The 56232-nt window shown below is 65.6% G+C and carries 51 protein-coding genes and 2 tRNA genes (1 of these 53 only partly in view); 31 read left to right on the forward strand and 22 right to left on the reverse strand.

Annotated elements, in window-relative coordinates; all coding sequences use genetic code 11:
- The 9 genes from tuf to rplA form a co-directional block, all read left to right on the forward strand.
- A partial coding sequence (gene tuf, locus H1S04_RS17305; protein WP_181745627.1) for an elongation factor Tu occupies positions 1-1176 on the forward strand: 1176 nt, incomplete at its 5' end.
- Positions 1177-1641: 465 nt separating this feature from the next.
- Positions 1642-2031: a VOC family protein gene (locus H1S04_RS17310; RefSeq protein WP_181746746.1), complete on the forward strand. Its 390-nt coding sequence runs from the start codon at positions 1642-1644 to the stop codon at positions 2029-2031.
- A gap of 126 nt (positions 2032-2157) precedes the next feature.
- Entirely contained in the window at positions 2158-2826 is a 669-nt protein-coding gene (locus tag H1S04_RS17315) for a CatB-related O-acetyltransferase (protein ID WP_181746747.1), read from the forward strand.
- 46 nt (positions 2827-2872) lie between these two features.
- Entirely contained in the window at positions 2873-4756 is a 1884-nt protein-coding gene (locus H1S04_RS17320; RefSeq protein WP_181746748.1) for an ABC transporter ATP-binding protein, read from the forward strand.
- An 86-nt stretch (positions 4757-4842) separates the two neighbouring features.
- Positions 4843-4918: transfer RNA gene (locus H1S04_RS17325), tRNA-Trp, on the forward strand.
- Positions 4919-5088: 170 nt separating this feature from the next.
- Positions 5089-5280, forward strand: coding sequence for a preprotein translocase subunit SecE (gene secE / locus H1S04_RS17330; protein WP_220185287.1), 192 nt, complete (start codon positions 5089-5091; stop codon positions 5278-5280).
- Positions 5281-5431: 151 nt separating this feature from the next.
- Entirely contained in the window at positions 5432-5971 is a 540-nt protein-coding gene (gene nusG, locus H1S04_RS17335; protein WP_181746749.1) for a transcription termination/antitermination protein NusG, read from the forward strand.
- Positions 5972-6066: 95 nt separating this feature from the next.
- Positions 6067-6519 (forward strand): 50S ribosomal protein L11, encoded by a 453-nt coding sequence (rplK, locus tag H1S04_RS17340; RefSeq protein ID WP_181746750.1) that lies wholly within the window; start codon positions 6067-6069, stop codon positions 6517-6519.
- Positions 6520-6522: 3 nt separating this feature from the next.
- Complete coding sequence (rplA, locus tag H1S04_RS17345; protein WP_181746751.1) at positions 6523-7224, forward strand: 50S ribosomal protein L1; 702 nt, start codon at positions 6523-6525, stop codon at positions 7222-7224.
- A gap of 34 nt (positions 7225-7258) precedes the next feature.
- Here the strand turns inward: rplA and H1S04_RS17350 are convergent, their stop codons facing one another.
- Entirely contained in the window at positions 7259-8122 is an 864-nt protein-coding gene (locus H1S04_RS17350) for a glycosyltransferase (protein WP_181746752.1), read from the reverse strand.
- Between the two features lie 396 nt (positions 8123-8518).
- On the opposite strand from H1S04_RS17350, the gene rplJ reads away from it, so the two are divergent.
- The 6 genes from rplJ to H1S04_RS17380 all read left to right on the forward strand — a co-directional run bounded on the left by rplJ (position 8519) and on the right by H1S04_RS17380 (position 21161).
- Positions 8519-9034 (forward strand): 50S ribosomal protein L10, encoded by a 516-nt coding sequence (gene rplJ, locus H1S04_RS17355; protein ID WP_181746753.1) that lies wholly within the window; start codon positions 8519-8521, stop codon positions 9032-9034.
- Positions 9035-9100: 66 nt separating this feature from the next.
- Complete coding sequence (gene rplL / locus H1S04_RS17360) at positions 9101-9475, forward strand: 50S ribosomal protein L7/L12 (protein ID WP_181746754.1); 375 nt, start codon at positions 9101-9103, stop codon at positions 9473-9475.
- A gap of 242 nt (positions 9476-9717) precedes the next feature.
- A complete protein-coding gene (gene rpoB, locus H1S04_RS17365; RefSeq protein WP_181746755.1) occupies positions 9718-13872 on the forward strand; it encodes a DNA-directed RNA polymerase subunit beta in 4155 nt (1384 codons plus the stop codon).
- 92 nt (positions 13873-13964) lie between these two features.
- A complete protein-coding gene (gene rpoC / locus H1S04_RS17370; RefSeq protein ID WP_181746756.1) occupies positions 13965-18212 on the forward strand; it encodes a DNA-directed RNA polymerase subunit beta' in 4248 nt (1415 codons plus the stop codon).
- 327 nt (positions 18213-18539) lie between these two features.
- Positions 18540-20954, forward strand: coding sequence for an endopeptidase La (gene lon / locus H1S04_RS17375; RefSeq protein ID WP_181746757.1), 2415 nt, complete (start codon positions 18540-18542; stop codon positions 20952-20954).
- 132 nt (positions 20955-21086) lie between these two features.
- Positions 21087-21161 (forward strand) — tRNA-Val (locus H1S04_RS17380).
- Between the two features lie 212 nt (positions 21162-21373).
- Here H1S04_RS17380 and H1S04_RS17385 read toward each other — a convergent pair.
- The 9 genes from H1S04_RS17385 to H1S04_RS17425 form a co-directional block, all read right to left on the reverse strand.
- Positions 21374-21715 (reverse strand): zinc ribbon domain-containing protein YjdM, encoded by a 342-nt coding sequence (locus H1S04_RS17385; protein ID WP_181746758.1) that lies wholly within the window; start codon positions 21713-21715, stop codon positions 21374-21376.
- 277 nt (positions 21716-21992) lie between these two features.
- Complete coding sequence (locus H1S04_RS17390) at positions 21993-23105, reverse strand: vWA domain-containing protein (protein ID WP_181746759.1); 1113 nt, start codon at positions 23103-23105, stop codon at positions 21993-21995.
- Between the two features lie 121 nt (positions 23106-23226).
- Positions 23227-24270 carry a lysine-2,3-aminomutase-like protein gene (locus H1S04_RS17395; RefSeq protein WP_181746760.1) on the reverse strand — a complete coding sequence of 348 codons (1044 nt, stop codon included), beginning with the start codon at positions 24268-24270 and terminating at the stop codon, positions 23227-23229.
- A gap of 28 nt (positions 24271-24298) precedes the next feature.
- Positions 24299-24625, reverse strand: coding sequence for a heat shock protein HspQ (gene hspQ / locus H1S04_RS17400; protein ID WP_181746761.1), 327 nt, complete (start codon positions 24623-24625; stop codon positions 24299-24301).
- Positions 24626-24729: 104 nt separating this feature from the next.
- Complete coding sequence (locus H1S04_RS17405; protein WP_181746762.1) at positions 24730-26052, reverse strand: AI-2E family transporter; 1323 nt, start codon at positions 26050-26052, stop codon at positions 24730-24732.
- A gap of 105 nt (positions 26053-26157) precedes the next feature.
- On the reverse strand, positions 26158-27381 hold the full coding sequence (locus H1S04_RS17410; RefSeq protein WP_181746763.1) for a saccharopine dehydrogenase family protein: 1224 nt from the start codon (positions 27379-27381) through the stop codon (positions 26158-26160).
- Positions 27382-27398: 17 nt separating this feature from the next.
- Positions 27399-28496 (reverse strand): carboxynorspermidine decarboxylase, encoded by a 1098-nt coding sequence (locus tag H1S04_RS17415; RefSeq protein WP_181746764.1) that lies wholly within the window; start codon positions 28494-28496, stop codon positions 27399-27401.
- Positions 28497-28980: 484 nt separating this feature from the next.
- On the reverse strand, positions 28981-29469 hold the full coding sequence (locus tag H1S04_RS17420; protein WP_181746765.1) for an ATP-binding protein: 489 nt from the start codon (positions 29467-29469) through the stop codon (positions 28981-28983).
- Positions 29466-29825 carry an STAS domain-containing protein gene (locus H1S04_RS17425; RefSeq protein ID WP_255435686.1) on the reverse strand — a complete coding sequence of 120 codons (360 nt, stop codon included), beginning with the start codon at positions 29823-29825 and terminating at the stop codon, positions 29466-29468. The genes H1S04_RS17420 and H1S04_RS17425 overlap by 4 nt, the downstream gene beginning before the upstream one ends.
- Before the next feature lie 53 nt (positions 29826-29878).
- Here H1S04_RS17425 and H1S04_RS17430 point away from each other — a divergent pair, with 53 nt between their 5' ends.
- Positions 29879-31177: a carboxylesterase family protein gene (locus H1S04_RS17430; RefSeq protein WP_181746766.1), complete on the forward strand. Its 1299-nt coding sequence runs from the start codon at positions 29879-29881 to the stop codon at positions 31175-31177.
- A 58-nt stretch (positions 31178-31235) separates the two neighbouring features.
- Here the strand turns inward: H1S04_RS17430 and rplT are convergent, their stop codons facing one another.
- The 4 genes from rplT to pyk form a co-directional block, all read right to left on the reverse strand.
- The gene (gene rplT, locus H1S04_RS17435; RefSeq protein ID WP_181746767.1) at positions 31236-31595 is read right to left on the reverse strand and encodes a 50S ribosomal protein L20; all 360 of its coding nucleotides are present in this window, start codon (positions 31593-31595) and stop codon (positions 31236-31238) included.
- 15 nt (positions 31596-31610) lie between these two features.
- A complete protein-coding gene (gene rpmI / locus H1S04_RS17440; RefSeq protein ID WP_181746768.1) occupies positions 31611-31811 on the reverse strand; it encodes a 50S ribosomal protein L35 in 201 nt (66 codons plus the stop codon).
- Positions 31812-31920: 109 nt separating this feature from the next.
- Complete coding sequence (locus H1S04_RS17445; RefSeq protein WP_181746769.1) at positions 31921-32130, reverse strand: hypothetical protein; 210 nt, start codon at positions 32128-32130, stop codon at positions 31921-31923.
- 34 nt (positions 32131-32164) lie between these two features.
- The gene (gene pyk, locus H1S04_RS17450) at positions 32165-33610 is read right to left on the reverse strand and encodes a pyruvate kinase (RefSeq protein WP_181746770.1); all 1446 of its coding nucleotides are present in this window, start codon (positions 33608-33610) and stop codon (positions 32165-32167) included.
- Between the two features lie 101 nt (positions 33611-33711).
- On the opposite strand from pyk, the gene H1S04_RS17455 reads away from it, so the two are divergent.
- Complete coding sequence (locus H1S04_RS17455; protein WP_370470505.1) at positions 33712-34470, forward strand: N-formylglutamate amidohydrolase; 759 nt, start codon at positions 33712-33714, stop codon at positions 34468-34470.
- A 187-nt stretch (positions 34471-34657) separates the two neighbouring features.
- Positions 34658-35032, forward strand: coding sequence for a VOC family protein (locus H1S04_RS17460; RefSeq protein WP_181746771.1), 375 nt, complete (start codon positions 34658-34660; stop codon positions 35030-35032).
- Positions 35033-35035: 3 nt separating this feature from the next.
- Here H1S04_RS17460 and H1S04_RS17465 read toward each other — a convergent pair whose 3' ends face one another.
- Genes H1S04_RS17465 through H1S04_RS17475 form a run of 3 tightly spaced genes read right to left on the reverse strand, consistent with a single transcriptional unit; the run spans position 35036 to position 37222 of the window.
- Positions 35036-36163, reverse strand: a complete 1128-nt coding sequence (locus H1S04_RS17465; RefSeq protein WP_181746772.1) for a GNAT family N-acetyltransferase — start codon at positions 36161-36163, stop codon at positions 35036-35038.
- On the reverse strand, positions 36160-36876 hold the full coding sequence (locus tag H1S04_RS17470; protein WP_181746773.1) for an LrgB family protein: 717 nt from the start codon (positions 36874-36876) through the stop codon (positions 36160-36162). The genes H1S04_RS17465 and H1S04_RS17470 overlap by 4 nt, the downstream gene beginning before the upstream one ends.
- A complete protein-coding gene (locus tag H1S04_RS17475; protein WP_181746774.1) occupies positions 36869-37222 on the reverse strand; it encodes a CidA/LrgA family protein in 354 nt (117 codons plus the stop codon). The genes H1S04_RS17470 and H1S04_RS17475 overlap by 8 nt, the downstream gene beginning before the upstream one ends.
- A 266-nt stretch (positions 37223-37488) precedes the next feature.
- On the opposite strand from H1S04_RS17475, the gene smc reads away from it, so the two are divergent.
- The 6 genes from smc to zapE all read left to right on the forward strand — a co-directional run bounded on the left by smc (position 37489) and on the right by zapE (position 44662).
- A complete protein-coding gene (smc, locus tag H1S04_RS17480) occupies positions 37489-40938 on the forward strand; it encodes a chromosome segregation protein SMC (protein ID WP_181746775.1) in 3450 nt (1149 codons plus the stop codon).
- A 12-nt stretch (positions 40939-40950) separates the two neighbouring features.
- Positions 40951-41655 (forward strand): hypothetical protein, encoded by a 705-nt coding sequence (locus H1S04_RS17485; protein ID WP_181746776.1) that lies wholly within the window; start codon positions 40951-40953, stop codon positions 41653-41655.
- 72 nt (positions 41656-41727) lie between these two features.
- Positions 41728-42291, forward strand: a complete 564-nt coding sequence (locus H1S04_RS17490; RefSeq protein WP_181746777.1) for an NADPH-dependent FMN reductase — start codon at positions 41728-41730, stop codon at positions 42289-42291.
- 63 nt (positions 42292-42354) lie between these two features.
- Entirely contained in the window at positions 42355-42810 is a 456-nt protein-coding gene (locus H1S04_RS17495; RefSeq protein ID WP_181746778.1) for a RidA family protein, read from the forward strand.
- Positions 42810-43556, forward strand: coding sequence for a glycerophosphodiester phosphodiesterase family protein (locus H1S04_RS17500; RefSeq protein ID WP_366521923.1), 747 nt, complete (start codon positions 42810-42812; stop codon positions 43554-43556). Before H1S04_RS17495 ends, H1S04_RS17500 begins: the two co-directional genes overlap by 1 nt.
- Positions 43556-44662 carry a cell division protein ZapE gene (gene zapE / locus H1S04_RS17505; protein ID WP_181746780.1) on the forward strand — a complete coding sequence of 369 codons (1107 nt, stop codon included), beginning with the start codon at positions 43556-43558 and terminating at the stop codon, positions 44660-44662. The genes H1S04_RS17500 and zapE overlap by 1 nt, the downstream gene beginning before the upstream one ends.
- A gap of 34 nt (positions 44663-44696) precedes the next feature.
- Here zapE and H1S04_RS17510 read toward each other — a convergent pair whose 3' ends face one another.
- Together H1S04_RS17510 and accD are read right to left on the reverse strand one after the other, a co-directional pair.
- Positions 44697-45971 (reverse strand): folylpolyglutamate synthase/dihydrofolate synthase family protein, encoded by a 1275-nt coding sequence (locus tag H1S04_RS17510; protein ID WP_181746781.1) that lies wholly within the window; start codon positions 45969-45971, stop codon positions 44697-44699.
- A 16-nt stretch (positions 45972-45987) separates the two neighbouring features.
- Positions 45988-46908: an acetyl-CoA carboxylase, carboxyltransferase subunit beta gene (gene accD / locus H1S04_RS17515; RefSeq protein ID WP_181746782.1), complete on the reverse strand. Its 921-nt coding sequence runs from the start codon at positions 46906-46908 to the stop codon at positions 45988-45990.
- A 97-nt stretch (positions 46909-47005) separates the two neighbouring features.
- On the opposite strand from accD, the gene cls reads away from it, so the two are divergent.
- Positions 47006-48439, forward strand: a complete 1434-nt coding sequence (gene cls / locus H1S04_RS17520; protein ID WP_181746783.1) for a cardiolipin synthase — start codon at positions 47006-47008, stop codon at positions 48437-48439.
- Positions 48440-48532: 93 nt separating this feature from the next.
- Here the strand turns inward: cls and H1S04_RS17525 are convergent, their stop codons facing one another.
- Entirely contained in the window at positions 48533-49102 is a 570-nt protein-coding gene (locus H1S04_RS17525; protein ID WP_255435687.1) for a CAP domain-containing protein, read from the reverse strand.
- A 180-nt stretch (positions 49103-49282) separates the two neighbouring features.
- Between H1S04_RS17525 and H1S04_RS17530 the strand changes: the two genes are divergently transcribed.
- Positions 49283-50068 carry a DUF6478 family protein gene (locus H1S04_RS17530; protein WP_181746784.1) on the forward strand — a complete coding sequence of 262 codons (786 nt, stop codon included), beginning with the start codon at positions 49283-49285 and terminating at the stop codon, positions 50066-50068.
- 9 nt (positions 50069-50077) lie between these two features.
- The gene (locus H1S04_RS17535; protein WP_181746785.1) at positions 50078-50455 is read left to right on the forward strand and encodes a hypothetical protein; all 378 of its coding nucleotides are present in this window, start codon (positions 50078-50080) and stop codon (positions 50453-50455) included.
- 33 nt (positions 50456-50488) lie between these two features.
- Here H1S04_RS17535 and H1S04_RS17540 read toward each other — a convergent pair whose 3' ends face one another.
- Both H1S04_RS17540 and H1S04_RS17545 read right to left on the reverse strand, forming a co-directional pair.
- Complete coding sequence (locus H1S04_RS17540) at positions 50489-51205, reverse strand: N-acetyltransferase (protein ID WP_181746786.1); 717 nt, start codon at positions 51203-51205, stop codon at positions 50489-50491.
- Entirely contained in the window at positions 51202-51942 is a 741-nt protein-coding gene (locus tag H1S04_RS17545; protein ID WP_181746787.1) for a molybdopterin-binding protein, read from the reverse strand. The genes H1S04_RS17540 and H1S04_RS17545 overlap by 4 nt, the downstream gene beginning before the upstream one ends.
- A 109-nt stretch (positions 51943-52051) precedes the next feature.
- Between H1S04_RS17545 and map the strand changes: the two genes are divergently transcribed.
- The 4 genes from map to H1S04_RS17565 form a co-directional block, all read left to right on the forward strand.
- Positions 52052-52855 carry a type I methionyl aminopeptidase gene (gene map, locus H1S04_RS17550; RefSeq protein ID WP_181746788.1) on the forward strand — a complete coding sequence of 268 codons (804 nt, stop codon included), beginning with the start codon at positions 52052-52054 and terminating at the stop codon, positions 52853-52855.
- Complete coding sequence (locus H1S04_RS17555; RefSeq protein WP_181746789.1) at positions 52852-53682, forward strand: BadF/BadG/BcrA/BcrD ATPase family protein; 831 nt, start codon at positions 52852-52854, stop codon at positions 53680-53682. Before map ends, H1S04_RS17555 begins: the two co-directional genes overlap by 4 nt.
- Positions 53683-54184: 502 nt before the next feature.
- Entirely contained in the window at positions 54185-55231 is a 1047-nt protein-coding gene (gene queA / locus H1S04_RS17560) for a tRNA preQ1(34) S-adenosylmethionine ribosyltransferase-isomerase QueA (RefSeq protein WP_181746790.1), read from the forward strand.
- A gap of 9 nt (positions 55232-55240) precedes the next feature.
- On the forward strand, positions 55241-56232 hold the 5' portion of the coding sequence (locus H1S04_RS17565) for an MFS transporter (RefSeq protein WP_181746791.1). Its footprint extends 337 nt past the window's final position; the window shows 992 of its 1329 coding nt (coding positions 1-992); the start codon lies at positions 55241-55243; its stop codon lies beyond the right edge, outside the window.

A 56232-nucleotide genomic window follows, 5' to 3' on the forward strand; every position in this document is an offset into this window, starting at 1 on the left:
ATGGCAAAAGCTAAGTTTGAACGGACGAAACCGCACGTCAACATCGGGACGATCGGTCACGTTGACCACGGCAAGACGACGCTGACGGCGGCGATCACGAAGTATTTCGGCGAATTCCGTGCCTATGACCAGATTGATGGCGCGCCGGAAGAGAAGGCCCGCGGGATCACCATTTCGACGGCGCATGTGGAATACGAGTCGCCGACCCGTCACTATGCCCATGTGGACTGCCCCGGCCACGCCGACTATGTGAAGAACATGATCACCGGCGCGGCGCAGATGGACGGCGCGATCCTGGTGGTGAACGCGGCCGACGGCCCGATGCCGCAGACGCGCGAGCACATCCTGCTGGGCCGTCAGGTCGGCATTCCCTACATGGTCGTCTACCTGAACAAGGTCGACCAGGTGGATGACGAGGAACTGCTGGAACTGGTCGAGATGGAAGTGCGCGAGCTGCTGAGCTCGTACGACTATCCCGGCGACGACATTCCGATCATCAAGGGCTCGGCTCTGGCGGCGCTGGAAGGCCGTGACCCGGAGATCGGCGAGAACTCGATCAAGGCGCTGATCGAAGCCGTTGACAACTACATCCCGACGCCCGAGCGCGCCGTGGACCAGCCGTTCCTGCTGCCGATCGAAGACGTGTTCTCGATCTCGGGCCGCGGCACGGTTGTGACCGGCCGGATCGAGCGCGGCGCGGTGAACGTCGGCGACGAACTGGAAATCGTGGGCATCCGCGACACCAAGAAGACCACCTGCACCGGCGTGGAAATGTTCCGCAAGCTGCTGGACCGCGGGGAGGCTGGCGACAACGTCGGCGTCCTGCTGCGCGGCATCGACCGTGACGGCGTCGAGCGTGGCCAGGTTCTGGTGAAGCCGAAATCGGTGACCCCGCACACCACCTTCGAAGCCGAGGCCTATATCCTGACCAAGGAAGAAGGCGGCCGCCACACGCCGTTCTTCGCCAACTACCGCCCGCAGTTCTACTTCCGCACCACGGACGTGACCGGGACGGTGAAGCTGCCGGAAGGCACGGAAATGGTGATGCCGGGCGACAACCTGAAGTTCGAGGTCGAGCTGATCGCCCCGATCGCGATGGAAGAAAAGCTGCGCTTCGCCATCCGCGAAGGCGGCCGCACGGTCGGCGCCGGCGTGGTGTCGAAAATCATCAAGTGATCCCCGGCCCTCGGGCCCGCGGAGATCAGGATGGAAAGGCCGCCCGACAGGGCGGCCTTTTTGCGTTGCGGCGGGGCGGCAGCACCCGTCATCCGCATCCCGTTCCACAGACCTTCTGGTTTTGCGCCAAACATAATGACGATGCGGCTGGAGCCCCGGAGGATCAGGACGGCTTCACGCTGCTTTCGTGGTCGTGCAGGACCGGGGAGGCTTTGGGGATGCTGCCGTTATCGGGCCTGCGCTTCGGCGCAATGATCGACGGTCGTCATATCGGCACTTACCCGTGCGTGCTGCTGGCGCTGGCAGCCCGTGGCTGTCGCGCGGGGCGGCGGTTCTTCGGCACGAGACGCGTGCGGGGGCAGCCCGCCGTCGCTGCGCGCGGTGCAGCGCGGACGGCATTCTGCTGACGCGAACTGTCAGCAGCGCAGAGCCATCATTCCGGGGGTTCAATGACAGGAGTATCACATGATTGACCATATCGGATTGTCGGTGACGGATCTGGACAAGGCGCGGGCCTTTTATCTGGCGGCGCTGCGGCCGCTGGGGATCGGCATCGTGATGGAGGTGACCGAGGAGATGACCGGCGGCCACGGCGCGCATCTGGGCCTCGGGCGCGACGGCAATCCGTTCTTCTGGATCGGCACCGGCAAGGCCCCGACGACGGGCTGCCACGTCGCTTTCTCGGCCGCCGATCAGGCGGCGGTTGACGCCTTCCACAAGGCGGCGATGGCGGCGGGGGGCCGTGACAACGGTGCGCCGGGGCCGCGCCCGGAATACAGCCCCGGCTATTACGCGGCCTTCGTGCTGGACCCCGACGGCAACAATATCGAGGCTGTCTTCCACGGTGCGGCCTGAGGGCAGGCAGGCCGTATCTTGCCCTTCGGGCCACTCTACGCTAGTCTGCAGCCAGCAGAAGGAGTTGTCGCCATGGATCGCCCGCAAATCTGACCCCCTTACCGGACGGATTTGAAAGGATTTTCCATGAAAGAGACTGTTCTTGATGCGGCCTTGCCCCATCCCATGCATCTTCCGAATGGCCAGCTCAATACCGGGCTGGTGCATCTGAATCGGGTGATCGCCCATCCCAATATCGAGATCGGCGATTTCACCTATGCCAGCAGCTTCGATCCGCCGCAGGATTGGGCGGCGCGGCTGGTGCCCTATCTTTATCCGGGGGCGCCCGAACGGCTGGTGATCGGGCGCTTCTGCCAGATCGCCCATGGCGTGCGGATCATCACCGATTCCGCCAACCATCCGATGCGGGGAATCTCAACCTATCCGTTCGCGATCTTTGATCCGTCGCGGCTGCGTGCCTATGTCGATCAGCTGGGCGGGCTGCGCGACACCGTGATCGGCCATGATGTCTGGATCGGGGACGGGGCGGTGATCCTGCCCGGCGCCCGGATCGGCAGCGGTGCAATCATCGGCGCGGGCGCCGTCGTCGGCGGCGAGGTGCCTGATTACGCGGTGGTCGCCGGCAATCCCGGCCGGGTGATCCGACGACGCTTTGACTCGGCCAGGATTGCCCGGCTCATGGCGCTCGGCTGGTGGGATTGGCCGCTCGACCGGATCGAGGCCGCGATTCCGGCGCTGGCGGCCGCCGATCTGGACGCGCTGGAAGCTCTCGCCGCCCGAGCGCGGCATGACTGACGTGAAAGACCCCGGCACGCGCCGGGCCCGCTGAACGAGGTGAATGATGTTTCGCTGGTTTGAAAGCCGGCTCGATCCCTATCCGGTCGAGCCGCCACGCATGCCCCCGCGCAGCTTCTGGGGTTTTCTGCTGCACTATTCGCGCGGCGCGCTGCCGTGGCTGGTGATGCTGGCGCTGATCTCGGGTCTGATCGCGATGATCGAACTGTCGCTGTTCGGCTATCTCGGCGATCTGGTGAACCGCCTGTCCGACACCCCCCGCGACCAGTTCTGGCAGGTCGAGGGCACACGGCTGGCGATCATGGCCTTCGTGCTGCTGGTGGTGTTTCCGGGTCTGGGCGCGCTTGGTAGCCTTATCATGCACCAGACCCTGCTTGGCAATTTCCCGCAGCGCATCCGCTGGCAGGCGCATCGCTACCTGCTGCGCCAGTCGGTCGGCTATTTTCAGGACGAGTTCGCCGGCCGGATCGCGCAGCGGCTGATGCAGACGGCGCTGGCGGTGCGCGAAGTGGCGATGAAGATCATGGATGTGGCATCCTATGTCATCATCTATTTCCTCGGCGCGCTGGCGCTGGCGGCCAGTCAGGACTGGCGGCTGGCGCTGCCCTTCGTGGCCTGGGGGATCGCCTACGGGATCATGCTGTGGCAGATCGTGCCGCGTCTGGGCAGGGTGGCGCAGGAACAGGCGGATGCGCGCTCGGCGATGACGGGGCAGGTGGTCGACAGCTATACCAATATCGCCACCGTCAAGCTGTTCTCGCATTCCGACCGCGAGGAGCGCTGGATGCGCGCAGGCATGGACGGCTTCCTGCAGACGGTTTACCGCCAGATGCGGCTGTCGGCCCTGCAGGACGTGCTGCTGACGACGATGAATGTGTTGCTGGTGGCCGCCGTTACTGGTGTGGGCCTGATGCTGTGGACGCGCGGACTGGTCAGCGTCGGCGCAGTTGCGGTGGCGGTGCCGCTGGCGCTGCGGCTGAACAACATGTCACATTGGATCATGTGGGAATTCGCGGCGCTGTTTGAAAATGTCGGCACCGTGCGCGACGGAATTTCGTCGCTGGCGATCCCGCGCATGGTGCAGGATGCGCCGGGCGCCAGGCCGCTGGTGGCGGGGCCGGGCGCGGTGCGCTTCGACAACGTGACCTTCCGCTATGGCGCCGACGAGGCCGACCGTCCGCTGGCGGTGCTGGACGACCTGACCCTGCATATCGCGCCGGGCGAGCGGGTCGGCCTGATCGGCCGGTCGGGGGCGGGAAAATCGACACTGGTGAACCTGCTGCTGCGCTTCCACGATGTTGAAAGCGGGACCATCACCATCGATGGGCAGGACGTGTCCAGGGTGACGCAGGACAGCCTGCGGGCCGCCATCGGGGTGGTGACGCAGGACAGCAGCCTGCTGCACCGTTCCGTACGCGACAACATCGCCTACGGTCGCCCCGATGCCTCCGAGGAGGAGATCGAGCGCGCCGTCTTCCTGGCGGAGGCGCAGGGCTTCGTCCCCGATCTGGCCGACAGCCACGGCCGGCGCGGGCTGGAAGCTCATGTCGGTGAGCGCGGCGTCAAGCTGTCGGGCGGTCAGCGCCAGCGGATCGCGATTGCGCGGGTGGCGCTGAAGGATGCGCCGATCCTCGTGCTGGACGAGGCGACTTCGGCGCTCGACAGCGAGGCCGAGGCGGCCATCCAGTCGCGTCTGGACCTGCTGATGGAAGGCAAGACAGTGATCGCCATCGCGCATCGGCTGTCGACCATCGCGGCCATGGACCGGCTGATCGTGCTCGATCAGGGCCGAATCGCCGAACAGGGCACCCATGCCGAATTGCTGGCGGCGAACGGGATTTATTCCCGGCTCTGGGCGCGGCAGTCGGGCGGCTTTCTGGTTGCTGATGATGCCGACGAGGTTGCGGGCAAGGTCGACGCGGCCGAGTAATCCCTGCGCATCGCGACGCTTTCCTGTCGCGATGCGTTCTCCCCTTGCGCCCTGCGGAAAACCGCACTAATCAGGCGCCGCGGCTTAGGGGTTTAGCTCAGTTGGTAGAGCATCGGTCTCCAAAACCGAGGGTCGTGGGTTCGAGTCCCCCAACCCCTGCCAGCCGCATCAGACAGCGCCACAGGCGCCCCGTCGCCGGACTCTCCTTTCCCGTCTTCTCCCTCCGCAAGGGTCGCGCGATTGCTGTATGGGGGTGGGCGCGGCGCGTTTGCGGTGGCTTGAAACCCCCCGCGCTTCGGTTTATCTGACCGGCTGCAACACCGAGGATATCCATGGCCAATCCCGTCCAGTTTCTTTCCCAGGTCCGCGCCGAGGCCGCCAAGATCAGCTGGCCCACCCGGCGCGAAGTGGTGACGACCACCATCATGGTCTTCATCATGGCCACGCTGGCCTCGATCTTCTTCTTCCTTGTCGACCTGGCCATTCGGACCGGTCTGGCGTGGCTGGTCGGCCTCACCGGCTGACGGGGTTGCATTCAGGACCGGGCGGCTGTATCCCCGCGCGGACGGTCCGGATGACGGCGTGCACGATTCGTTGCGCGCCGGTTTCATTTTCGGGCTGAACAGAATCATCCGGACGGCCTGGCCGTCCGACGAATCAGAGGTCGATCGGAACATGGCAAAACGTTGGTATTCGGTCAGCGTCCTGTCGAACTTCGAAAAGAAGGTCGCCGAGGCGATCCGTCAGGCCGTGGTCGAAAAGGCGCTGGAAGACCAGATCGACGAAGTGCTGGTCCCCACCGAGGAGGTGATCGAGATCCGGCGCGGCAAGAAGGTCACCTCCGAGCGCCGCTTCATGCCCGGCTATGTGCTGGTGCGGATGGAGCTGAACGACCGCACCTATCACCTGGTCAACTCGATCAACCGGGTGACCGGGTTTCTGGGCCAGCAGGGCAAGCCCTCGCCCATGCGCGACGACGAGGTGAACCTGATCCTGCACCGCACCGGTGAGGGCGGGGCCGAGGTTGCGCCGCGCAACCTGATCCGTTTCGACATCGGCGAGACGGTGAACGTGACCGATGGCCCGTTCGAAGGCTTCTCGGGCACCGTGGAAGAAGTCGACGACGCCGCCAACCGCATCAAGGTCACGGTGTCGATCTTCGGCCGGCCGACGCCGGTCGAACTGGAATTCACGCAGGTGTCGAAAACCGCCTGACGTGATGTCGTGGGAGGTCCGGGCATCCACCCGGCCGGACCACTAAGTCTGGGCCTGACCATGTCGGTCGGGCACGATGATAAGGAGAGGGCCAGATGGCCAAGAAAGTAGTCGGGCAGCTGAAGCTGCAAATCAAGGCGCAGGAAGCTACGCCTTCGCCGCCGGTCGGCCCTGCACTGGGTCAGCGCGGCATCAACATCATGGAATTCTGCAAGGCCTTCAACGCCAAGACGCAGGAAATGGTCAAGGGTTCGCCTGTTCCGGTCGTGATCACCTATTACGCCGACAAGTCGTTCACCTTCGAGACCAAGACCTCGCCCGCGTCCTATCTGCTGAAGCAGGCCGCCGGCCTGAAGCCGCAGGGCAAGCGCAACCGCGCCAAGGGCTCGGAAAAGCCCGGTCGCACGACCGCCGGCACCGTGACCAGCAAGCAGGTTCGCGAAATCGCCGAGCTGAAGATGAAAGACCTGTCCGCGAACAGCGTCGAGGAAGCGATGAAGATCATCGCCGGTTCGGCCCGTTCGATCGGTATCGAGGTGAAAGGCTGAGCCATGGCGAAGATTGCAAAGAAAAAAGCTGCGGCTCGTGCTGCCTTCGAAGGCAAAGCCAACCTGAGCGTTGCGGACGCCGTCAAGCTGGTGAAGGAAGCCGCCTCGGCGAAATTCGATGAGACCATCGAAATCGCGATGAACCTGGGTGTTGACCCGCGCCATGCCGACCAGATGGTCCGCGGCGTGGTCCAGTTGCCCGCCGGCACCGGCAAGGACGTTCGCGTCGCCGTGTTCGCCCGTGGCCCCAAGGCTGATGAAGCCAAGGCCGCCGGGGCGGAAGTCGTCGGTGCGGAAGACCTGCTGGAATCGATCCAGGGCGGCAAGCTCGACTTCGATCGCGTCATCGCCACCCCGGACATGATGCCGCTGGTCGGCCGTCTGGGCAAGATCCTCGGCCCGCGCAACCTGATGCCGAACCCCAAGGTCGGCACCGTGACCATGGACGTGGCGCAAGCCGTTGCCGCCGCCAAGGGCGGTGAGGTCCAGTTCAAGGCCGAAAAGGCCGGTGTCGTCCATGCCGGCATCGGCAAGGTCAGCTTCGACGCCGACAAGATCGCCGAAAACGTCCGCGCTTTCGTCGAGGCCGTGAACCGCGCCAAGCCGACCGGTGCCAAGGGCACCTATGTCAAGAAGGTCTCGATCAGCTCGACCATGGGTCCGGGCGTGTCGATCGACGTGGCCGACGCGGTCGCCGCGCAGTAATCCGCGCGCGCTGCAGAAACAGGAAGCCCCGGTCTCAGACCGGGGCTTTTTCCGTTGAGGACGCGTCCGGTGCTGGCGGCGCCGACAGGGACGGGGCGTTCTGGATGATGCGGGTGAAATGTTCGGGGCGCAGGTCGTTGAAGCCGGCGCGCACGGCCTGCAGGAACCTGCGCTTGCGGTCGCCGAAGCGGTATTCGTGATCGGCCTTGGCCTCGGCGAGCTTCTTGTTCTGTGCTGCAATCGTGTCGGACTGGAGATGCGCGGTGTGGATATAGGCCAACGGCCAGGGCAGGTTCAGCGAGGGGAACATCCGATGATGGCCGCGATGCATCAGCGCATAGGGATTTCGGATATGTCCCGGCCCGTTCACGATGGCGAAGCCGATGGCGATATAGGGCTCGAACTTGGCCAGCAGATGCGGGCCATCTGCGCCGTCCATCAGAAACAGGCCGGTCGGGCGGCTGATGATGGAATTCTGGGGGACGCGGTCCATATGCTCATGCAGGGTGGCCACGAAATCGGTCGACAAGGCATCGTCGTCATCCAGCCGGAAATGCAGGGTCCGGTCGGCCTGCACGCTGTCCTGCCGGGCCATCCAGGGGTGGATGGCATCGTTGATATGCGGCGCCGTGTCATAGACGATCTCGATCTGCGGGATGGCCTGGGTCGCCTGCTTCAGACGTTGCTGATAGGGTTCGGGCAGTTCGGGCGAGGTGAAGATCGCGAAGCGGAAATCCTGATCGCTTTGCCATTTCAGCGAGGGCAGGCAGATCTTTTCGAAGAAATAGAACCGCTCCTCAAGCCGCTCGGGGGTATAGAGCACGCTTTTGCGGTATTCGAGATCGTCATGCTGCCGCGCGAGCCTGACATCGCTGCGGCCGAGATAGGAAAATCGCATATACCCGAATATGCGGGTCGTTGACATGGGGGCGCCCTGCTTCATAAGGTCCTTATCCCGGCCTAACATGGCCCAACCGGCAAGAAAAGCACCGCGCGGGGCGGATTCCGAGCGTTAATCGAACGCCTGCCCAGCGAGCTGTTGCATTCGTCTCCTTCAAGGCTTAAGTGAAGCGCTTCAGGCGGACGGGCGATTCGTTTCGTCAGCCTGTTCCTGTCCGAGACGGAGGGTGCCGCTTGCGGCTTAATGTCCTTCCCGAGATGGAAATCGAGACCATTTTTCCGGGGCTCTCCTCGGGTGATCTCGGGTCCATCGTCGACGGACCCGGCCCTTGGCTTCCTGAAGCCGGGGGGAAGTGAGAGCCGGGGGCTTTGGCCCCCAAACTTGGAGTAAACCGTGGATAGAGCGCAAAAAGAACAGGTGGTCGAAGAACTCGGCCAGATCTTTGATGGCTCTGGCGTCGTGGTGGTTGCCCGCTACGAAGGGATGACGGTTGCACAAATGCAGGACCTCCGTGCGCGCATGCGCGCTGAAGGCGGGTCCGTTCGCGTTGCCAAGAACAGGCTCGCCAAGATCGCCCTGGAAGGTAAGCCTTGCGCAAGCATCGCCGATTACCTGACGGGTATGACCGTGCTGTCCTATTCGGAAGATCCCGTGGCTGCTGCCCGGATCGCCGATAAATACGCCAAGGATAACGACAAGTTCGTGATCCTGGGCGGTGCCATGGGCGACACGGCGCTTGATCCGGCCGGTGTGAAAGCCGTTGCCGCCATGCCGTCGCGCGAGGAGCTTATCGCTTCGATCGTGGCCAGCATTGGCGCACCTGCTTCCAACATCGCCGGTGCGATTGGCGCACCTGCTTCGAACATCGCGGGCATCCTCACGACGCTCGAAGAGCGCGAAGCTGCCTGATGCAACCCATTCCCGACGTGTGGCTGATGTCCGACGTTGGAAAACTAAACTGGAAAGAACGGAAAAATGGCTGATCTGAAAAAACTCGCCGAAGAAATCGTGGGCCTGACCCTGCTGGAAGCCCAGGAACTGAAGACCATCCTGAAGGATGAATACGGCATCGAGCCCGCCGCCGGCGGCGCTGTCATGATGGCTGGCCCGGCTGCTGGTGCTGCCGAAGCCGCTGAAGAAAAGACCGAATTCGACGTCGTCCTGACCGACGCCGGCGCCAACAAGATCAACGTGATCAAGGAAGTGCGCGCCATCACCGGTCTGGGCCTGAAAGAAGCCAAGGACCTGGTCGAAGCCGGCGGCAAAGTCAAAGAAGGCGTGTCGAAGGCCGAAGCCGACGACATGAAGAAAAAGCTGGAAGAAGCCGGCGCCAAGGTTGAACTGAAGTAACTCGGTTCCTTTGGGTTCGAAAATTGGCAGGGTCCGGGAATTTCCCGGTCCCTGCCGAACCTGTCTTGAAGGACGCTGATTGAGTGCCTAAATGGCATCAGCTTCCCTCAGGGCATGTTCAGGTTCGGGAGCCGCACGGTGGGACGCGCGGCAGGTATTGAGCTGGAACCCCTGACATTCGCAGACCGCACGCTCCGGGCCCCGACGGTGCGTGCGCGTCAAGACGAAAGGTGCAAGACCCCATGGCGCAGTCCTATGTCGGCCAGAAGCGCATCCGGCGCAATTATGGCAACATTCGCGAAGTTCTTGAAATGCCGAACCTCATCGAGGTTCAGAAATCCTCTTATGACCTGTTCCTGAACTCGGGCGACGGTGCCAAGCACACCGACGGCGAGGGGATTCAGGGTGTTTTCCAGTCGGTCTTCCCGATCAAGGATTTCAACGAGACCGCGACGCTGGAATTCGTGAAATACGAGCTGGAAAAGCCGAAATACGACGTGGACGAGTGCCAGCAGCGCGACATGACCTATGCGGCGCCGCTGAAAGTCACCCTGCGCCTGATCGTGTTCGATGTCGACGAAAATACCGGCGCCAAGTCGGTCAAGGACATCAAGGAGCAGGACGTGTTCATGGGCGATATGCCCCTGATGACGCAGAACGGGACGTTCATCGTGAACGGCACCGAACGGGTGGTCGTGTCGCAGATGCACCGCTCGCCGGGCGTGTTCTATGACCACGACCGCGGCAAGACCCATTCCTCGGGCAAGCTGCTGTTCGCCTGCCGCATCATTCCCTATCGCGGCAGCTGGCTGGACTTCGAATTCGATGCCAAGGACCTGGTCTTCGCGCGCATCGACCGCCGCCGGAAGCTGCCGGTGACGACGCTGCTCTATGCGCTTGGTATGGATCAGGAAGGCATCATGGACGCCTTCTACAAGACTGTGACCTTCTCCCTGCGTCGGGCGAAGAAAGGGGTCGAGGGCGGCTGGGTCACGCGCTTCTTCCCCGAGCGCATGCGCGGTTCGCGCCCGACCTTCGATCTGGTGAACGCCGAGACCGGTGAAGTCATCACCAAGGCCGGCGACAAGGTCACGCCCCGTCAGGTCAAGCAGCTGCTGGAAGGCGGGAAAAGCATCGACCTGCTGGTCCCGTTCGAACAGATCGTCGGCCGTTACGTGGCCAAGGATATCGTCAACGACACCACCGGCTTCATCTATGCCGAAGCGGGCGACGAGATCACCGCCGAATACAACAAGGATGGCGAACTGTCGGGCGGCGTGCTGAAGACGCTGCTGGACAACGACATCACCGAGATCCCGGTTCTGGACATCGATAACGTCAACGTGGGCGCCTATATCCGCAACACGATGGCGGCCGACAAGAACATGAACCGCGATCAGGCGCTGATGGACATCTACCGGGTCATGCGGCCGGGCGAGCCGCCGACCGTGGAAGCGGCCTCGACCATGTTCGACAGCCTGTTCTTCGACAGCGAGCGTTACGATCTGTCCGCCGTGGGCCGCGTCAAGATGAACATGCGTCTGGATCTGGATGCGCCGGACACCCAGCGCACGCTGCGCCCGGATGACATCGTGGCCTGTATCCGTGGCCTGGTGGAACTGCGCGACGGCAAGGGCGAGATCGACGATATCGACCATCTCGGCAACCGCCGGGTGCGCTCGGTCGGCGAGCTGATGGAGAATCAGTATCGCGTCGGCCTGCTGCGCATGGAACGCGCCATCCGCGAACGCATGTCGGGTGTCGAGATCGACACGGTGATGCCGCAGGACCTGATCAACGCCAAGCCGGCGGCGGCGGCGGTGCGTGAATTCTTCGGCTCCTCGCAGCTGTCGCAGTTCATGGACCAGACCAACCCGCTGTCGGAAGTGACCCACAAGCGTCGTCTGTCGGCGCTCGGGCCGGGCGGTCTGACGCGTGAGCGTGCAGGCTTCGAGGTGCGCGACGTGCACCCGACCCATTATGGCCGGATGTGCCCGATCGAAACGCCGGAAGGCCAGAACATCGGCCTCATCAACTCGCTGGCCACCTTCGCCCGCGTGAACAAATACGGCTTCATCGAAACCCCCTACCGCAAGGTGGTGGACGGTCAGGTGACCGACAACGTGGTCTATATGTCCGCGACCGAGGAAATGCGTCACACCGTGGCGCAGGCCAACGCGACGCTGGATTCGGACGGTAAGTTCGTGGACGAGCTGATCTCGACCCGTCAGGCCGGGGACTTCACGCTGAACCCGGTCGATGCGATCGATCTGATCGACGTGTCGCCGAAGCAGCTGGTCTCGGTCGCCGCGGCGCTGATTCCGTTCCTTGAGAACGACGACGCCAACCGCGCGCTGATGGGCGCCAACATGCAGCGCCAGGCGGTTCCGCTTCTGCGGGCCGAGGCGCCCTTCGTCGGCACCGGCATGGAAGCCACGGTGGCCCGCGATTCCGGCGCCGCCATCATGGCCCGCCGCGGCGGTGTCATCGACCAGGTCGACGCGCAGCGGATCGTTGTGCGCGCCACCGAGGATCTGGGCGCGGGCGATGCCGGCGTGGACATCTATCGTCTGCGCAAGTTCAAGCGTTCGAACCAGTCCTCGACCATCAACCAGCGTCCGCTGGTGAAGGTGGGCGAGAAGGTGATGAAGGATCAGGTGATCGCTGACGGTCCCTCGACCGATCAGGGCGAACTGGCCATCGGCCGGAACGTCATCGTCGCCTTCATGCCCTGGAACGGCTACAACTATGAAGACTCGGTGCTGATTTCCGAACGGATCCACCGCGACGACGTCTATACCTCGATCCATATCGACGAATACGAAGTCGCCGCCCGCGATACCAAGCTGGGGCCGGAAGAAATCACCCGCGACATCCCGAATGTCGGCGAAGAAGCGCTGCGCAACCTCGACGAGGCTGGCATCGTCTATATCGGCGCCGAGGTCGGTCCGGGCGACATCCTTGTGGGCAAGATCACCCCCAAGGGCGAAAGCCCGATGACGCCGGAAGAAAAGCTTCTGCGCGCCATCTTCGGCGAAAAGGCGTCGGACGTGCGCGATACCTCGCTGCGGCTGCCGCCGGGGGCTTCGGGCACCATCGTCGAGGTCCGCGTGTTCAACCGCCACGGCGTCGACAAGGACGAGCGTGCGCTGCAGATCGAGCGTGAAGAAGTCGAACGCCTGTCGCGCGACCGCGACGACGAGCTGGCGATTCTGGAGCGCAACATCTATGCGCGCCTGAAGACGCTGATCTCGGGCAAGACCGCCGTGAAGGGTCCGAAGGGCATCAAGGCGAACAGCACCGTCGATGACGATCTGCTCGGCTCGATCTCGCGCGGGCTGTGGTGGCAGTTGGCCATCGGCGACGAGGACACCGCCAAGGAGGTCGAGGCGCTGCACGACCAGTTCAACGCCCAGAAGAAGGCCCTTGAGGCCCGCTTCGAGGACAAGGTCGAGAAGGTCCGTCAGGGCGACGACCTGCCTCCGGGCGTGATGAAGATGGTCAAGGTCTTCGTCGCGGTGAAGCGCAAGCTGCAGGCCGGCGACAAGATGGCCGGTCGTCACGGCAACAAGGGTGTGGTGTCCAAGGTCGTTCCGATCGAAGACATGCCCTTCCTGGCTGACGGCACCGCCGTCGATATCGTGCTGAACCCGCTGGGCGTGCCCTCGCGCATGAATGTCGGTCAGATCCTGGAAACCCATATGGGCTGGGCCGCGCGCGGTCTGGGGATCAAGATCGACGAGGCGCTGGAAGCCTTCCGCAACGGGTCGGGCGATATGGCCGGCGTGCGCGATGCCATGAAGAACGGTTACGGCGACGAGATGTATGCCCAGACCTTCGAGGGCATGGCGGACGAACAGCTGCTGGAACACGCCAATGCCGTGCGCACGGGCGTTCCCATCGCCACCCCGGTCTTCGACGGCGCCAAGGAAGGCGACGTGAACGACGCGCTGCGCCGTGCGGGCTTCGACACTTCGGGTCAGTCGGTCGTCTATGACGGCCGCACCGGCGAGGCCTTTGCACGCCCGGTCACCGTCGGCGTGAAGTATTACCTGAAGCTGCATCACCTTGTTGATGACAAGATGCATGCGCGCTCGACCGGTCCCTACTCGCTTGTGACCCAGCAGCCGCTGGGTGGTAAGGCGCAGTTCGGTGGTCAGCGTCTGGGTGAGATGGAGGTCTGGGCGCTGGAAGCCTATGGCGCCGCCTATACCCTGCAGGAAATGCTGACGGTGAAGTCGGACGACGTGGCGGGCCGGACCAAGGTCTATGAAAGCATCGTCAAGGGCGAGGACAATTTCGAGGCAGGCGTCCCGGAATCGTTCAACGTTCTTGTCAAAGAGGTCCGGGGTCTGGGCCTCAACATGGAACTCCTGGATGCGGAGGAGGACGAGTAAGCGCGTCCGGCCCCGCATCCTGCGAAATCTCGCGGGATGCGTGGCCCCTACGCGTCTCTCATCCCTCCCGCGCCCCTCATTAGGAATTGAAAATGAACCAGGAACTCGCCACCAATCCGTTGAACCCGCTGGCCCAGCCGCGGCAGTTCGACGAAATCAAGATCTCGCTCGCGTCCCCCGAGGAAATCCTCGCGTGGTCCTATGGCGAGGTGAAGAAGCCCGAAACCATCAATTACCGCACGTTCAAGCCCGAGCGTGACGGTCTGTTCTGCGCGCGCATCTTTGGCCCGATCAAGGACTATGAATGCCTGTGCGGCAAATACAAACGCATGAAATATCGCGGTCTGGTCTGCGAAAAATGCGGCGTGGAAGTGACCCTGCAGAAGGTCCGCCGCGAGCGCATGGGCCATATCGAACTGGCTGCCCCGGTCGCCCATATCTGGTTCCTGAAGTCGCTGCCCTCGCGCATCGGCCTGATGCTGGACATGACGCTGCGCGATCTGGAGCGGATCCTCTATTTCGAAAATTACGTCGTGATCGAGCCGGGTCTGACTGACCTGACCTATGGCCAGCTGCTGACCGAGGAAGAATATCTCGACGCGCAGGACCAGTTCGGCGCCGACGCCTTCCAGGCCGATATCGGGGCCGAGGCGATCCGCGCCATGCTGGCCAATATCGATCTGGCGGCCACCGCCGATCAGCTGCGCGAGGAGCTGAAGGAGGCCACCGGCGAACTGAAGCCGAAGAAGATCATCAAGCGGCTGAAGATCGTCGAGAGCTTCCTGGAATCGGGCAACCGCCCGGAATGGATGGTCATGACCGTGATCCCGGTCATTCCGCCGGAACTGCGTCCGCTGGTTCCGCTGGATGGCGGCCGTTTCGCCACCTCGGACCTGAACGACCTGTATCGCCGGGTCATCAACCGCAACAACCGTCTGAAGCGGCTGATTGAACTGCGCGCCCCCGACATCATCGTCCGCAACGAAAAGCGGATGTTGCAGGAATCGGTGGATGCGCTGTTCGACAACGGCCGCCGCGGCCGGGTCATCACCGGCAACAATCGCCGCCCGCTGAAATCGCTCAGCGACATGCTGAAGGGCAAGCAGGGCCGCTTCCGCCAGAACCTGCTGGGGAAACGGGTCGACTTCTCGGGCCGCTCGGTCATCGTGACCGGGCCGGAACTGAAGCTGCACCAGTGCGGCCTGCCGAAGAAGATGGCCCTGGAGCTGTTCAAGCCGTTCATCTATTCGCGTCTGGAGGCCAAGGGCTATTCCTCGACCGTGAAGCAGGCGAAGAAGCTGGTCGAAAAAGAGCGTCCCGAGGTCTGGGATATCCTGGACGAGGTCATCCGCGAGCACCCGGTTCTGCTGAACCGTGCGCCGACGCTGCACCGTCTGGGTATCCAGGCGTTCGAACCGATCCTGATCGAGGGCAAGGCGATCCAGCTGCACCCGCTGGTCTGCTCGGCCTTCAACGCCGACTTCGACGGCGACCAGATGGCCGTGCACGTCCCGCTGAGCCTTGAGGCCCAGCTGGAAGCGCGCGTGCTGATGATGTCGACGAACAACGTGCTGTCGCCTGCCAACGGCGCGCCGATCATCGTTCCCTCGCAGGACATGATCCTTGGTCTGTATTACACGACCATGATGCGAGAAGGCATGAAGGGTGAGGGCATGTCCTTCACCAGCATCGACGAGGTCGAGCACGCCCTTGCCGCCGGCGAGGTGCATCTGCACGCCAAGATCACCGCGCGTCTGAAGCAGATCGACGATGACGGCAACGAGGTGATGAAGCGTTTTGAAACCACGCCGGGCCGTCTGCGGCTTGGTGCGCTTCTGCCGCAGAACGCCAAGGCGCCGTTCGAACTGGTCAACCGCCTGCTGCGCAAGAAAGACGTGCAGCACGTCATCGACACCGTCTATCGCTACTGCGGCCAGAAAGAGGCCGTGATCTTCAGCGACAAGATCATGGGTCTGGGCTTCCGTGAGGCGTTCCGCGCCGGCATCTCCTTCGGGAAGGACGACATGGTCGTTCCCGACAACAAGTGGGAGATCGTCGAGGAAGTGCAGGATCAGGTGAAGGAGTTCGAACAGCAGTATCTGGACGGCCTCATCACCCAGGGCGAGAAGTACAACAAGGTTGTCGACGCCTGGTCGAAGTGCAACGACCGCGTGACGGACGCCATGATGGCGACGATCTCGAAGGTGCATAAGGACGAGAAGGGTGCCGAAATGGAACCCAACTCGGTCTATATGATGGCCCATTCGGGCGCGCGGGGCTCGGTCACGCAGATGAAGCAGCTTGGCGGGATGCGCGGCCTGATGGCCAAGCCGTCGGGCGAGATCATCGAGACGCCGATCATCTCGAACTTCAAGGAAGGTCTGACCGTTCTTGAATACTTCAACTCGACCCACGGCGCCCGGAAGGGTCTGTCGGATACCGCGTTGAAGACCGCGAACTCGGGCTATCTGACCCGTCGTCTGGTCGACGTGGCGCAGGACTGCATCGTGCGCGAATATGACTGCGGCACCGATCAGGCGATCACCGCTTCGGCGGCGGTCAATGACGGTGAAGTCATCTCGCCGCTTTCCGAGCGCATTCTGGGCCGCACCGCGGCCGAGGACGTGCTGGTGCCCGGCACCGACGAGGTGCTTGTCCGTCAGGGCGAGTTGATCGACGAACGCAAGGCCGACGCGGTCGAGGCGGCGGGCGTGCAGAAGCTGCGCATCCGTTCGGCGCTGACCTGTGAATCGGAAGATGGCGTCTGCGCGCTGTGCTACGGCCGCGACCTGGCCCGTGGCACGCTGGTGAACATCGGTGAAGCGGTCGGCATCATCGCCGCGCAGTCCATCGGCGAACCCGGCACCCAGCTGACGATGCGGACCTTCCACATCGGCGGCGTGGCGCAGGGTGGCCAGCAGTCCTTCACCGCGGCGAACCAGGAAGGCACCGTGGTCTTCGGGAACGCGGCCATCATCACCAACGAAGCCGGTGAGCAGATCGTCATGGCCCGGAACATGACGCTGAACCTGGTGAACAAGCAGGGCGAGCAGATTGCCTCGCACAAGCTGTTCTACGGCTCGAAGCTGCTGGTGAAGGAAGGCGAAGAGGTCGCACGCGGACAGAAACTGTTCGAATGGGACCCCTATACCCTGCCGATCATCGCCGAAAAGGCGGGAACCGCGAAATTCGTCGACCTCATCTCGGGCCTGTCGGTCCGCGACGAGACCGACGACGCGACCGGCATGACCCAGAAGATCGTGACCGATTGGCGCTCGACCCCCAAAGGCGGCGACCTGAAGCCCGAGATCCTGGTCCTCGACGCCGATGGCGAACCGGTCCGCAACGACACCGGCAACCCGGTCACCTACCCGATGTCGGTCGACGCCATTCTGTCGATCGAAGACGGGCAGGAGATCAAGGCCGGTGACGTGGTCGCCCGTATCCCGCGCGAAGGTGCCCGCACCAAGGACATCACCGGCGGTCTGCCGCGTGTGGCCGAACTGTTCGAAGCCCGCCGTCCGAAGGACCACGCCATCATCGCCGAGATCGACGGTTATGTGCGCTTCGGCAAGGACTACAAGAACAAGCGCCGCATCACCATCGAGCCGGCCGAGGAAGGTCTGGACGCCGTCGAATACATGGTGCCGAAAGGCAAGCACATCCCGGTGCAGGAAGGCGACTTCGTGCAGAAGGGTGAGTATATCATGGACGGCAACCCGGCGCCGCATGACATCCTGCGCATCATGGGGATCGAGGCCCTGGCCGACTATCTCATCGACGAGGTGCAGGACGTCTATCGTCTGCAAGGCGTGAAGATCAACGACAAGCACATCGAGGTGATCGTTCGCCAGATGCTGCAGAAGATCGAGATCCTGGACAGCGGCGACACCACGCTGCTGAAAGGCGAACACGTGGAGCGTGACGAGTTCGAGGAAGAGAACGCCAAGATCGTGGCCAAGGGCGGCAAGCCCGCCTCGGGCGAGCCGGTTCTGCTGGGCATCACCAAGGCGTCGCTGCAGACCCGCAGCTTCATCTCGGCGGCGTCCTTCCAGGAAACCACCCGCGTGCTGACCGAGGCTGCCGTTCAGGGCAAGCGCGACAAGCTGGTGGGCCTGAAAGAAAACGTCATCGTCGGCCGGCTGATCCCGGCCGGGACGGGTGGCGCCACCATGCGGCTGAAGAAGATCGCCACCGACCGCGATGCCGAGGTGATCGAAGCGCGCCGCGCCGAGGCCGAAGCGGCCGCAGCCCTGGCCGCGCCGCTGGCCGACGACGTGGTCACCCCGTCCGAAGCCGACGTGGTCTTCGCCGGCGGCCGTGGTGACGGTGACGAATGATCGTGCTGGTTGGTAAGACTGGCTGAAACCGCGGGGGGCTCGTTGCTGACGGGCCCCCCGTTTTCCATTTGCAGAGTGCAAGGCGTGGGAATGTCTGGGCATGTCAGGAGTGTCGCAGGCAGTTCCGGCCCACAGGCGGCCCCAAACCCGTGTGATGCTTACCGGATCTCAATGGTTTTATTGCCGTTTCCACAGGCAGTCCCGCGGCTGCCGAACCAGCTTGCCTGCGGCATTGAAACGCAGGCCGCCAACCCCTAAATCTTGGGGACGCAGGGGGTCCGTATCGCCGATTTCGGGACGCGCGCCCTCGGGCTTGAAAGGAAGAACATGACCGGACTTAATCATTCGCATCCCGTGCTGCCGCTTCGCGACATCGTCGCGTTTCCGCACATGGTCGTGCCGCTGTTCGTCGGTCGCGACAAATCCGTGCGGGCGCTCGAAGCCGTGATGGCCGAGGATCGCCCCATCCTTCTGGCGACCCAGAAGGATGCTTCCGTCGATGAACCGACTGCCGAAGGCATCTACCGCATTGGCGTTTTGGCCAATGTGCTGCAGTTGCTGAAGCTTCCCGACGGCACCGTGAAGGTGCTGGTCGAAGGTCAGCGCCGCGTTGAAATCACCAAATTCCTCGACAATGCCGATTACTTCGAAGCCGAGGCGACCCCGCTGATCGAAGAAGCCGGCGACCCCGATACGGTCACTGCGCTGACCCATGCGGTGGCCGAGGAATTCGAAAAATACGTCAAGGTCCGCAAGAACATCCCCGACGAGGTTGTGTCCACCGTGGCCGAAACCACGGAAGCCGAGCGGCTGGCCGATCTGGTCGCCGGTCATCTGGGCATCGACATCGCCAAGAAGCAGGACCTGCTGGAAACGCTGGTGACGGCGGAACGGCTTGAGAAGGTTTATGGCCTGATGCAGGGCGAAATGTCGGTCCTGCAGGTCGAAAAGAAGATCAAGTCGCGCGTCAAGACCCAGATGGAGAAGACCCAGCGCGAATACTATCTGAATGAGCAGATGAAGGCCATTCAGAAGGAGCTGGGCGACGGCGAGGACGGCGGCAACGAGTTGGCCGAGCTGGAAGAAAAGGTCGCCAAGACCAAGTTCAGCAAGGAAGCCCGTGAAAAGGCCGAATCCGAACTGAAGAAGCTGAAGTCGATGTCGCCGATGTCGGCCGAGGCTACGGTCAGCCGCAACTATCTGGATTGGCTGCTGGCCCTTCCCTGGGGCGTGAAGTCGCGCACCAAGAAGGACCTGACCAAGGCCATCGAGGTTCTGGACGCCGACCATTTCGGCCTTGAAAAGGTCAAGGAACGGATCATCGAATATCTCGCCGTGCAGGCGCGCAGCCAGAAGCTGAAGGGTCCGATCCTCAGCCTCGTGGGTCCTCCGGGCGTTGGCAAGACCTCGCTGGGACGGTCGCTGGCAAAGGCCACGGGACGGGAATTCATCCGCATCTCGCTTGGCGGCGTGCGCGACGAATCCGAGATCCGTGGTCACCGCCGGACCTATATCGGGTCCATGCCCGGCAAGATCATCCAGGCGCTGAAGAAGGCCAAGACGACCAATCCGCTGATCCTGCTCGATGAAATCGACAAGATGGGGCAGGATTTCCGTGGCGACCCGGCTTCGGCGATGCTGGAGGTTCTGGATCCCGAACAGAATTCGACCTTCGTGGACCACTATCTCGAGGTGGAATACGATCTGTCGGACGTGATGTTCGTGACCACGGCCAACAGCTACAACATGCCGGGGCCGCTGCTGGATCGGATGGAGATCATCTCTCTGGCCGGTTACACCGAGGATGAGAAGCGCGAGATCGCGCGCCGTCACCTGCTGCCCAAGCAGATCGCTGCGAACGGTCTTCGGAAGGGCGAATTCACCGTCTCGGACGAGGCGCTGGATCACGTCATCCGCTACTACACCCGCGAGGCCGGTGTCCGTTCGCTGGAGCGCGAGATCGCCAAGCTGGCCCGCAAGGCCGTAACCGAGATCCTGAAGGGCAAGACCAAGACGGTCGAGGTCACGCCCGAGAAGGTCGAGGAATATCTGGGCGTGCGGCGTCACCGCTTTGGTCTGGCCGAGAAGGAAGATCAGGTCGGTGTCGTCACCGGGCTGGCCTGGACGCAGGTGGGTGGCGATCTGCTGCAGATCGAAGCCCTGAAGCTGCCGGGCAAGGGCCGGATGAAGACGACCGGGAAACTGGGCGAGGTGATGAAGGAATCGATCGACGCGGCGTCGTCCTTCGTGCGCTCCATCGCCCCGGAACTGGGCATCAAGCCGCCGGAATTCGAGCGTCGGGACATCCACGTTCACGTTCCCGAAGGCGCGACGCCCAAGGATGGTCCGTCTGCCGGTCTGGCGATGGTGACCTCGGTGGTGTCGGTGATGACGGGCATTCCGGTCCGCAAGGACGTGGCAATGACCGGCGAGGTGACCCTGCGTGGCAACGCGCTGGCGATCGGCGGCCTGAAGGAGAAGCTGCTGGCGGCACTTCGGGGCGGCATCAAGACCGTGCTGATCCCGGAAGACAATGCCAAGGATCTGATCGAGATCCCGGCGAATGTGAAAGAAGGGATGACCATCATCCCGGTCTCGAACGTTCGCGAGGTGTTGAAGCATGCGCTTGTGCGGATGCCTGAACCGGTCGAGTGGGACGAGGCGGCTGAAGAAGCCGCCGAGGCCGCGCGGGTGGCTGAGGCGCGCGGCAACCAGGGCGGGGCCGCGCCGACGGCGCACTGATCCGCTGGAAATGATGGGGGCGCGGGGAAACCCGCGCCTTTTTTCATGGCGGCTTTCGATTGCGGATTTGCGCCGATTTTCGGCCCGAATCCTCTTGCGCAGCCCCGGCTCCACGGCTATCTAGCGCCCCACGGGTGATTAGCTCAGTGGTAGAGCGCTTCGTTCACATCGAAGATGTCAGCGGTTCAAATCCGTTATCACCCACCATCATTCCAAAGGCGCCGCGAGCTTTGCTCCGGCGCCTTTTTCATGGGTCGTGTCCTGTGGGTGGCGGGAATCGGATGATGCCGCCAACGCACAGATGGCGCCAACGGCGTTTGCTCGGGACCACTGCGCTCCGACCCCGTCCAACAGGGACGGTGGCGCATTCCAGACATGCCGTGCGGTGGCCGGGGCGCGGGCTGGCCGGTCGTCGGACGTTACTCGGCCACTTTCTTCACGAATTGCGACTTCAGCCCCATCTGGCCGATGCCGGGGATCTTGCAGTCGATATCGTGGTCGCCGGCAACCAGACGGATGCCGCGCACCTTGGTGCCCACCTTGACCACCAGCGAGGAGCCCTTCACCTTCAGGTCCTTGATCACCGTCACGCTGTCGCCGTCCTGCAGCAGGTTGCCGACGCTGTCGCGGATCTCGGGTGCGGCCTCGTCAACCGCGCCGGGCTGCCATTCATGGCCGCATTCCGGGCAGGTCAGCAGGGCATCCACCTGATAGGTGTAGATCGAGGCGCATTCGGGGCACGGGGGCAAGGTGTCGGTCATGGCATCCTTATACGCGTCCAGCCCCGCCGGGACCAGAGCGGGCGCCCCCGAACTGATGCGCGAGGGCGCCGGTGCGGCGTCGCGCCGGTGGCGTGCAGGCACAGGACTGCCATACCGGTCAGGGGGCGTCTATGTGCCGATCACCGAAGATGTCGATCATGCCGGGGCTGCAGCAACGGCCCCGAATATGTCGCCGGGCAACCCGAGATGGTCGGCCCGGATGCATCCGGGCCGGACCGGAATGGCGACGGGATCGGCTGCGAGCAGCAACCGCGGATCAGCCCAACTGATCCTTCAGCAGCCGTTTGACCGAGGCGTCGAAGCTGTCTGCCTGACCGGGCTGCGCCTGTCTTTCGGCCAGATAGGCGTCTCGCTTGGCGACGAGCGCGACCATTTCCGCCTCGGCCTGCTTGCGGGTTTGCAACTGGGCCTCGACATGGGCGGCGCGTTCGGCTGCGCTCATGCCTTTCAGCGTCTCGCTCAGTTCGGCTTCGGGGACCGCATCCAGCGCGATGTCGCCATTGGCGATATCGGCGACCAGATCGCTGCCGCCGGTCACCGCTTCGCGCCGGCCGCCCTTCTTGGCATAGTAGCTGGAATTGTCCGCACGGGCCGAGGCCGAGGCTGTGGCTCGTTCCGATACCTTGTCGCGGACGGCGGTTTGTTCGGCGGCGGATCCATAGGGCAGGATGGTGGCGTCGATGCGGGACTGGATCTTGATGATCTGGTCGTCATAGGGCGTCTGGATCTGGACGACCTGTCCGCCATCCTGCGGGATCGGATGATACTGGCCGCCGCCCAGCCGGGCCATTTCCTGCCAGTATTCACGGGTCTCGGGGTCGTCGCCGGCCTGAATGGTGTTGACGATGATGCCCTTCCGGCGCGCCTCGGCAATCACCTCGGCATAGCGGGGGCCATCGCGATAATCCATATGCGGCGGCGCATCGCCGACCAGGAAGATGATGCGGCGGGTGTCGGAGCCTTCGGCCCAGTCCTGCCCGCGCACGGCGGCTTCCAGCGCCTCGTTCACCGATTCCGGCGTGTCGCCGCCGCCATCGGCGGTGAAGCGGCGCAGATCGGAATAGAGGCCCTGCATGTCGCTGGTCATGTGATGCGGGCGGATGACATAGGCGTCGCCCCGGTCGCGATAGCCGATCAGCGCCATGCTGATCTCGGCACGCGGGTTCACGTCCAGAATGGTGTTGGTGATCGACCAGATCTTCTGTTTGGCGCCCTCGATCAGGTCCACCATCGAGCCGGTCGTGTCCAGCACGAAGGCCACCTGGATTTTCTGTTGCGGGGCCTGGTTGGCGACCTCCGCCGTGGCCGCGCCGGGCAGCGCCAGCAGCAGAAACAGGGCGAGGGCGGATTTCGGGGGTAACATACGCATTTCATCCTCCACACAAATTGGGGAAAGGATGACATGGCGGCGGAAATGCGCCTAGCGGCGTCCAGCGACCGGGGGCAGGTCTGGCGCGAATGTGACCTCGGCGTGATCGCCGCGCGAGCGCTCAGCGGGTGATGTCGGCGTAATCATGCAGGCGCCCCTGCCAGTCGCGGATGTGCCAGCGGCCGGGGCCGTTCGGCGTCACCGATCCCGAATCGAGCGGCACCTTGCCATAGCCCCCCGGCAGGTCCAGCACATAGGAGGGGATCGCCACGCCCGAAAGATGGCCGCGCAAGGCCTGCATGAGCGCCAGCCCCTCGGCAATGGTGGTGCGGAAATGGCTGGTGCCACGGGCGAGGTCGCAATGGTGCAGATAATACGGCGTGACCCGCAGCGCCGTCAGGCCGCGAAACAGTTCGGCCAGCACGGCGGCATCGTCATTCACCCCGCGCAGCAGCACGCTCTGCGACAGCAGCGCCACGCCCGCGTCGGCGAGGGTGCGGATCGCCCCGCGGGCCTCGGGCGTCAACTCGTCGGGGTGGTTGGTGTGGATGACCACGAAGACGGCTGCCCGGCGGCGCAGCAGGGGCGCCAGCGCAGCGATGCGTTCGGGGGCGACGACGGGGACGCGGCTGTGCAGGCGGATCACCTGCAGATGCGGAATCGCATCCAGCCGGGCCAGCACAGCATCCAGCCGGCGCGGCGACAGCGTCATCGGGTCGCCGCCGGTCAGGATGATCTCGCGCAGGCGCGGGGTGGCGGCGATGTAATCCAGCGCCGCATCCAGCTGGTCGGCGGGCAGGGGGCCTGCCGCGCCCACCACCTCGCGCCGGAAGCAGAAGCGGCAATAGACATCGCAGGTCTGGGTGATGTGCAGGATCGCCCGGTCGGGATAGCGGTGCGTCAGGCCGGGGACGGGGCTGTGGGCGGCATCGCCGATCGGGTCGGCCAGCTCCTCGGGGCGGGTCAGCATCTCGCGCGGATCGGGGACGAACTGGCGGGCGATGCCGGGGGCGTGCTGCTGCATCGCCGGGGTGACCCGGATGCGGAAGCTTTCCGCCACGCGGGCGAGGTCATCGGCCAGGGCCGGATCTGCCAGGCCTGCCTGAATGAGATCCCCGGCCGAGGTCAATGCCGTCGCGGGCAGGGCTTTGGGGGCGCCGTCCATCGGGGTCTCCGCCGCGCGCCTCGGCGCGTCAGTTCAGCGCCGCCTGCAGCGCGTAATAACCGTCATTGAACTCGCCGAACTGGGCGATCAATTCGGGATGCTCCACCGGCTCGCCCGAACTGTCGGCCACCAGATTCTGCTCCGAGACATAGGCGACATAATAGGTCGCCTCGGTTTCGGCATAGAGATGGTAGAAGGGCTGGTCCTTGTTGGGGCGGCTGTCTTCGGGGATGGATTCGTACCATTCCTCGGAATTGGAGAACTCCGGGTCGATATCGAAGACCACACCACGGAAAGGGTGCAGACGATGCCGCACCACCTGGCCGATCATGTATTTCGCCGTTCGCGCTTCCATCACATCCTCGTCGAATTTGAAACTCTTACGACTTCGACGACAAACTGTCCATGGATAGGTGGCCTGGTGGGGCGACGATCACCAGGATTTGCGGCTGCTCTGCATCAGTCGGGTTGCGCCTGCGCGGCCAGAACGCCAGCGGTTTCCGTCCGGGCCTCGGCGAGGGTGTCGGCGGAATCGCCCGCCTCGACGATGTCGCGGGCCTCCTCCTCGTCCTCATCCTCCAGCGCGGGTGGGTCTTCGCCGGCGAGGAAATTGCCGAATTTCTCCAGCCCCGGAATATGGTCGGCCAGCACCTTCATCACCACCAGCATCGGCACCGCCACGACCATGCCCAGCACCGACCACAGCCACGCCCACAGCGCCACGGTGATGAAGACCACCACCGTGTTCAGTTGCAGCTTGCGCGAGACGAAATAGGGCGTGACCAGCTGTCCCTCGATCGAGGTCAGCCCGAGATAGGTCAGCGCCACCATGAAGGGGGTAAAGATGTCGCTGAAGGTGATCAGCGCCACCACGAAGGACGCCGCAACCCCGGTCACTGCCCCCAGATAGGGGATGAAATTCAGGATGAACGCCGCCACTCCCCACAGAAGCGGCTGCGGCATCTGCCAGATCCACATCGCGACGGCGACACAGATCCCCAGCCCCGCATTGATCAGCGTGATCGCCCCCAGATAGGACCCGAGCGAGCTTTCGATCTCGCGCAGCGCCATATAGGCGGCGCGCTTTTCCTTCAGCGTGTCAAAGCTTTGCACGATCTTCAGATACATCAGATCGCCCGAGGCGAGCAGGAAGAACAGCAGGAACAGGGTGAAGACGATCTGCCCCACGACCGACGGCCCCGCCGACATCAGGGTCTGAAGCGTCGAACTGGAGTTGGTGTCGACCTGCACCTGGATCGGCGCCCTGCCCGGTTCGGGCGTGGCGACGACATCGCTCGCCGCCTCGGTGATGGCGTCGGGGGGCGGCGGGGGCGGGGCGTCGCGGCTGCCGCCTGTCATCTCCTCCAGCTTGGCTGCGGCCTGCTCCAGCGGCTTGATGTTTTCGCGCAGATCGCGAAGCCGCTCCTCCAGCCGGCCCGAGATCTGGTCGCTGTCTTCGACGATGTCGCTGATCGGGCCAGAGATGAAATAGCCCAGCACCACGACAAGCGCGACCATCCCCAGCGTCACCACCGCGGCCGTGACCGAGGCGTTGAAACCGAGCCTGCTCATCAGCCGTCGGAAGGGGACGAAGACGAAGAACAGCAGCACCCCAAGCGTCACCGGCATCAGGAAGGCGGCCGCCTCGGTGACGAAATAGAACAGCATCATCAGAAAAATGCCGATGATCGCCCAACGCGGCACCAGCGGCGGCTTTGCCTCCTCGTCGCGGGCGAAGGTCGGGAAGCGGTGTTCGGTCGTATAGCGCGCCTGGGGTGGCATCGGGTTCTCCGGTCAAACTCGCGCCAGCCTAACGCAAAACGCGACCCGAGGGGTCCCGGATCGCGCTTTTTTCGGTATTAGTATTTGTTTACTGTGGCTTGACACTCAGATCGGATGATCACCGGTGGCGTCGATCACGCGGGTGGGCAGGCCCATTTCGCCCAGAAGCTCCAGGAAGGGGCGGGCGGGCAGGTCTTCGACATTGACCATGTGCTTCACATCCCAGGTGCCGCGTGCGACCAGAATGGCCGCCGCGACCGGCGGGACGCCGGCGGTATAGCTGATGCCCTGGCTGCCGACCTCGGTATAGGCGTCCTTGTGGTCGGCCACGTTATAGATGAAGACCTCGCCCGGCTTGCCGTCGCGGCTGCCCTTCACCAGATCGCCGATGCAGGTCTTGCCGGTGTAATCGGGCGCGAGGCTCGCCGGGTCGGGCAGCACCGCCTTGATGACCTTCAGCGGCACGACCTCCTGCCCCTCGGCGGTCCTGACCGGCTGTTCGGACAGCAGCCCCAGCGATTGCAGCACCGTGAAGACGTTGATGTAATGCGCGCCGAAACCCATCCAGAAGCGGACGTCGGAATCCTTGTAGCGGGCGGACAGGCTGTGAACCTCGTCATGGCCCGACAGATAGGCGGTCTGCTTGCCGACCACCGGCAGATCCCATTCGCGGCCGATTTCGAACATCTTGTTCTGGGTCCATTTGCCGCCCTGCCAGGCATAGACGGTACCGGTGAATTCGCGGAAATTGATCTCGGGGTCGAAATTGGTCGCGAAATAGCGGCCATGGCTGCCGGCATTGATATCGACGATGTCGATGCTGTCGATCTTGTCGAAATACTCATCCTCGGCCAGCCGGGCATAGGCGTTCACCACGCCCGGATCGAACCCCGCGCCCAGAATCGCGGTCATCCCGGCTTTCTCGACCGCCTCGCGGCGCTTCCATTCATAGTTCCCATACCAGGGTGGCGTTTCGCAGACCTTGGCGGGATCCTCGTGAATGGCGGTGTCGATATAGGCGCAGCCGGTATCGATGCAGCCCTGCAGCACGGTCATGTTCACGAAAGCCGAGCCGACATTGATGCAGATGCCGGCATCGATCTTGCGGATCAGATCGGCGACCGCCGCGCTGTCCATGGCGTCCACCGCATGGCTGGTGAACTCCATCTTGTGACCCTTGTCGCGCAGCGAGGCGATGATCGCATCCGCCTTCGAGACGGTGCGCGAAGCGATATGCAGCGCGCCGAATTCCTGAGCCCATTGCGCCAGCTTGTGTGCGGTGACCTGGGCGACGCCTCCGGCGCCGATGATGAGAACGTTCTTCTTCAACATTTCCCCCTTCGGAGTCAGGACAGGCTGTCCCGGTAGTCATCATAGGTGAATTCGCGGACCGGACGGATCGTTCCGTCCAGATCGCGAATGGCGATGGCCGGCATATTCACGCCGTTGAACCAGTTCTTCTTGACCATCGTATAGCCGGCCGCGTCCGCGATGCTGATCCGGTCGCCGATGTTCAGCGGGCGGTCGAACTGCGCATCGCCGAAGATGTCGCCCGCCAGGCAGGTCTTGCCGGCGATCTGATAGGGATGGCCGCCCGATTGGGGCAGCTTGGCGGTCTCGCGGTAGATCAGCAGGTCCAGCATATGCGCCTCGATGCTGCTGTCGACCACCGCGATCTTTTTGCCGTTGTCGATGATGTCCAGCACGCTGACCTCCAGGGACGCCGTGCCGGTGATGCTGGCCTCGCCAGGTTCTAGATAGACCTGCACGCCCAGCCGGTCACTGAAGGCTTTCAGCCGGTCGGCAAGGCGGTCCAACGGGTAACCCTCGCCGGTGAAGTGGATACCGCCGCCCAGCGAGACCCAGTTCAGGCGTTTCAGGAAGGGGCCGAAATCGCCTTCGATCCGGTCCAACTGGTTGGAAAACAGATCGAAATCGCGATTTTCGCAATTGTAATGGATCATCACGCCGTCGATCCGGCCCTCGGCAGCTTCCAGACGGCTCATGTCCCACTCGCCGAGGCGCGAGAAGGGGCGCGCCGGATCGGCCAGATCGAAGCCAGAGGTCGAGAAGCGCGGGTTCAGCCGCAACCCGCGTTCGATATGGCCGGCCTTGTCGGCGAAGCGGTCAAGCTGGCTCAGCGAGTTGAAGATGATCTTGTCGGCATAGGTGATCGCTTCGTCGATCTCGTTATCGGCCCAGGCGACGGAATAGGCATGGGTTTCCTTGCCGAATTTTTCGCGTCCCAGCCGCAGCTCGAACAGCGACGACGAGGTCGTGCCGTCCATATAGTCGCGCATCTGGTCAAAGACCGACCAGGTGGCGAAACATTTCAGCGCCAGCAACGCCTTGGCGCCGGAGGCCGCGCGCAGGCGGGCGACGGTTTCCATGTTGCGGCGGAGCGCCGACAGGTCCATCAGATAATAGGGCGTCTGAAGAGTCATCGCTTCCCCTGGGTGATCGAGAGGGCTGCGATATATGCCGCCCGGCCTTGTTTCGCAAGGAACCGCGATCCCCTCTGGCAGGGAATGGTGACAGTGCCGCGACGGTCGCGGGTGCGAAGCCCGCCCGATCTGCGCCCACTGCTGCCGCCCCCCGAGGGGTGCCCGCGGGGGCGCCATGGCCGTGAAATCCGTCCGATGCCGGTATGGGGACAGCTCGCTGTGCGGAACCCGCGCATGCTGCAAGGACAGGTGGCCCGCCAGCGATCCCATCCGGGTATGCCGCGTGATCGGCCCCATGCAGGCGCGCGATAAGACCCTTGCGGGCTGGGTGCGCGATCACAGTGGCCGCTAAGGCCTAAGCGGCAGAAGCGACTGCCGCTTCCGCCTTGCGGGAAGCTGACTATGGCCAGCCTGCGCAACCCGGCCGTTCGTCACCGACAGGGGCATCCCCCCGGCTGATCGGCTAAAGCCCAAGGCAGGGCAATCAGTCCGGTCTGGGCGGCTGGAGTGGAATGGTGAAAGCCACGAAGTTGCGGTTCCGCTCGCGGAAATAGACCAGCGACTGCGCCAGATGACCGATCAGGAACCAGCCGAACCCGCCCTCCGGGTGGGTCAGCGGATCGGGCCCGGTCGAGTCGAGACAGACATGCGGCAACAGCCCTCCATCATCGCTGACCGAACAACCCAACCCGTCCGGCTGCGCCACCACGCTGAGATGCACCATCGGTGGCGTCCCGGCGCCCGGCGTGCGGCCATGGAGTGCCACATTGTTCAGCAATTCCGCGAGCGCCAGCTCTGCCCGGCCCAGCAGATCGGGGGAAACATGGGGGCCGAGCCGGTCGGTCATTTCGATCAGGACCGCGCGCACGGTTCCCGGCGCCGCGACGAAGCCGCGGGCGAACACCGTGACGCGGCTCGGGGGGGCTGTGGCACCGCCGCTGCCCGGCATCGGCTGCTTCTTTCCGGCGATCATGCCCCGCTTCCATCCTCTCCGCGAATGATGTCGAAGACCTGATCCATCCGGGTCAGGCGGAACACGCGTTCGACATTCGGGGTCAGCCCGCGCAGCAGCATCCGCCGCCCCTCGGGCAGTGCTTTCTTCAGCGCGATCACCGCGCCCAGGCCCGAACTGTCAAGAAATTCGACCGCCGCAAGGTCCAGCACCAGATCCGGCCCCTTGCCGGCGACATGAGGGCGCACGGTGTCCTTGAATTCACCCGCGATGAGGGCATCCAGCCGCCTTTCGGCCATGCGCACCACCATCCGGCCCGATTCGTCCTGCACGGTTACATTCATCTTGGCCCCATCATTCTGTCGTCTGGCATCCATAGCGCCAAATCCTTACCATCCGGTGAACGCGTCACGGGATTGCGGATGGGCGAATGCGGACAGGACCGGATGATGACGCCGAGCGGGTGGTGATCCGGTCTGCGGCCGGCCCCATCACGGCGCGACTGCGGCATGGTCTGATCCGCGCCACCGGCATTCCCTATGCCGGGGCCGCACGCTGGCAGCGGCCGGTGGCGGTCGCGACGGGGTCATATCGCGCCACGCGCCCGGCGCCGGCCTGCCCGCAACTGCCGATCCCGCGCCTTGATGCGCTGCTGCCGGCGGCCTTCGCGGATCTGGGCTTTGACGAGGCGTGCCTGAACCTGTCGGTGACCGCGCCCGCCGCTGCGGCGGGGCTGCCGGTAATGGTCTGGCTGCATGGCGGCAGCTACGAATCGGGGGCGGGGGACATGGCGGTGTTCGACCCCGCCGCCCTGGTGGCCGAGCAGCAGGTGGTGGTGGTGGCGGTGACATACCGGCTGGGCCTGTTCGGCTGGCTGGGCGGCCCGGAACGCGCGGCCAATCTGGGGGCGCAGGACGTGGTCGCGGCGCTGCATTGGGTGCGGGATCATATCGCGGTCTTCGGCGGTGATCCGGGCTGCGTGACCCTGTTCGGCCAGTCATCGGGGGGTGATCTTGCGGCGCGGCTGATGGTTTCGGATGCGACGCGGGGGCTTCTGCACCGGGTCATCGTCCAAAGCGCCCCGCTGGCGTTGTCGCGGCGGACCGGGCGCATGCGCGCGGTCATGCGGCGGGGGGCCGAGGGGCTGACGGCCGCAGCGCCGATCCGGGAGGTGTTGGAATGCCAGGCCACCCTGCGCCGGGCGGTGCGGCGCTTCGGGCTGGCCGGGCAGATGCCGTTCGGGCCGGAATTCGGCGCCGACCCTTTCCCGAGCGAGGCCGATCTGGCCGCCGCCCATGCCGCCATCGCGGCAGAGATCCCGCTTCTCATCGGTCACACCCGTGACGAGGCTGCGCTGTTCCTGCCACCGGTTGGGGCCGGGCCGGGCCGGCTGGCTGAGCCGCTGCGCCGCATGGGCGTCAGGGCGCTGGGCCATCGGCTGTATCGGCGCCCCGCAGACGGCTTTGCCGCGCACCACCGCCATGCCGGCGGTCAGGCCACGCGGTTCCGCATCGACTGGTCGGGAGGCGAATGGGGGGCGGCGCATCTGGCCGAACTGCCGCTGCTGTTTCCGGGGCCGGATTGGCTGGGGACGCCCTTGGTGCCGCAAGGCATGACGCTCAAGGCGCTGACCCGCGCCGGGGCGCCCCTGCGCCGCGCCTGGGCGGATTTCGCCCGCACCGGACGGGCGCCCGACGACCTGCCGGGGATGTTGCGCATCGACAGCTGAGCGCATGAAAAAAACCCGCGCCGGGGGGCGCGGGTTTCAGTTCGTCATCGGCTGCGGATCAGGCCGCGGCTTTTGCCTGCGCGACGATCGCACCGAAGGCTTCGGGCTCGTGCACGGCCAGGTCGGCCAGAACCTTGCGGTCAACCTCGATCCCGGCTTTCGCCAGCAGGTTGATGAAGCGCGAATAGGTCATTTCGGCATCGACCGCGCGGACGGCGGCGTTGATGCGCTGGATCCACAGCGCGCGGAAGTTGCGCTTGCGGTTCTTGCGGTCGCGGGTCGCATACTGGTTCGCCTTGTCGACCGCCTGGGTGGCGGTGCGGAAGTTGCGCGAACGGTTGCCGTAATAGCCCTTGGCGGCGTCAAGGACCTTCTTGTGGCGGGCGTGGGTCACCTTGCCGGATTTAACTCGTGCCATGTCTCAGTCCTCGGATCAGCGGTTGTAGGGCATGTATTTCTTGACGATCTTGGCATCCGCGTCCGACAGGACGGTGGTGCCGCGCGCATCGCGAATGAACTTCGTCGTGCGCTTGATCATGCCGTGGCGCTTGCCGGCCTGGCCGGACTTGACCTTGCCCGAGGCCGTGAACGAGAACCGCTTCTTGGCGGCCGCTTTGGTCTTCATCTTCGGCATTTTACGCTCCTTGTCAGAGGTTTACGCGCGACTCGGCAATGCCATATCGGCCGGCCGCGCGGGTGGAAGCCGTCCCTATACGGGCCGGGCTGCGGAAAGGCAAGCGGGATCAGGGAAAAAGCCGGCCCCAGGCGGCGCCCAATTGGCCGAAGCCGACGCTCCCCGGTTGCAGCCAGGCCGCCAGCGCCAGCGCCAGGATGCCGCCCACCAGCAGGATGGCGGCGGCGCGCGGCGCCTCGGTTCGCAGCAGCGAAATCAGCGCCGCCGGAAGGGAGAGCGTGCATAGCGCCGCGCCCAGAAGCAGAAGGATATCAGCCATGGCTCTTGTCCTGTAACCCGTTTGACAAGCAGGCTTATTCCGGGTCGGCGCGGTTGATCAAGCGCTCATCGCAGGTGGCGACGCGCAGGATGTTCGTGGTCCCGGCGATATTGAAGGGCACCCCGGCGGTGATGACGATCTGCTGATCCTCTTCGGCGAAGCCGAATTTGCGGGCGGCGCGGGCGGCGCTGATGACGGCCTCGCGGAAGCGCGACAGCGGCTCGGTCAGGACGCAATGGGTGCCCCAGGTCAGACACAGCCGGCGCAACACGCGTTCGATGGGCGACATGGCAATGATCGGCGTGCGCGGCCGCTCGCGCGCGACCAGGCTGACGGTGGTGCCCGACTGGGTATGGGCGCAGATCGCCTGGATATTGGTGGTTTCGGCGATTTCGCGGGCGGCGGCGACGATGCCGTCGGCCACGGTCTTGCGGTCGGCCTTCCGCGACGCCTCGATCACCTCCCGATAGGTGGGATCGATCTCGACCGAGCGGGCGACGCTGTCCATGGTGCGCACCGCCTCGACCGGGTATTGCCCGGCGGCCGATTCGGCCGAGAGCATGACCGCATCGGCGCCTTCATAGATGGCATTCGCCACGTCCGAGACCTCGGCCCGCGTGGGCATCGGGCTTTCGATCATCGATTCCAGCATCTGGGTGGCCACGATCACCGGCTTGGCGGCGGCCCGGCACTGGCGCACCAGCCGCTTCTGGATCGGCGGCACCGATTGCACCGGCAATTCCACGCCGAGATCGCCGCGCGCCACCATGATCCCGTCCGACACCGCCAGGATTTCGGGGAAGGCGCGGACGGCGGCGGGTTTTTCGATCTTCGACAGGATCGCGGCCCGGCCCTTGGCCAGTTCGCGTGCCTCCAGCACGTCTTCGGGGCGTTGCACGAAGGACAGGGCCAGCCAGTCGGCGCCCAGCTCGCAGGCGAATTCCAGGTCGTCGCGGTCCTTGTCCGACAGCGCCGCCAGCGGCAGCACCACATCGGGGACGTTCACGCCCTTGCGGTCGGAAATCGTGCCCGGAACGGTGACGATGCAATCGGCGAAATCGGGACCGCAGCTTTCGACCTGCAGGCGGATCTTGCCGTCATTGACCAGCAGCGAGGCGCCGGGTTCCAGTGCGGCGAAGATCTCGCGGTGGGGCAGTTGCACGCGGGTCGCATCGCCCGGTGCGGGGTCGAGATCGAAGCGGAATTTCGCGCCCAGAGCCAGATCCTGAGGACCGTCGGCAAAAGTGCCGACGCGCAGTTTCGGCCCCTGCAGGTCGGCCAGAACCGCGATCGGGCGGCCCAGATCGGCCTCGACCTTGCGGATGGCATCGTAGCGCGCCTTGTGGTCGGCATGGCTGCCATGGCTCATGTTCAGGCGGAAGACATCGGCCCCGGCCTCGAACAGGGCGCGAATCGTATCGTAATCCGAAGACGCCGGTCCCAGGGTGGCCACGATTTTGATGTTGCGGTGGCGTCTCATGGGGATCTCCGGCTGTCATTCGCGAATGTTGGCGGTATCATGGCCGAAAGTGCTGACGCCGACAACTGGCCTAACGTAAAGTTTTGACGTAAGGGGCGTGCATGAAAGATGACAGCATGACCCGACATGACGCCTTCTGGACCGAGGGCGACGGCCGCGACAGCCGCTGGCTGATCACCTGCGATCACGCCACCAATCGCGTGCCCGACTGGGTCGGGGGGGGCGCCCTGGGCATCGCGCCCGAGGATATGGCCCGCCACATCGCTTACGACGTGGGCGCGGCGGGCGTGTCGCGCAAACTGGGGGCGCTGATGGGCGCGCCGGTGGTGGGGTCGGATTTCTCGCGGCTGGTGATCGACCCGAACCGGGGCGAGGATGATCCGACGCTGCTGATGCGGCTCTATGACGGCACCGTCATTCCGGCCAATCGCGACGCCGACGCGGCCGAGCGCGAGCGGCGTCTGGACCGGCTGCATCGCCCCTATCACGCGGCGCTGGAGGGGCTGGCGGCCCGCCGGCCGGATCGCGCCATCTGCGCCATTCACAGCTTCACCCCGCAGCTTCGCGGTCGCCTGGCGCGTCCTTGGGTCGTCGGCGTGCTGTATTCGCACAGGGACGAACGCCTCGCGCCCCTGCTGATCGAGCGGTGCCGGCAGCAGGGCTGGGTCACCGGCGACAACGAACCCTATTCCGGGCATCTGGACGGCGATTCCATCGACCGTCACGCGCTGGCGCAGGGCCGACCCAATGTCCTGATCGAGGTCCGCAACGACCTGATCCGCGACGAGGCCGGGCAGGCCGAATGGGCCGAAAAGCTGGCGCTTGTCATGGATGGCCTGCTGGAGGAAGCGGGGCTTTAATCCCGCGTTTCACGGCCCGTCAGCGCAAACTGGCCGCGGAGCGGCGGCGGGCTTGCGCGCCGAACCCGACCCGCTGGCGCAGGCCGATCTCCGCCCCTTTCCCGCCGCGCACCGTGGCGGCCATTTCGGCGAATCTCGCGACGTGGCAGGATGGCGCACGCCAAACCGCAACTGAAGGAGAGACGAGATGAGCTATAAACCGACCGGGTACTCCACCGTTTCGCCCTATCTGCTGGTCGCCGATGCCGAAGCCGCGCTCGGCTTCATGGAGACGGTCTTTGGCGCCGAACGCCTGCGGGTTGAGCCGCGCAAGGATGGACCGGGCATCGCGCATGCCGAGGCGCGGATCGACGATACCGTGGTGATGATGGGCGAAATGCCCGATGCGACATCCGCCCATGTCCATGTCTATCGCGCCGATGTGGACGATTGCTTCACCCGCGCCATCGGGGCCGGCGGCAAGGTGGTCCAGCCCGCGGCAGAGCAGCCCGACGGCGACTATCGCGGCGGCGTTGCCGATCCGACCGGCACTGTCTGGTGGATCTCCTCCCAGCAGGGCTGAGCGTCACCCCCTCCGGAACGGCCCCCACTCGCGCAGAAGGTCGATTTCATCGTCTACGGCACGGCGCTCGCGGTCGAGGTAATCTTCCAGCGCGCGCCGGAAGCCGGGATCGGCGACCCAATGCAGCGAATGCGTCTCGGTCGGCAGGTAGCCGCGGGCAAGCTTGTGTTCGCCCTGCGCACCGGCCTCGACGCGCGACAGACCCTCGGCGATCGCGAAGTCGATGGCCTGATGATAGCACAGCTCGAAATGCAGGAAGGGGTGTTCCTCGATTGCGCCCCAATAGCGTCCGAAAATGGCGTCCGGCCCGATCAGGTTCAGCGCGCCCGCGACGGGCCTTCCGTCGCGTTCGGCCAGCACCAGCAGGCAGTCGTCGCGCATCGTCTCGTGCAGGCGGTCGAAGAAGGCGCGGGTCAGGTAGGGGTGGCCCCATTTGCGGGCGCCGGTGTCCTGATAGAAGGTCCAGAAGGCGTCCCAATGCTCGGGAAGGATGTCGTCGCCGCGCAACTGCCGAATGGTGCCGCCGAAATCCTGTGCCCGCGCGCGTTCCTTCTTCAACGCCTTGCGCTTGCGCGACGAGAGCCGCGACAGGAAATCCCCGTAATCGGCATAGCGGTCGTTTTCCCAGTGGAATTGCTGGGTGCTGCGGGGCAGAAAGCCGGATCGCGCGCCGAGGTCCGCCTCGGCTTCGGTGCAGAAGGTGACATGCGCGCCCGACAGCCCGTTCTGCTGGCAAAGCTGCGTCATGGCCGCCAGCAGCGCCTGCTGCCCCTCGGCATCCGGCGCGATCAGGCGCGGGCCGGTGACGGGCGTGAAGGGCACGGCGCATTGCAGCTTGGGATAGTATTGGCCGCCGGCGCGTTCGAAGGCCTCGGCCCAGGCGTGGTCGAAGATATATTCGCCCTGGCTGTGGGTCTTGACGTAGCAGGGGGCGACGCCATGCAGCTGCGCGCCGTGGCGCAGCGCCAGATGGGCCGGGTGCCAGCCCGTCCCCGCGCCGACCGAGCCGGACTCCTCCAGCGCCGCAAGAAAGCGGTGGGTGGTAAACGGGTTCGCGCCCGCGCCGGTGGCATCCCAGGCCTCCGCCGGGATCTCGGCGATGTGGTGATGAACGCTGACCGAGGGGGTCATGAAAACAGTCTCAGCACCAGAGGCGCGATGATGGCGGTCAGCACGGCGTTCAGGCCCATGCCGATGCCGGCGAAGGCGCCTGCGGTTTCGTTGACCTGAAAGGCCCGCGCGGTGCCGATCCCATGGGCGGCCACGCCCACCGCAAAGCCGCGCGCCCGCCAGTCGGTGACCCGCAAGGCGTTCAACAGCGGGGTGACGATGATCGCCCCGAATATCCCGGTCAGCAGCACCAGAACCGCCGCCAGCGTCGGCTGGCCGCCGATGCGTTCGGCGATACCGATGGCGACCGGCGCGGTCGTTGATTTCGGCGCCAGCGAGGCCAGCAGCGCCTGATCCAGCCCGAAGGCCCGTCCGATCGCCAGCGCTGAGCCGACCGCAACCAGCGAACCGACCAGCAGGGCCGCCACCACCGGCAGGCCGGCCCGCTTGATCCGCGCGATATTGTCGTAAAGCGGCAGGCCCAGACAGACCGTGGCCGGCCCGAGCATGAAATGGACGAATTGCGCGCCCTCGAAATAGGTCTGATAGCTGGTCTTGCTGAGGCCCAGCACGCTGCCCAGCAGGATCACCGCGATCAGCACCGGATTGGCGATGCTTTTGCGCCCTGAGGCGCGGAACACCGCGTCCCCCGCCCAGTAGGCCGCCAATGTCGCCGTCAGCCACAGCAGCGGCTGGCTGGACAGGTAGGACCAGATCAGCGCCGCGTCAGTCATCGCGCGACCCCGTCAGCCGGGCGACGGCGGCAAAGGTCAGCGCCCCCGCCCCGATGGCCAGCACGGTCGAAACGGTGACCGCCAGCGCGAGCCCGATCCCGTGCTGCGACAGCACCGGCAGATGGGCGATGACGCCGACGCCCGCCGGTACGAAGAACAGCGACAGATGCGCCAGCACCGATCTGGTGACAGGGCGCAGCATCTCGGCCAATCGCGGCCGCACCATGCAGGCGCCGACCAGCAGCACCAACCCCACAACGGGGCCGGGCAACGGCAGATCCAGCCAGCGCGAAGCGATCTCGCCGACAAGCTGAAAGCCGAGAATGATGGTCAGGGCAGGGATCATGGCTGCGAAGTTATGCGCCTTCGCGCCCCCTGACCAGAGGGGCAGCCATGCAGCCGCCGCCGGGCAGCCATGCGCACCCCGCGCCATGGGGCGTGGCGCAGGACTGCAACGCTGCGCTATCTTGGGAGGGCGCAAAAATCTTGTGGATATGTTGCCGATGCCCGCTATATCTTGCGGTTTCGGTTGACTTGGGTGCCTCCAGTTCAGAAAATCGGGCAAAACAGAACCGATACGGACCCGATTCCGGGGCAACGGGGGCAGCGCGCGTGAAATTCGACCGACTCAGGCTGAACGGGTTCAAATCCTTCGTGGATCCCACCGATCTGGTGATCCGCGAGGGGCTGACCGGCGTGGTCGGCCCGAACGGCTGCGGCAAGTCGAACCTGCTGGAGGCGTTGCGCTGGGTCATGGGCGAAAACCGCCCTACCGCCATGCGCGGCGACGGGATGGAGGACGTGATCTTCGCAGGCACCTCGCGACGCGGCGCGCGGGCGCATGCCGAGGTGACGCTGACCATCGACAACCGCGAACGCCTTGCGCCGGCGGCGGTGAATGATGCCGACGGCATCGACATCGTGCGCCGGATCACCCGCGATGCCGGGTCGGCCTACAAGATCAACGGCAAGGACGTGCGCGCGCGCGATGTGCAGATGCTGTTCGCAGATGCCTCGACCGGGGCGCATTCGCCGGCGCTGGTGCGGCAGGGGCAGATCTCGGAACTGATCAACGCCAAGCCGAAGGCACGCCGCCGGATCCTGGAGGAAGCGGCGGGGATCTCGGGTCTCTATGCCCGCCGGCACGAGGCCGAGCTGAAGCTGAACGGGGCTGAAACCAACCTGACCCGCGTGGATGATACGCTGGACCAACTGGCCACGCAGGCGGCGTCCTTGTCGCGCCAGGCCCGTGCGGCGGCGAAATACCGCGAGATCGGCGCCGCGCTGCGGCTGGCCGAGGGGCTGTTGCTGTATCGCCGCTGGGCCGAGGCCGACCAGGCGCGCGAGGCCGCTTTGCTGGCCCTGCGCGAGGCAGTGTCGGTCGCGGCTGACGCCGAAGCGGCGGCCAGAAGGGCATTGGCGGGGCGCGAACAAGCCGAAGCGGCGCTGCCGCCCCTGCGCGAGGAGGAACAGATCGCTGCCGCCCTGCTGTCGCGCGCCGTGATCGACCGTGAAGCGCTGGACGCGGCCGAGGCCCGCGCCGAGGCCGCGATCGCGCAACTGCGCGCCCGCATCACCCAACTGGCGCGTGACATCGACCGCGAAAGCCAACTGAACCGCGATGCCGCTGAAGTCGTGGACCGCCTGGGCTGGGAAAAGCGTGAACTGGAAAAGGCCGGGCAGGGACACGACGACAAACAGGCGCAAGCCGGCGTCGCGGCCGAGGAGGCCGCCGAAGTCCTGCGCGAGGTTGAGGCCAAGTTGGCCGAACTGACCGACGAATCGGCACGTCTGGCGGCGCAGGCGCAATCGGCGGAACGGCTGGTGGCCGACCTGACCGCCATGCGCGATCGCGCCGAACGCGCGGCGACCGAGGCTGAAGCCGCGCTTGACCTTGCCGATGCCGCCGGCACCGAGGCCGAGTCCGCATTGCAGGCGGCCGAGGCCGCTCAGGGGGACGCGGCCGAAGCCGTGGACGTCGCGGAGGAAACGCTGGCCGAGGCCGAGGCCCTGCGCGCCGAGGCCGAGGCGACCGAGGCTGCGACTCGCGCGCTCCGCTCGGAACAGGAGGGCGAGGCGAGCGCCCTGCGCGCCGAAATGAGCGCGCTGGAAAAGCTGGTGGCGCGTGGGGCTGGGGATGGCACGGCGCTGTTGGATCAGGTCCGGGTGGCCAAGGGCTATGAAATCGCGCTGGGTGCGGCTTTGGGCGATGATCTGTCGGTCGGGCTGGCCGAAGACGGCTCTGGCTGGGCCACGCTGCCGGGGTATGACGAGGCGGCAGCGCTGCCCACTGGCGCGGCACCGCTGGCGGCGCAGGTCTCCGCGCCAGCGGCGTTGACGCGGCGGCTGTCGCAGATCGGCATCGCCGCTAGCGCGGCCGAGGCGCAGGCGCTGCAGCCCACGCTGCGGCCCGGCCAGCGGCTGGTGACGCGCGACGGCGGCTTGTGGCGATGGGACGGGATGCGGGTGCTGCCGGGTGAGGCGTCCTCGGCCGCGGCGCGGCATCTGGAGCAGGTGAACCGGCTGGCGGAACTGCGCGGACAGGCCGAGGAAGCCGGTGTCCGCGCGGCAGAGGCGGTGGCTGGCCATGACGGCGCGCGTGCGGCGCTGAACGCGGCGAGTCAGGCCGAAAAGACCGCGCGCGAGGCCCGGCGCGAGGCCGAGCGCGCGCTGTCCGATGCCGCTCGCGCGGCGACGCGGGCCGAAAGCGACCTCTCGCTGACCCGCGCCCGGTCCGAATCCGCCAAGGCGGAACTGGCGCGGCATAGCGCCGATTCCGGCGATGCCCGCGCGCGGCTGGCCGAGGCGCAGCGGGCGCTGGCGGCGCTGCCCGATCGCGGCGCTGCGGCGGCGGCGGTCGAGGCCGCGAAAACCGGGGTTGAAGCCGCCCGCATTGCCACCATGACCCGGCGCGGCGCGCTGGACGAATTGAAGCGCGAGGCCAACGCCCGCACCCGCCGCCTGCAGGAAATCGCCAAGGAAGAATCGGGCTGGAAGCTGCGGCTGGAACAGGCGGGCACCCGCGCCGCCGAATTGGAAGACCGCCGCGCCGCCACCGAGGACGAACTGGCCGATGCCGAGGATCAGCCCGCGCATCTGGCGGAGAAACGCGACCAGCTGCGCGAGGCCGAGGAAGCCGCCGGCACCCGCCTGACCCGCGCCCGCGTTGCTCTGGCCGAGGCAGAGGATGTGCTGCGCGCCGCCGCCATGACCGAACGCGACGCCGAACGTGCGGCATCCGAATCGCGCGAGGCCCGCGCCGCCCGCGAGGCCCGCGCCGAGGCTGCCCGCGAAACCGAAGCCGCCGCCCGCGCCCGCATCTTCGAGGAGGTCGGGACCACGCCAGACGCGCTGCGCGAGTCGCTGGGGGATGCGGAACTGACCGGTTCGGCCACCCAGCTGGAAGACGAGATCGCCCGGCTACGTGCCGCCCGCGACGGGCTTGGCCCCGTCAACCTGCGCGCCGAAGAAGACAAGCGCGAGTTGGAGGGAGAGCGCGACAGGCTGGCCCATGACAAGGCCGATCTGGAAGAGGCGATCCGCAAGCTGCGCGCCGGGATCGGCGGCCTGAACCGCGAAGGGCGCGAGCGGCTGCTGGCGGCCTTCGACACCGTGAACAGCAATTTCACCACGCTGTTCACCCATCTGTTCGGTGGCGGCGAGGCCAAGCTGGTGCTGGTCGAATCCGACGATCCGCTGGATGCGGGCCTTGAAATCATGTGTCAGCCGCCGGGCAAGAAGCTGTCGACGCTGTCGCTTCTGTCGGGGGGTGAACAAACGCTGACGGCACTGGCGCTGATCTTCGCGGTGTTTCTGGCCAATCCGGCGCCGATCTGCGTGCTGGACGAGGTCGACGCGCCGCTGGACGACGCCAATGTCGGCCGCTTCTGCGACCTGCTGGACGAGATGACCCGCAGGACCGAGACCCGCTTTCTGGTCATTACCCACCACGCCGTCACCATGTCGCGCATGGACCGGCTGTTCGGTGTCACCATGGTCGAACAGGGCGTCAGTCAGCTGGTCAGCGTCGATCTGAAACGCGCCGAGCAACTGGTGGCCTAGGAAGGAGCGCTGATGGCTGAGCGAGAACCGACAGAACAGGAATGGGCCGAAGCGAGGAAGCTTCTTGCCGCCTCGGACCGGCCGATCACCACCTTCCGGCTTGGCGGACAGCGCCCGGCCGACACGCGACTGGCAAGCTGGTGGGGCGGGAATTTCGTCGCGCCGGTGCCCGAAGATGCACCCGGGATGCTGCCGCTGTTCCAGATCTGCGTGGCCGATCTGCCGCCGGCGCAGCGAGGCGCCTTTCGCGCGGAATATCTGCTGTTCTGGATCGCGCCGGAACCGGACAAGGGAGCGTTGATCGAAGGCCGCGATTTCATCATTCGCGAACTGGCCGCGCCCGAAACCATCCCTCCGACTGACGGGCAAAGCTCCGATGAGGGCCGCGCTTTCGCTCTGTTCCAGATGCACCCCGAATCCGGCACCACTCAGCGGCCAGCCTGGGAGGATTTTGCCCATCGAGTCCCGGATGCCGTTGCGTGGTCCCATGAGAATGACTGGTTCTTCGACCATCCCAACGATCCGGGCGACGAAGACCGCCCGCTGCTGATCGGAGGTTGGCCGCAATGGATACAGGGCGCGCAGACGCCGGAGGGCTCAGATTTCGTGCTTCAGATCAGCAGCACCGGGAAGGGAATGTTCATGTATGGCGACGGCGGCAATCTCTATCTGTGGCGTCGCCCCGGTGGATGGGAATTGCTTGGCGATTTCTATTGATGGCCTGTGCAACACTTGCGGCGTTGCCGCGAGGAGCCTAGACCGGGCGCGGAAAACCCGAAGGAAGCGCCTATGAAACTTAACGTCATCATCACCAGCACCCGCCCCGGCCGCAATGGCGAACCGGTGGGCATGTGGTTCTACGACTATGCCAAGGCCCATCCCGGCGCATTCGACGAGGTGATCCTGTCCGATCTGGCCGAGGTCGGCCTGCCGCTGCTGGACGAGGCCCATCATCCCCGCGCCAAGAACTACCAGCACGAGCATACCCGGAACTGGTCGCGGATCGTCGAGGGCTCGGATGCGTTCGTGTTCGTGCTGCCGGAATACAACTATGCCCCGCCGCCCAGCTTCTTCAACGCCATCGACTATCTGGCACTGGAATGGAACTACAAGCCGGCGGGCTTCGTGTCTTACGGCGGCATCTCGGGCGGCATGCGCTCGACCCAGGGCGCGAAAGAGATCCTGACCACGGTCAAGGTCGTTCCGGTGCTGGAACAGGTCGCGGTGCCGATGGTGTTCGACCATCTGAAGAATGGCGCTTTCGACGCGCCGCAGATCGTGCAGGACAGCGCCGACGTGATGATCGCCGAACTGGGCCGCTGGGCCACCGCACTGAAACCGATGCGCGGATAAACGTCTTCGACAAGCGCGCCGATCCGTCCTAGGATCGGCGCGCATTGATTGACGGAGCCGGAAATGTCCCATGATGCCCGCCTGAGCGCCCTGAATATCACCCTTCCCGACGCCCCCGCACCTGCGGCAAATTATGTGCCCTATGTCCGGTCGGGCAATCTTCTCTATGTCTCGGGCCAGATTTCGGCCGGACCGGACGGCCTGATCAAGGGCCGGCTCGGTGCCGATCTGGATGTGGCCGCCGGGGCGGCGGCTGCGCGGCACTGTGGCTTGGCGCTGTTGGCGCAGGCGCGCGCGGCGCTCGGCTCGCTCGACCATGTCGTGCGGGTGGTGAAGCTGGGCGGCTTCGTCTGTTCCACCGAGGGTTTCACCGACCAGCCCGAGGTCGTCAACGGCTGTTCGGACCTGATGGTCGAGGTCTTCGGCGACGCCGGCCGTCATGCCCGCGCCGCCGTGTCGGTCAACGCGCTGCCGCGCGGCGTGGCCGTGGAAATCGAGGCAATCTTCGAGGTGGCATGATGGCCCTGCATCCCGATTTCACACGTCTTCCGATCGCCCATCGCGGCCTGCATTCGCCCGGTCTGCCGGAAAACTCGCTGGGCGCCTTTCGCGCCGCCATCGCCGCCGGATACGCGATCGAGCTGGACATCCAGCCCTCGGCCGAGGGCACGCCGATGGTGTTTCACGACTATGACCTGACGCGGATGTGCGGGGATGAGGGCTATATTGCCGACCGCAGCGCCGCCGATCTGGCCGAACTGCGCCTGCAAGGTACGGCCGAACCCATTCCGACCCTGGCCGAGGTCCTGCGCGAGGTTGCGGGCCGGGTGCCGCTGCTGATCGAGATCAAGGATCAGGATGGCCGGCTGGGCCGCAATATCGGCGAATTGCAGGACCGCGTGGCGGCCGCACTGGTGGCCTATGAGGGGCCGGTGGCGGTGATGTCCTTCAATCCGCACACCGTCGCCGCCTTCGGGAAGGCCGCACCCGAAGTGACGCGCGGATTGACCAGCTGCGACTATCCCAAGGAAGACTGGCCGATGCTGGACGATGAAGAGCGCGCCCGGCTGGCCCGGCTGGAAGATTATCCGGCCTCGGGCGCGGAATTCCTGTCGCATTACTGGCGCGATCTGGACAATCCGGCGGTGACCGCGCTGGCGGCCCAGGGCGTGCCGCTGCTGTGCTGGACCATCCGCTCCCCCGAGGAGGAAGCCGAGGCCCGCAAGCTGGCGGGCGGCATCACCTTCGAGAACTATTCCGCCTGATGGCCACCGTCACCGAGCTTTACGACGCCCGCGTCCGGGACGGGCGGCTGAAGGATGATGCGGCGCAGCGCGCGGTGCTGCCGATCATGGACCGCATTGCCGCCGGTCTGACGGATGTGCCGCCCGCAACCAGACCGGCGGGTTGGCGGCGCCTGTTCGGGGGCGCCCCCGATCCGGCGGTGCCGGGGCCACGCGGCCTGTATCTGTGGGGCGGGGTCGGGCGCGGCAAGTCGATGCTGATGGACCTGTTGATGGAGGCCGCCCCGATCACCGCCAAGCGACGGGTGCATTTTCACGAATTCATGCAGGAAATTCAGGCGGGCCTGCACGCCGCCCGGCAGCGCGGCGACCAGGACACCGTGCGCCCCGTGGCCGAGGCGGTGGCCGCCCGCACCCGCCTGCTTTGCTTTGATGAGATGCAGATCACCGATATCGCCGATGCGATGATCGTCGGGCGGCTTTTCGAGGTGCTGTTCGAGCGCGGTGTCTGCATCGTCACTACCTCGAACCGGGTGCCCGAGGATCTGTATAAGCATGGCCTCAACCGGCAGCTGTTCCTGCCTTTCATCGCGCTGATCCGCGACCGGCTGGACGTGGTGGCGCTCGACAGCCCGCGCGATCACCGGCAGGGACGGGCAGCCGGCGAACAGGTCTGGTTCAGCCCGCTGAACCGCACCACCCACGGTATGATGAACGACATCTGGCAGGATCTGATCGGCGACGAGGCGCCCTCGGTCCTGCATCTGCAGGTGCAGGGGCGGCAGGTCGATCTGCCCGCCCATGTCGGGCGCGTGGGGCGCGCCGGCTTCTGGGATCTGTGTGGCAGGCCGCTGGGGCCGGCCGATTATCTGGCGCTGGCACAGGCGCTGGATCTGCTGATGATCGACGATATTCCGCTGCTTTCCTCGTCGAATTTCAACGAGGCGAAGCGTTTCGTGACCCTGATCGATGCCCTTTACGAGGCGCGGGTCCGCGTCATCGCCTCGGCCGCCGCCGAACCCGAGCGGCTGTATATCGAGGGCGAAGGCAGCTTCGAATTCGAACGCACCGCCTCGCGGCTGCGCGAGATGCAGGATGCGAACTGGGGCGAGGCTCCGGCGCAGTAGCTTCTACGAAACTATAGCGTATGTTTATGTGCGTTCAGCCATTTTCGCGCAGCACGATCCCGGCCAGATACAGCGATCCGCAGATCAGCAGCCGGGCGCCGGGATGATATTCAGCCAGCGTCGTCACGGCGTGATGCACGTCCGCCGCGGTGGTGGCCTGCAGCCCGACCGAAATCGCGGCCTCCCGCGTGGTCGCGGCGGGCAGGGTATTCGCCTCACCAGGGATCGACACGGCGGTCAGGCTAAGCGCGACTTCGGCCAGCGGCCGCAGATAGCCCGCGACGTCCTTGGTGTTCAGCATCCCGCAGATCAGATGCGTGGGTTTCCGCGCCATGCCCGCCAGCGTGGCGGCGACAGCCTCGCCCCCGGCGGGGTTGTGGCCGCCATCCAGCCATAGCTCGCAATTATGGGCGGTGGCGATCTCGACCAGCGGGCCGCGCGTCAGGCGCTGCATCCGCGCCGGCCATTCGGCGCGCGTGACGGCCGCCTGCGCCTCGGGCGCGCCGAAACCAAGCGCGCGCAGCGCTGCGATGGCGGTGCCCGCATTGTCAATCTGGTGGGGGCCGGGCAGGTTGGGGCGCGGCAGGTCAATCAGCCCGTGATCGTCCTGAAAGATCATCCCGTCCGCTTCGGGCGCCACCTGCCATTGCTGGCCGCAGGCGATGACCGGCGCGCCGAGGCGTTGAGCCCGATCCTCGATCACCGCCAGCGCTGCGTCCTGCTGGCGACCGATGACGACCGGAACCCGGCGCTTGAGGATGCCGGCCTTCTCGCCTGCGATCTCGGGCAGGGTCTCGCCCAGATATTGGGTGTGGTCGATGCTGACCGGGGTGATGATGGTCAGCGCCGGCTGCGTCACCACATTGGTCGCGTCCAGCCGGCCGCCAAGGCCGACCTCCAGCAGGGTGTAATCCGCAGGCGTCCGGGCGAAGGCCAGAAAGGCGGCGGCGGTGGTCAGTTCGAAAAAGGTGATCGGGCGGCCGGCATTCACCTGCTCGATCTCGGTCAGGATCGCCGACAGATCGTCTTCGGGGATCAGGGTGCCCGCCAGCCGGATGCGCTCGTGGAACCGCGCCAGATGCGGCGAGGTATAGGCATGGACGCGCTTGCCCGCCGCTTCCAGCCCGGCGCGGATCATCGCCTGGGTCGAGCCCTTGCCATTTGTCCCTGCGATGTGGATCACCGCCGGCAGACGGTCCTGGGGGTTGCCCAGATCGTCCAGCAATCGCATCATCCGGTCCAGCGACAGGTCGATGATCTTCGGGTGCAGCCCCATCACGCGCTGCAGAATGGCGTCGGAATGATCCATGGCGCGGGGCTGTGCGTCAGGCCTTCGCGGGTTCGGCGGCGGCCGGAACGCCGGGGGCGGGGGGCGGCAGCTCGCCCATCACGGCGGGGGGCTGGCGCATCATCATGCGCAGGATGGTGATCAGTTCCTCACGCAGGTCGCCGCGCTTGGTCACGCGGTCCAGCATTCCGTGATCCAGCAGGTATTCCGCGCGCTGGAAGCCCTCAGGCAGTTTTTCGCGGATGGTCTGTTCGATCACCCGCGGACCGGCAAAGCAGATCAGCGCATTCGGCTCGGCGATCTGGACATCGCCCAGCATGGCATAGGAGGCGGTGACGCCGCCCGTGGTCGGATGGGTCAGCACGACGATATAGGGCAGACCCGCTTCCTTCAGCATCTCGACCGCGACGGTGGTGCGCGGCATCTGCATCAGCGACAGGATGCCTTCCTGCATCCGTGCGCCACCCGCGGCCGAGAACAGCACCAGCGGGCGCTTCAGCTGCACGGCGCGTTCGGCGGCGGCCACGATGGCGTTGCCCACATACATCCCCATGGAGCCGGCCATGAAGCTGAAATCCTGCGCGGCGGCGACGATCGGGGTGCGGCCCATCTCGCCCTCGGCGACCAGCATGGCCTCTTTTTCGCCGGTGGATTTCTGCGCGGCCTTCAGCCGTTCGGGGTATTTCTTCTGGTCGCGGAATTGCAGCGGGTCGGTGATCGGCTCGGGCACCGGCACTTCCTTGAAGATGCCGTTGTCGAACAGCGCCGCAAAACGGTCGCGCGGGGTAATCGGCAGGTGATGGCCGCAATTGGTGCAGACCTGCAGGTTGTCGGCCAATTCGCGGTGGAACAGCATGGTTCCGCATTCGGGGCACTTCGTCCACAGGTTCTCGGGCACCTCGCGCCGTGAAAACAGCGAGTTGATGCGCGGGCGGACGTAATTCGTGATCCAGTTCATCTGCGGCAGGCTCCTGACCTCGGGTCGAGGGACAGATAGGCCGGCTGGCGCCGAATTGCAATTGCGGCGGCCGTCCGGGCAAGGTTTCATGGCGGCCATGTGGATGACCCTGCTGATCAGCCTGAACTATCTCGCCGCCGCCGTCGTGGTCCTGCGGGTGCTGACACGCTCGCGGATGGAGCCGTCGGTCCGGCTGGCCTGGATCATGGTGATCGAGGTGGTGCCGGTCGTCGGCATCATCGCCTATTTCCTGTTCGGCGAGGTGCGTGTCGCCCGCGCCGAACGTCAGAAGGCCGCCGATATCCGCGCCCGGCTGAGCGGGATGTGGACCCCCAGCCCCGAGGCGGTGACCGATCCGCCCGAATGGCTGGCCGGAATTTCGGCGACCGCCCATGCGGTGGGGGGCATGGTGCCGGTGGCGGGCAACCGGCTGGTGCTGCTGTCCGAAAACGACGATGGTTTCGATCCGATGATCGAGGCCATCGATGCGGCGCAGGATCATGTCCATGTGCTGTTCTATATCTGGCTCGACGACGTGTCTGGCCGGCGTGTCGCCGACGCGCTGATCGGCGCCGCGCGGCGCGGGGTTGCCTGCCGGGTCCTGGTCGACGCGGTGGGATCGCGCCGATTCACCCGCTCTGACGCGTGGCGGCAGATGGAGGCTGCGGGGGTCGAACTGGCCGAGGCCATGCCGACCGGGTTTTCGCTGTTGCTGAGCATGCTGACCCGGCGGCTCGACCTGCGCAACCACCGCAAGATCGTGCTGATCGACAACCGCATCGGCTTTACCGGCAGCCGGAACGCCGCCGACATGGCCTTCGCGGTCAAGCGCCGGTTTGCGCCCTGGATCGACGTGTGGTTCGCCATTGAAGGTCCGGTGCTGCGCCAGATGCAGGGCGTCTTTCTGGCCGACTGGATGAGCTATACCGGCGACGATCTGGGCGAGCGTGTTCTGGCGGCGGTGCCAGCCGCCACCCGCCCCGGCGTGATCGGCCAGGTGGTGGCGACCGGCCCCGACCGGCGGGCGGGCAGCGTCTCGGATTGCATCATCGCCATGCTTGCCGCCGCCCGTCGCGAGGTCATCATCACCACGCCCTATTACGTCCCGAGCACCGCATTGGACATGGCGGTTCAGGCCTGTGCGCAGCGGGGGGTCGCGGTCACGCTGATCCTGCCCGCGCGCAATGATTCGCTGTTTGTCGGGGCGACCTCGGAAGGATTTTATCTGGGTCTGCTGCGGGCCGGGGTGCGGCTGTTGCTGTTCGAGCCGGGGCTGCTCCATGCCAAGCTGGGCACCGTCGATGGCCGGGTGGCGATGCTGGGCAGCGGTAATCTCGACCGGCGCAGTTTCGAGTTGAACTACGAGATGAACCTGATCGTCGTCAGCGAGGAGGCGACCGCCGAGATCAACGCCCGACAGGACAGCTATATTGCCCGCTCGCGGCAATTGTCGCTGGCCGAGGTCGAGGCGTGGCCCAGCTGGCGCCGGATCCGCAACAATATGCTGGCGCTCGCGACGCCGCTGCTGTGACGCGGGGCGGCAAGCGCGATCTGGCTGCGGCGAAGCACCGGAATGGGAGATCGGCGGCGCGGGCGCGGCGCCGATCATTGCCATGAGGGCGCTTTAACCTTTCGGTTTGCCGTAGATCGCGGCCCAGAAGGTCGTCTTGCCATCGGCCGCCACGGCCTGCCCGATGCCGTAATCCTGCGTGCCGGAGATGACGATATTCGACAGGTGGTCGGGCGAGCTGTTCCATTCCGACAGCACCCGGTTCAGGTCGAAGCGTCCGGCGGCGATGTTTTCCGCTGTCAGCCGCGGCGCGTAGCCGTAGCCCTTCGCGCGGGCCATCGGGCCGGTGGTCTTGGTGCCGGCATGGGTCATGGCGCCCCGCATGGCCATTTCGCAGGCATGCGCTTCGGCCGCGCGCTGCAGGCGGGGATTGGTGCGCAGCGGCGTCAGCCCCCGCGCGGCGCGGGTGCGATTCGTTGCGGCCAGTGCGGCCGCCGCCGCATCGGGACTGGTCGGAACGCAACGCGCCTGGCCGGCGGCGGCGGCCATGATTTCACCCTTGCCGTTGGTCCGAACGATGCCGTTCGGCAGTTTCGGCGACAGGGTCGAGGTGCGCGCGGTCATTTGCGGCGCTTCGGGCGGGGCGGTGCACGCCGCAAGCAGCAGCACAACCGCGGGGATCATGAAGTGATGAAGGACGTTCATTTCAATTTTTCGCGCTATGGTTGATTCGACGCAGGCGACTGCTTCATAACCCGGTTCGTCTTAAAGTCGAGTTAAAGTCTGCCCCGCCGGCCCTTGCCCCAGCGTTCCGGCTTGATTATGCCGAAAGGGAACGAAATTTCCCTGGAAGCTCGGCTGAAAATGGCCTTCCGCCCCAAACGTTGGATCGACCGTGTCCTTCGACAGCGCGCCGAAGCCCAATGGGCCCGGCTGAGCGAGGGCGGCGCCGGGCTGCGCAGCGGCCGGCTGCGCTATCTGCGCGACGAGGCGGCGGCCCTGCGCCAAAGTCTCGACCGCTTTCTGCTGCAATCGGACCACCGTTTGGCGACCTCGCGTGCCGGGCTCAACGATATTGCGCTGCCGGGGGGCACCGATTGGCGCTGGCGGCCGGAATTCCTGTCGGCGCCGGGGCGGCCCTCCGGTCTGGCGGCGCCGGAAAACGCGACCCGCATGGGCGATCGCGTTACCATCTGGCATGATTGTCCGCATCGCGCGCTGATCCTGCGGCAGGTGCAGAACGCGCGCGCGACCGACCTGGCCACGCATGGGTTGCGGGTCGAGGTGATGGGCTTTGCGGGCGACTTCCTGTCCATGTCCATCGACCTGCCGCAGGCGGCGCTGCAGGGCCTGACGCGCAACCATATCATCCGGCTGGAATCCGTGGTCGAGGTCGAGCGTGCGCAGGAGATCTATTTCCGCCTGAATATCGGCAACGGCCCGAATACCGAGGAATTGCTGCGCCATCTGGGTGGCGTGGTCCCTGGTCGTGCCTGCCAGAACGTGACCGAATTCGATCTTGCCCTGACCGAGATGAACGAGAAGCGGCTGGGGAAGATCTGGCTGGATGTGATCTTCGAGAAGCCGCAGATGAACGCCGTCACCATCCGCGAAATGATCCTGTCGCGCCATCCGCGCGCGCAAGTCTAGGGGGCTGGCATGTCCGATTTCGAATCGCAGGGCCTGAAGGCGGGAAACTGGACCGGCACCCTGCTGCGCCCGACCGCGCCGAAGCGTGTTCTGCTGACCCATCTAGGCCTGCTCGTGGCCGAGGCGCGGGTCCGGCCCGTTCAGCCGGGCAGTTGGCGCATCGAGGTCGCCATTCCTCCAGAATGCCTGTCAGACGGCGTCCAGAGCCTGACCCTGCTGGCCGACGACGGCGAGGGCGATCAGCCGATGCCGGGGGCCGAGCGACTGGCAGCGCTGTCTCTGGTGGCGGGGGCGCCGCTGGACCTTGATCTGCGGGCGGAAATCGACCTGATCCGGGCCGAGCTGGAATTGCTGAAACGCGAATTTCGCCGGATCGTCACCGGGTAACCCCGGTTTTATCGACGCTGAGCGGCCGTAAAATCAGCGGCCGTAATAACTGTAGCCGCCGATCCCGGTGAAGCCCAGGCCGTGGTACAGCGCCAGGGCGGGGGCGTTGCTGGCCGTGACCGCCAGCAGCATGGTCCGGGCGCCGTGATCGCGCGCCCAGAATGCGGCCTCACGGACCATCCAGCCCGCCAGGCCCTTTCGGCGCTGCGCGGGCACCACCTCCAGCGCGTGCAGCACGGCTGCCGGGCCATCGGCGGCAACGAAAGCCACGCCGGCGGCGCGGTCGTCGACACGGCCGAGGATGGCGGCTTTCGGCAGCGCCACCCGGTCCATCACCGCCTGCCGCGCCGCGTCGATGCCCTGTTCGCGCCACAGGTCGCGCTGAATCGCCAGCGGCGGCCAGATCGCGAAGGCGGTGACGCGGGGGACCGGCGTCTCGGTCAGCCGCGAAACGGGCGCCGTCATCAGCCGCGTCGGCTTGCGCGCCTGCCAGCTGCGGGCCAGCAGCCAAGGCCCGAGCGGGTCCTCATCGGAAAGGCGGAACAGTGGCGTCTGGCCCCAGTCGGACTGGATCTCAATGGCGCGGTCGATATCGGCCTCGGTCCAGTCGGGGCCGTTGAGGCTGGCGGAATTGACCCGGTCCCCGCCGCCCGGCGTATGGCCGATGCGGATGGCCCCGGCCATGGCGTGACGGGCGGGCGGCCAACTGGCCGCGAAGGCGGCCTCCAGCGTGGCCAGCGGCAGGTTCATACGCCGATTCGCCGTTTCAGGTCGGACATGGCGGCGCTGACGCGTGCCGGATCCAGCCCGCGCACCACCAGCGCCGTGCCATAGACACCATCGCGATGCCAGGGATAGGAGCCGAGCGAGAGGTCGGAATAGGCCTCGGCCACGGCTTTCAGGTCGTCGGCCACCAGCGACTCGCCCCGATGGACATCCACCGATTCGCTGATCGGCGGACGACCCGTCGGCAGGTCGGGCAGAATGGCCTCGACCATGGCCCGGAACACCTCGGGCACCCCGGCCATGACATAGGTGTTGCCGATGTGGAAACCGGGCGCGGCACTGACCTTGTTTCGGATCAGCTCGGCCCCGAGCGGAATGCGGGCCATGCGCAGCGCGTTTTCGGTGGGGGTAACGCCGCGCGCCTCCCAGCGGGCGCGCATGTCGGCAAGCGCGTCCTCGTTCATCCCGATGCCCACGCCGAAGGCCTGGGCCACGGCATCGGCGGTCACGTCGTCATGGGTGGGACCGATCCCGCCCGAGGTGAACAGCAGGTCATAGCGTCCGCCCAGGGTGCTGTCCAAGGCGCGGATCGCCTCGACGATCAGGTCCTGTTCGTCTGCCACGACACGGATTTCCTTCAGATCGATCCCGACCGCCGACAGGACGCCCGACAGGTGATGGGCATTGCCTTCGCGGGTCCGGCCCGACAGGATTTCGTCGCCGATGACGAGGATCGCGGCAGTCTTGTTATCCGATTGCATGGGCACCTCCGTTCGCGGGCGCAGCTTACGCGGGCGTCCGGGCCGGAACAAGCGGGGCTGGAACAAGCGGGCCGGCATGGTTATGTCTCGGGCAACGAAAGGTTACGCCATGAATGACGGTTCTTTGACGCGGGAAGGCATCCGCATCCACCAGCCCGGTGATTTCGCGGGCATGCACAGGGCCGGGGCGCTGGCGGCACAGATCCTGGACGAGGTCGGCGCGCTGGTTCAGCCGGGCACGACCACCGGGGCGATCGACGATTTCATCCGAAACCGGGTCGAGGAGGCCGGCGCGACCTCGGCCACCATCGGCTATCGGGGCTATCAGCATGCCAGCTGCATCAGTGTGAACCATGTCGTCTGTCACGGCATTCCCGGCGACAAGATTCTGAAGGACGGCGATATCCTGAATATCGACGTCACCGTGATCGTCGATGGCTGGTATGGCGACAGTTCGCGCATGTATGTGGCGGGAACGCCCTCGGTGAAGGCAAAGCGGCTGATTCAGGTCACCCATGATGCGCTGATGAAGGGGATCGAGGCCGTGCGCCCCGGTGCCACCCTGGGCGATATCGGTTGGGCGATCCAGGAATATGCCGAGGGCCAGCGGATGTCGGTGGTGCGCGATTTCTGCGGCCACGGTCTGGGCCGCGTCTTCCATGCGCCGCCGAACGTGCTGCATTTCGGCCGCCCCGGCAAAGGGCCAGTGCTGGAGGAGGGGATGTTCTTCACCATCGAGCCGATGATCAACCTTGGCCGGCCCGAGACGAAGACGCTGGCGGATGACTGGACGGCGGTGACCCGTGACAAGTCGCTGTCGGCGCAGTTCGAGCATTCGATCGGCGTGACCGCGACCGGGGCCGAGATCTTTACCCTGTCGCCCGGCGGTAAATTCTACCCGGATCTGGGTTGAGGCTGTTTCTCGGCCTCGACGGCGGCGGGACCGGCTGCCGCGCGGTGCTGACCGATGCAGACGGTACGGTTCTGGGCCGGGGCGAGGGCGGCCCCGCGAATGTCATGTCCGATCCCGAAGGCGCTGTGGCGGCGCTGCGGGCCTGCGCGGGCGCCGCCCTCGGCGGCCATGATGCGGCGCAGGTCACGGCGGTGCTGGGGCTGGCTGGGGCCAATACCTCGAACGCGGCCGTGTGGCTGCCGCCGCTGCTGCCCTTTGGCCGCGTCCGGGTCGTGCAGGATGCCCAGACCGCCGCCGCAGGGGCGCTGGGGGCCGATGACGGGATCGTGGCCGCGATGGGCACCGGGTCGGTCTTCATCCGCCAGTCGCGGGGCGAGGTGGTGACCGTTGGCGGCTGGGGACCTGTTCTGGGCGATGAAGGATCCGGCAACTGGCTGGGGCGCCGCTTTCTGGCGCATGTGCTGCGGGCTTCGGACGGCCTGGCGACCGAGTCTCCGCTGACCCGCGCCACCATCACCCGTCATGGCGGCCGGAACCGGATCGTGGCTTTTGCGCGCAGCGCCTCGGGTGCCGATTTCGCTGCCGAGGCGCGCCACATCCAGTCCCATGGCAACGATCCCGCGGCGCAGGAATTGCTGGATGATGCTGCGCGGGTGGTCGCCCAATCCATCGCCGTTCTGCAGCCCGACGCATCCCTGCCGGTCACCTTCACCGGCGGTCTTGGTCCGCTTTATGCCGGGCTTTTGGTGGGGCGGTGGCCGCAACGCGCGCCTTTGGGTTCGCCGCTCGACGGTGCCCTGCGGCTGGCACGTATCGGGTTTGACTAAATTGCCCGGTGTTCGGGCTTTGCGTCGAATCACTGCTTTGGGCTAAGTCATCAGCACGGCCAGAAGGCCAGATCCATTCGGTTTCGGGCGCGGTGATACTGGGGTGCGCACGGGATGAAAGGGGTTCTGGCAAGGCGGCCGGGACCCCTTTTATCGGGTCGACGCCTCCGCGACTCCCTTGCGCCGAATGCAGCCGCAATAGCACTCCGTATCTCGCCTTGCGCCCTCAGCCTGACGTTCCCGCAGGCCCCGCAGGGGGGCTGCGGCATCGCGACTGGCTGTGGCATCCCGATAGGTTGCGGCATTTCGATCGACTGTTTGACGGTTGCGCACGGCATGGCGCACCAGTTCGTGTCTACCGGTCCTGTCGGCCGTCAGCCGTCGGGAACCGCCGGCGATCTCTCGGCCTTCCGGCGTCTTTGTGCCAACCGCTGACCGATGTGAATGGCGGCATGGCGAGGCGGGGCTTGACCTGCCGATGCGGCGGGAAGACAAGCCATCTATGCAGCTTTCCGATTTCGACTTTCACCTGCCCGAGGGGCTGATCGCTACCCGGCCCGCCCGTCCGCGCAGCAGCGCGCGGTTGCTGGTGGCCGATGGCGATACCATTGCCGACCGCCATGTCCGCGACCTGACCGAGCTGTTGGGGCCGGGCGATCTGCTGGTGCTGAACGACACCAAGGTGATCCCGGCGCGGCTGTCGGGGACGCGCGCGCGCCAGACCCCGCAGGGCGAGGTCACCGCCAAGGTCGAAATCACCCTGCTGGAACCGCTGGCCCATGGCTGGCGGGCGCTGGCGAAGCCCTTGCGCAAGCTGAAGCCGGGCGAGGTGATCCGCTTCGGCGACCTCCTCGCGGCCACCGTCGCCGAGATGTCGGAAACCGAGTTGGTTCTGCAATTCGACGCCGAAGGGACGGCACTGGATGCGGCGCTGGAGCAGGTCGGCGCCATGCCGCTGCCTCCATATATCGCCGCCCTGCGCGCCCCCGACGAGGCCGACCGCGCGGATTATCAGACCGTATGGGCAAAGAACTCCGGCGCGGTCGCCGCCCCCACAGCCAGCCTGCATTTCGATGATGCGCTGCTGGCGCAGCTCCGCGACCGGGGCGTGCGCTTCGTCCATGTCACCCTGCATGTCGGCGCCGGCACCTTCCTGCCGGTCAAGGTCGAGGACGTGACCACCCACCGCATGCATGCCGAATGGGGCGAGGTCACGCCCGAGGCCGCTGCCCGCATCAACGAGACGAAGGCGGCGGGCGGAAGGGTGATCCCGGTCGGCACCACCGCGCTGCGGCTGATCGAATCGGCGGCGGACGACGACGGGCGCGTCCAGCCCTTTGCCGCCGCGACCGACATCTTCATCTATCCCGGCTACCGTTTCCGGGTGACCGACGCGCTGATGACCAATTTCCACCTGCCGAAATCGACCCTGCTGATGCTGGTCTCGGCGCTGATGGGGCAGCAGCGCATCCGCAACATCTACCGACACGCTGTCGATACCGGTTACCGGTTCTTCTCCTATGGCGACGCCTCGCTTCTGATCCCGTAAAGGTCCGGCATGATTACCGTTCTGCGCAATTCCTGGCCGCTTCTTCTGGGCATCCTGCTGCTGCTGGTCGGCAACGGTATGCAGGGGACGCTGCTGGGCATCCGGGGCGGGATCGAGCAGATCTCGACCGACCGCATGGCGGTGGTCATGGCGGGCTATTTCGCGGGTTTCCTGCTGGGCAGTCGGATCGCGCCGGGAATGATCCAGCGCGTCGGCCATGTGCGGGTCTTCGCGGCGCTCGGCTCGCTGATCTCGGCGGTGCTGATCCTCTATGCCGCCGTGCCGAACTGGATCGCCTGGACGCTGCTGCGGGTGCTGATCGGGTTCTCCTTCTCGGGGGTGTATATCACCGCCGAAAGCTGGCTGAACGCATCGAGCAGCAACGAGAATCGCGGGCAGGCCATGTCGGCCTATATGATCGTGCAGATGGCCGGGCTGGTCACGGCGCAGGTGCTGGTCAATTTCGGCGATCCCAGCGGGTTCATGCTGTTCATCCTGCCGTCGGTGCTGGTATCGCTGGCCTTCACGCCGATCCTGCTGGCGGCGACACCCGCCCCCGCCTTCGGGGCGTTGAAACGGATGAGCATCCGGCGCCTGTATCAGGTCTCGCCGCTCGGCTGTATCGGCATCTTCATCATGGGCGGGGTGTTTTCGGCGCTGTTGGGCATGACCTCGGTCTGGGGCACCATCCTGCAGATGAGCGTGCGCGACATCTCGGCCATCGTCGCGGCGGTCTATCTGGGCGGGCTGATCGCGCAATTCCCCATCGGCTGGCTGTCCGACCGCATGGACCGCCGCCTGCTGATCCTGCAGCTGTTGTTGCTGGGCGTGGCGGTGGTGGTGCTGCAACTGGTCTTTCAGCCCGGCATCTGGGGCCTGATCGCGGTCGCCGCCATCGCCGGTGGCGTCGCCAACCCGGTCTATGCGCTGCTGCTGGCCCATACCAACGACTATCTGGACGCCGATGACATGGCGGCGGCCTCGGCCGGGCTGCTGTTCCT

This window comes from Paracoccus sp. S1E-3, from assembly GCF_013868135.1.
GTDB lineage: Bacteria > Pseudomonadota > Alphaproteobacteria > Rhodobacterales > Rhodobacteraceae > Paracoccus.

What these genes read in the sequence shown, in the direction of transcription:
- H1S04_RS17310 (WP_181746746.1), top strand. Translation starts at nt 1,642, where the DNA reads ATGATTGACCATATCGGATTGTCGGTGACGGATCTGGACAAGGCGCGG.
- H1S04_RS17315 (WP_181746747.1), top strand. Translation starts at nt 2,158, where the DNA reads ATGAAAGAGACTGTTCTTGATGCGGCCTTGCCCCATCCCATGCATCTT.
- H1S04_RS17320 (WP_181746748.1), top strand. Translation starts at nt 2,873, where the DNA reads ATGTTTCGCTGGTTTGAAAGCCGGCTCGATCCCTATCCGGTCGAGCCG.
- secE (WP_220185287.1), top strand. Translation starts at nt 5,089, where the DNA reads ATGGCCAATCCCGTCCAGTTTCTTTCCCAGGTCCGCGCCGAGGCCGCC.
- nusG (WP_181746749.1), top strand. Translation starts at nt 5,432, where the DNA reads ATGGCAAAACGTTGGTATTCGGTCAGCGTCCTGTCGAACTTCGAAAAG.
- rplK (WP_181746750.1), top strand. Translation starts at nt 6,067, where the DNA reads ATGGCCAAGAAAGTAGTCGGGCAGCTGAAGCTGCAAATCAAGGCGCAG.
- rplA (WP_181746751.1), top strand. Translation starts at nt 6,523, where the DNA reads ATGGCGAAGATTGCAAAGAAAAAAGCTGCGGCTCGTGCTGCCTTCGAA.
- H1S04_RS17350 (WP_181746752.1), bottom strand. Translation starts at nt 8,122, where the DNA reads ATGCGATTTTCCTATCTCGGCCGCAGCGATGTCAGGCTCGCGCGGCAG.
- rplL (WP_181746754.1), top strand. Translation starts at nt 9,101, where the DNA reads ATGGCTGATCTGAAAAAACTCGCCGAAGAAATCGTGGGCCTGACCCTG.
- rpoB (WP_181746755.1), top strand. Translation starts at nt 9,718, where the DNA reads ATGGCGCAGTCCTATGTCGGCCAGAAGCGCATCCGGCGCAATTATGGC.
- rpoC (WP_181746756.1), top strand. Translation starts at nt 13,965, where the DNA reads ATGAACCAGGAACTCGCCACCAATCCGTTGAACCCGCTGGCCCAGCCG.
- lon (WP_181746757.1), top strand. Translation starts at nt 18,540, where the DNA reads ATGACCGGACTTAATCATTCGCATCCCGTGCTGCCGCTTCGCGACATC.
- H1S04_RS17385 (WP_181746758.1), bottom strand. Translation starts at nt 21,715, where the DNA reads ATGACCGACACCTTGCCCCCGTGCCCCGAATGCGCCTCGATCTACACC.
- H1S04_RS17390 (WP_181746759.1), bottom strand. Translation starts at nt 23,105, where the DNA reads ATGCGTATGTTACCCCCGAAATCCGCCCTCGCCCTGTTTCTGCTGCTG.
- H1S04_RS17395 (WP_181746760.1), bottom strand. Translation starts at nt 24,270, where the DNA reads ATGGACGGCGCCCCCAAAGCCCTGCCCGCGACGGCATTGACCTCGGCC.
- hspQ (WP_181746761.1), bottom strand. Translation starts at nt 24,625, where the DNA reads ATGGAAGCGCGAACGGCGAAATACATGATCGGCCAGGTGGTGCGGCAT.
- H1S04_RS17405 (WP_181746762.1), bottom strand. Translation starts at nt 26,052, where the DNA reads ATGCCACCCCAGGCGCGCTATACGACCGAACACCGCTTCCCGACCTTC.
- H1S04_RS17415 (WP_181746764.1), bottom strand. Translation starts at nt 28,496, where the DNA reads ATGACTCTTCAGACGCCCTATTATCTGATGGACCTGTCGGCGCTCCGC.
- H1S04_RS17420 (WP_181746765.1), bottom strand. Translation starts at nt 29,469, where the DNA reads ATGATCGCCGGAAAGAAGCAGCCGATGCCGGGCAGCGGCGGTGCCACA.
- H1S04_RS17425 (WP_255435686.1), bottom strand. Translation starts at nt 29,825, where the DNA reads ATGGATGCCAGACGACAGAATGATGGGGCCAAGATGAATGTAACCGTG.
- H1S04_RS17430 (WP_181746766.1), top strand. Translation starts at nt 29,879, where the DNA reads ATGCGGACAGGACCGGATGATGACGCCGAGCGGGTGGTGATCCGGTCT.
- rplT (WP_181746767.1), bottom strand. Translation starts at nt 31,595, where the DNA reads ATGGCACGAGTTAAATCCGGCAAGGTGACCCACGCCCGCCACAAGAAG.
- rpmI (WP_181746768.1), bottom strand. Translation starts at nt 31,811, where the DNA reads ATGCCGAAGATGAAGACCAAAGCGGCCGCCAAGAAGCGGTTCTCGTTC.
- H1S04_RS17445 (WP_181746769.1), bottom strand. Translation starts at nt 32,130, where the DNA reads ATGGCTGATATCCTTCTGCTTCTGGGCGCGGCGCTATGCACGCTCTCC.
- pyk (WP_181746770.1), bottom strand. Translation starts at nt 33,610, where the DNA reads ATGAGACGCCACCGCAACATCAAAATCGTGGCCACCCTGGGACCGGCG.
- H1S04_RS17455 (WP_370470505.1), top strand. Translation starts at nt 33,712, where the DNA reads ATGAAAGATGACAGCATGACCCGACATGACGCCTTCTGGACCGAGGGC.
- H1S04_RS17460 (WP_181746771.1), top strand. Translation starts at nt 34,658, where the DNA reads ATGAGCTATAAACCGACCGGGTACTCCACCGTTTCGCCCTATCTGCTG.
- H1S04_RS17465 (WP_181746772.1), bottom strand. Translation starts at nt 36,163, where the DNA reads ATGACCCCCTCGGTCAGCGTTCATCACCACATCGCCGAGATCCCGGCG.
- H1S04_RS17470 (WP_181746773.1), bottom strand. Translation starts at nt 36,876, where the DNA reads ATGACTGACGCGGCGCTGATCTGGTCCTACCTGTCCAGCCAGCCGCTG.
- H1S04_RS17475 (WP_181746774.1), bottom strand. Translation starts at nt 37,222, where the DNA reads ATGATCCCTGCCCTGACCATCATTCTCGGCTTTCAGCTTGTCGGCGAG.
- H1S04_RS17485 (WP_181746776.1), top strand. Translation starts at nt 40,951, where the DNA reads ATGGCTGAGCGAGAACCGACAGAACAGGAATGGGCCGAAGCGAGGAAG.
- H1S04_RS17490 (WP_181746777.1), top strand. Translation starts at nt 41,728, where the DNA reads ATGAAACTTAACGTCATCATCACCAGCACCCGCCCCGGCCGCAATGGC.
- H1S04_RS17495 (WP_181746778.1), top strand. Translation starts at nt 42,355, where the DNA reads ATGTCCCATGATGCCCGCCTGAGCGCCCTGAATATCACCCTTCCCGAC.
- H1S04_RS17500 (WP_366521923.1), top strand. Translation starts at nt 42,810, where the DNA reads ATGGCCCTGCATCCCGATTTCACACGTCTTCCGATCGCCCATCGCGGC.
- zapE (WP_181746780.1), top strand. Translation starts at nt 43,556, where the DNA reads ATGGCCACCGTCACCGAGCTTTACGACGCCCGCGTCCGGGACGGGCGG.
- H1S04_RS17510 (WP_181746781.1), bottom strand. Translation starts at nt 45,971, where the DNA reads ATGGATCATTCCGACGCCATTCTGCAGCGCGTGATGGGGCTGCACCCG.
- accD (WP_181746782.1), bottom strand. Translation starts at nt 46,908, where the DNA reads ATGAACTGGATCACGAATTACGTCCGCCCGCGCATCAACTCGCTGTTT.
- cls (WP_181746783.1), top strand. Translation starts at nt 47,006, where the DNA reads ATGTGGATGACCCTGCTGATCAGCCTGAACTATCTCGCCGCCGCCGTC.
- H1S04_RS17525 (WP_255435687.1), bottom strand. Translation starts at nt 49,102, where the DNA reads ATGATCCCCGCGGTTGTGCTGCTGCTTGCGGCGTGCACCGCCCCGCCC.
- H1S04_RS17530 (WP_181746784.1), top strand. Translation starts at nt 49,283, where the DNA reads ATGGCCTTCCGCCCCAAACGTTGGATCGACCGTGTCCTTCGACAGCGC.
- H1S04_RS17535 (WP_181746785.1), top strand. Translation starts at nt 50,078, where the DNA reads ATGTCCGATTTCGAATCGCAGGGCCTGAAGGCGGGAAACTGGACCGGC.
- H1S04_RS17540 (WP_181746786.1), bottom strand. Translation starts at nt 51,205, where the DNA reads ATGAACCTGCCGCTGGCCACGCTGGAGGCCGCCTTCGCGGCCAGTTGG.
- H1S04_RS17545 (WP_181746787.1), bottom strand. Translation starts at nt 51,942, where the DNA reads ATGCAATCGGATAACAAGACTGCCGCGATCCTCGTCATCGGCGACGAA.
- map (WP_181746788.1), top strand. Translation starts at nt 52,052, where the DNA reads ATGAATGACGGTTCTTTGACGCGGGAAGGCATCCGCATCCACCAGCCC.
- queA (WP_181746790.1), top strand. Translation starts at nt 54,185, where the DNA reads ATGCAGCTTTCCGATTTCGACTTTCACCTGCCCGAGGGGCTGATCGCT.